This is a genomic window from Halobacterium sp. KA-4, assembly GCF_021028995.1.
Taxonomy (GTDB): domain Archaea; phylum Halobacteriota; class Halobacteria; order Halobacteriales; family Halobacteriaceae; genus Halobacterium.
Window position 1 is genome coordinate 1 of record NZ_JAJJZG010000013.1, and the last position, 56,214, is coordinate 56,214.

Sequence of the window (56,214 nt, forward strand, 5' to 3'; positions counted from 1 at the left end):
GTGACCCTTCAGCAACCGCCGTGAGTGACAGCTACTGCATCTTCTGAGGTCAAGAACCCGTCTCTGACGCTGTGAAACTGCGAATAGTCTTCCCTACCCCGACGCTGTCTTGTGATTCAACGAGGCATCTCAACACCAACTTCAAGCACGTTCACTGCAAGATACGTGAGCAGTGGATCGAGGACAGTATGCAGGAGTAATGCAGCGAGCCCAAGCACCCAAAATCGACGTACCCGGGAATCAGAAAATCCCGTGGCCCACGTTTCAAACATATCTTGAGAGCGGGAATACGACGTAGAGGCTAATGAAACCCCCATATGTGGAAAACCCATCATATCCCTGTCTTAGATTGGGAGTAGTAAATAGATTATCTGTACGTACCGAAACTACGAACCACAGCACGGATAGTTCTCACCAGCGAATTCAACGTGAAACATCCCTTCAGTAGGCGTGCGTACTTCCCAATCATCCCCAACTCTGTCACGGATCGCGGATTTCAACAGAACTGTGCAGTCTATGATTTCGAATATGGCTCCTACTCAGGCAGGACCAATAATAGCACCAGATCATGGTCTCTATCGGGTGATACTGGTGTCGATACGAACGAAGCCAGCCCCCAACCTACTTGAAAGAGTACGTTGGGAAGGAATAGGGGGACCCCACCATGTCCGCTTGACATCCTCCCGCGCCTGAAGACGCGGGAATCCCACGGCACCGCACCGCTGGCTTGGGATCTTAGGGTTTGCAGTCGACCACTTGTGCCTGCGGTTGGAATCCGCACGACAAGTCATAGAGGTAGACTGCTGGCTGTGCCAACCAGCCGGTACTCCTATCCCCACCCAAAACAGGCGGGGACTCGGAGTTACTTTCATTCAGATCGAGACGGATGTTCTCCGCCCCATTCACGTCGGCGTTGAACGCCCCATCACACGACTCGCAAACATATAGGCCGCGCTCAACACGCTGACTCTCATCCTCTCGCCCGCAGACGCAACACGTTTTACTCGTGTTGCGTTCGGATACTTCCACGACCTCAATCCCCTCCACCTTCGCCTTGTATTCAAGAATCCTGGTGAAGCGGTCGAACGCCCACCCGTGCAAGTCGAGGTTGCCGTGCTTGCCCCAGTTTTTCGACTCTCCGTTTTCGTCTTCGCGGACGCCTTCCAAGTCCCCGACGTGGATGCGGCCAATTCTCTTTTCGACGCATCGCTGGACGATGTGTTTCGCCAAGGAGTGGAAGAAGTGGCTGCGGCGTTCCGACCACTTGTGATGGAGTCGCGTTGCTTTGTCGCCGCCTGAATCATCACAGCTGGCGATTTCTTTCGGGAAGTAGTAGCCGTCCTGTTTCAGGCGGTTGCCGGGGTAGAGGTCAGCGTCTTCGGTGCTGTAGGCGACGGCAGCGAAATTCGAGATTCCGAGGTCGATACCTGCGGTCTCGTCACCGGGCGCTGTGGGCGTCTCAACCTCGTCTTTGCACACTAAGTGCAGTTCCCAGCGGCCTTTCGCGTTATCGTAGACGGCCCTGACTTGTTGGAGATTCTCGACGGTAACACCGGGCCGGGTTTCGTACTCGACAAGGATGTACTCCCACGCCTTCGGGTGTTCTTTGTGATTCGCGCCTTTTGAGAGCCTTACGCGATTGTGTTTGGTGTCGTGTTTGATGCCGTTTTGCTTCCACGTCACCGTACTGCGTGGGTGTTCTTCGTGGACGCGGCGGCCCTGTTGGTCGTAGTAGTTGCGTTTGCGGTAACCGGGTGGGTTGTCCCTGTCGTCATCCGAGGAGTACCAGGAGTTGAAGGCTTCAGCGAGTTCCTCCAGAACCCGCTGACTGGACTGACTATGCAGTCCCTTGTATTTTGGATGAGTCTTCAACTCGTCTTTCAGCTCGCTGTGGTCAGGGATCTCCCCGGTATCCTCCCACTGTTGCCGGGAGTGATGGTTAGCGACGTTCCAGAGTTTGCTGGCACTCCAGCCGTGCCGGTCGAGCGACTCCGCGACCTGTGAATGGTTGCGGATTTTCGCTCGATGAGTACGGTGGACCTCCAGCATACTATGAAACGCTTCTATAATCTCTTATACTTGTGTTTCTTGTAAAAGGCACGGTTTGAGAACGGTGGAATATCCGGCCCTGTCGGAGTCGGGAGAATGTGACACTGAGTGACGGCGCGTATCCACGGCCTAAAGACCGTGGTATTGCGCCTGCTCAGCGTATAATCTGGCCAATAGAGTAGTGGTTGCTAATTAAATCCTCAAACTGGATTTGCACCATCGCCGGGAGTGCGTTTCGTCTGTCTTCGGCTGGGAGTGAGAGAGTATATTTCGTCTGTCTTCCCGGATCTTAGTCAGGCTCGGTGAATCGTCTCCCAGAGGCGCCAATTAACGCCACCAGTCGCGTACGTTCACGCGACCACAGACACACCGGATACCGAATGAAAGACTACGTTTCCCTGCGCGCTACCCATTTCCAGGTCTCCGGTTGGGGTGTCGTTCTCACTGATGGGGAGTACGTTTCGTCTGTCTTCCCAACCTCCGGGGAGGCCCGATTGATCTCAACTCGGGAACAGCAATGCGTGCTAATAGTTGGTTGCTTCACTCGCAGGCGACCATAGACACACACCAAGTAACGAGTGAAAGGGGAGAGTATTCACTTGCGTGTGAGTGCCTCCTCGACGTCTCTTGTGGGAGTACCGGATTCTCGGTTCGGGGGAGTGGATTTCGTGTGTCTTTGCCGGGGAGTGAGAGAGTGCGTTTCGTCTGTCTTTGGAGTAGGCTGGGATTGAATGAGAATCGGGCGATTAGTCTTTGATGTGGGGGTGTAGGGAGTGGATTTTGTGTGTCTTTGTCATATTGAATTGGGGAGAGTGGAGTGGGTTGGTGGTTGTTGTCTCTGAGTCAGACGAAACGTACTCTCTCACTACACGCAACTCCAGCCGAAGACAGACGAAACGTACTCTCACCCTCTAGGACTTCACGAGCCACAGCGTTGAGGGGACGCGGTGGCCCACAATACAGCGTAATTATCCGGACGCAGTGGGGTGTGGTGGCCGTTGGGTTCACGCGATCAATAGTAGCCTCAAGGTAGAAACTCATTCACGGGGAACATCGAGACAGACGAAACACCTCCCTCACTTCCAGGTTGAAGTCCCGAAACAACAATTGATCTTTCTGGGCACTGTTCGAAATTCTCTCGGGTGGTAGCAATCTCCGTCAAAATCAGGACGTTATGAGACTCAGCGGCGAGGAGACGTGGTGGGATTTATCTCTGTGAGATTATGCAGACAGTAGGGGGTGTGGGGGCGTTGATTGCACGCGGTCAATGATGGCCGCCGGACAGGGACTCATTCTTCGCGTGGGTCGTTGACGAATCGGTAGAGGCCGTGGTTGACCTTCTCGATCCAGCCGGCGTCGACGAGGCCTCGAAGTGCTCGATTGATGTATTGGCGTCGGGTGTCGAGGTGTTCTTCGAGGCGTTTTGGATTAGCGTATCCCCAGGGGCGGTCTTCGTTGCGGCCGTCTTTGAGAACGTCGAGGATTGCTTCTTGGCGGTCGTTGGGTTCGAAGTTCTCGTTGACCATCTTGGTGGTGGGTATGTGGGTGTTGCATTTACTGGTTCGGGAGTACCTCGAAGATATAGTTACGTTAGAAGTTACAAAGTAACTATTAAGTGGCTGCCGCGATACGTATCGAGTGAGGAGCGTGGGATGCCTCAGAGGAAATGAGGCCGGTGCTAGAACACCGACCCCGTGCTCCGGAAACCCACCGAAGCATGAAGACATCAGACCGTACGTACCAAGAGTCTACCGAACAGTCTGACAACCAACTCGGCCCAGAACTCAAAGAGTGCCCCGTCTGTAGCGCCGTTGGCCTCCCCGAACGCATCAAGGACCACGACTGCCAGTCATTCCTCGAACAACGGAGGCGCCAATAATGGAGGAGGGAGTCTCAGCGTCAGAATTCCAGGATGTCTATATTCGTATCGAGTCGGATCTCCTTGTCATTGGGGATAGTATCCTGACTGACCGGCATCACGCTAGTAACGGGAACTACGAGGATGATGATCCACAGAATCAGATCGGCGGCATCATCCCTGCGTTCCCACTCTCGGGGTGGCTTCGCCACGGGATCGAAGAGGTCGTTCAAGAGTATGGCGGTACCGCCTGCCATCCCGGCGAGGCCAACGCGAATTTCAAGAAAGACGACGTCTACGAGCGCGACCTCAACGCCGGCTATCACGAGAAAGGCGCGTGCACAGAGAATCCAAAAACAGACGATGGCTGCGTCGTCTTTGATCTCTTTGGCGGCTTCGGTGGTATCCCCGGGAAGGTGATGCGGCGGCCGATCAAATTCAATCCTGTTCGCTCCAGTGTTGACTACACGCGTGGGCAAGCAGAAGGCCATTACCGCCGACTTAACCGCAATATCGTCTCTCGAAACGCTGAGGACAATCGTGAACCCTTGCGGAACGTCGAAGTAGATGCTGTCGCCAACCTTGACGGCTGCTGGCAGCTCTCCTTTCGGGAATCCAAGCCCGAATTTATCGGCCTGCTAGCCGAGGCCATCGACTACCTAGACGCGCACAAGACAGATTTCATGCACCAGCTCGGCGGCGCACGGAACTTCGGCGCAGGCATTGTCGACTGCCGCCTCATCAACCCACTCTACAACGACCGCGAGCTAAGCCGTGTCTTCAACCGTGGAAGCAGTCCCACGAACGCGATGGACGAGAAGGACGACCAGTGGACCGAGAATCACCGTCCAGAGTTCGTGGAAGCGCTGAAAGAGCGAATTGAAGAGTAATGGCTGATTCAAGAACTCGCGTTCTCATCGACTGCTACCGGCATGACGCGCACAAAATAAACGGCCAACCCCACGACACTGCCCCAGAAACGTTCGTCGGGGTGCCTGTAAACCAGACGGTTCCGCATGGCGCGGACGGTGATGCGTCGGCGCTGAGCCGACCTACTGGGAAGCCTAAGCAGACGATGGAGAATCACGAGACGCATTATCGGTTATCGCTTATCGAGGGCGAGAGTCGATACAGCCCCGATAAGTTCACGCGGAATGGTGTAGAGAGTGCTGTGCGTGACCTCTTGATCGAGGACGACCATGAGGCCATGCATCAGGCGTGGCTAACCAGCGACATCGTCTCTGTGTTCAACGAAAGCGTCTACTACCCATACACGAGTCTAAAGTATCATACGCTGCTCGTGGCAGCGCTCTTGGACAACTACCGTGATGGCCACGAGTTCGCCGACCTCCAATTAGTAGTGGATCCTGCAGGGGAGATTGTACCCCATCGAACGGTGTATACAGGTGAGCGCTTTGCGCTCCGAATCGACGAAGGCATCGATGGACAACCATCTTCCCGTCTGGGGAGTCAGCCGTGGCGGTCGTGGGCTTCGACGTGGAATCGGTTGACTGCGCACCCGCTTGACGCTGACCACGACAAGTATGATATGGTGCTTGATGCGAATCTCCGCCGGATCGGTGCGTGGTCAACCGCACTCCAATACATCGAGGACTACATGGAGGCGTTTGACCGGTGACGCGCATCCAGCAAGTTCACTGGGAACTGGAGATGGATTACATCGGCCACCCCTACTACATCTCGGGGAATGCAATCATGCACGCACTCGGACGGCAACTCCCGCACGATGTCCACCAAGACTTGAACGCGAGTCATGGTATCTTCGTACCCGGGCAGTTCGGAGCATTCCCCGAGGAACACTCACAGACCGGTACCCAGCCATACCTCGGTAGCACCCTCCCGGATGTGAAACACTATGACGACCTGTTCTTGATGCGGCATCCATCACACTCCTGGCTTCTTGACTCCCGGCCACGGGACGCGCTAAACACGCACGACATCCGCGTCCAGAGCAGCCACCCGGCACTCTCCCACGAAACGATTATGGGGAAGCCTGACAGCGCACGGAAACAACAGCAGACAACGAAATGGTATATTAACGCATACCTCCACGCCGACCGGAACGACATCCTTCCGCTTGATGAGAATGACCTGGATGGCCTCCAGTTTGGAGGGAAACGCAACTACGGCTACGGCATCACTCGGCTGAAAGATACACAGATCATAGACCTTGGGGCACTAGACTACTCACGTCTCCGAGACGGCGAAGCGTTCATCCTCGAAGTCATGACGCCGTTCGTGCTGGAGTCAGAGTATCCGAACGCCCACGACCAAGACGTCCCATGGTGGTGGACGGAAGACCGTCACGACCTCCGTGAACGTGAGGAAAAGATCCTAGAGCAACGCGAGGTGTACACCCTCCAGACCGTGGATCACGGCCAAGTAGTCGCCTACAAAGGCGATCGACCGGTTGAGACCGCGAAGAGCAGCATTCGGCGGATTGGCAGCCATTCGAAGTACGGCTTCGGCGAATTACGAGTGAAGCCCGTCGAACCCCAATCTGACCAATGCCAGAACTTGAGAGAACAGACGAACCTTCCCGAGTGAGGGAATTCATGCAAGGAGAAGAAACCTCCCCGAAAAACCACACTGCAGACCAAATAAAGAAATCGCATTTGCAACAACTACTACGTCGATTGTTCCGATTACCAATCTGAAGCCAAGGCCAGCCGGGAGATGGCGCGCCAATTCGCCGCGAATCTCGACGCTGACCGAGACATTCCCCGTGTGGGGATTGGTGCTGCAGACTACCGCGACATCACCTGGGAGTTACTCGCCACCCACGACGTCGACGCCTGCGTTGTCATCCTCGACGAGGTCGACAAACTCGACGGTGACGCGCTCTTGCGCAGTCTCACTCGCGCCAGAGAGAGTGGGAAAGCAGACGCGCATATCGGCGCGATCTGCATCAGCAACAAGATCGCGTACCGCGACCGACTAAACGAGCGCCTCGATTCCAGTCTGCAGGACAACGAACTTGTTTTCGACCCCTACGATGCTACCCAGATTCAGGCGATTTTGAACCATCGAACTGATGCCTTCGCTGATGGTGTTCTTGAGTCGGCGGTGATTCCGAAGATTGCGGCGCTGGCAGCGAAAGAACATGGAGACGCCCGCAAAGCCGTCGATACACTCTACGAGGCGGGGTGCCTCGCCGAAAAACGCGGTGACAACACGGTTACTATTGGCCATGTTGATGAAGCGGTCCATCAGGCTGCTGTGAATCGATTTGAACGCCTTATTGGTGGCACGACGCCGCATGTTAAATACATCCTTCACGCGTTAGCACTGCTTACTCGGGACAATCCAGGGGAGAAGGCGTTTCGCACGCAACGCATTTACTCAGTCTATACTTCCATCGCTGAGCAGGAGGGGAGTAGTCCGCTTTCTGAGGATCGCGTGTATCGGCTGCTGAAAGAGCAGTCGTTCCTTGGGATTACAGAATCTAAGCACACTGGTGGTGGGATGAGCGAAGGTAGTTTTCTTGAACATCACCTGATGCAAGACCCTGATATTGTCATTGAAGCGGTGACTTCCAGCTAGATCCCTACTGGATTATTGGGGGTCACTCGTTGCGGGGTGTGTGGGTGGATTATCCGGACGCAGGGGGGTGTGGGGGCTTCGGTTCTTGTTGGTGGTGACGTGGGAGGGGGAGGAGGCGTAGTGTTTGGGTTGGCGTTTAACTTGGGGATATTCGCTAGGATGCAATTACTGGTGGTTGGCGGTCGATGCGTCATCTAAACGAAAAGCAGCGCGAGTTCCCCGCCCCACCGTGGGCGGGGGTGAAGCGCGTCACTCCGGCGCGTCTTCCGTCTCTTCGATATACCGTTCAACCACTTCTTCCGACACCGCTCCCGTCGTTCCCACGTAGTACCCACCCTTCCAGAATCCACCACCCCAGACATACGACTCTCGAATTTCGGGATACCGTTCCAGCAAGTGCTTACCCGAATACGACTTGAATTGCCGAGCGATGTCTGCTGGACTGTGCTTCGGGTCTGTCTGCACGAACAGGTGTACGTGGTCGTCCGCGATCTCCAACGCCAGAATCTCGTGTCCGAAGTGGTCGGCAGTCTCACCAAACAACTCTCGCACATCGGCCTCCACTACATCCAGAACCGGGTGGCGATGCTGAGCGAGATTTCCGATCCCGCGAGGTACGCAAATCTTCGATTTGCGTTACTTCGGGCACCAGACGAAGTGATACTTGCAGGAACTAACCGAATGTGCATGACTACGGTACTCTTCCATCCTGAATCCTTTCATTTATGATAGGCTGGAACGATTGTCAACGTATGGGTGAAGAAGCCACGAAGACGATTCAGACGCGCCTTCACGTAGCGTCTGGTGAACGGTCGTGGCTTCACGACGCCCGCCTTGCCGCACGCGAAATTTTCAACGACACCATCCGCCTCACACAACACGGGTACACGCGTACCGAGATCCAGCGGGAGGTTGACCGCGACGACTTCCTTCGCAACAACAAGTGCGCGGTTGTCGGCAAAGCCCTCCAAACATGGGACTCCTACCAGTCACTCAAAGAGTGGTGGGAGAACCAAGATGATCCTGATGGCGGCAAGCCGACGCCGCCGAGTACGGACAAATCGGGTGCGTATCCGCTCGTGATGGCGCATACGGAAGGCTATCGCCTCACCGTGGACGACGGCACAGACCGCGTCCAGTTCCGAATCAGCCCGAAACCCTACAAGAAGGTCACAGGCCACCTGCGCGGTGAGCCGGACGCGATGGACGAACTTCGTGACGCTCTCACGTCGGATGAGGTGGATGTGGGGCAGGCCGAACTCCTGTACCGAGATGGCGTGTACTCCCTACACGTCACGGTTACACGCGAGTTCGACGTGCCCGAACCCAACACCGCCGAGACAGTGGTCGGCGTGGACATCAACGAGCGCAACGTGGCTCTCACTGCCCTCGACCGTGAGACGATGCGGACGAAGGGCACGCTCGTCCTCGATTATGGGCGAGTCAAGCAGGAACGCCAACGCTACCACACGATCACGAAACGCTGTCAGGAACACGGGAAGACGAGCATCCACCACAGACTCGGTGACAAGGAAGATCGATTTACCGAGTGGGTGTTGCATCGGCTTTCCCGTGCTGTCGTGGAGTTCGCAGCACAGTTCTCGGATCCGGTTATCGTGTTCGAGGACATGGAGGGGATCCGCGAGGAAATCAAGTACGGGACGTATATGAACCGCCGGTTGCACAAACTGCCGTTCCACAAGTTCGAGAAATTTGTCTCGTATAAGGCGACGTGGCGGGAACTTCCGACAGATACGGTGGACGCGTACTACAACTCGAAGACGTGTTCGTGCTGTGGTGAGCGTGGGGATCGGCAGGGGCGGCGGTTCCGGTGTCCGAACGACGAGTGTGGCGTGGTGCAGGATCACGCTGACCGGAATGCGTCAGTGAATATCGCGTGGCGCGAGACGGCGAAACTCGACGGTAACGAATCGAATTACCGGACTCACAAAACCCAGCCGCAGGTGCGGTTGGTGCGTCTGTCCGGGTCGGGGCGTGTAAGCCGCCCACCCTCATCCCGCTCGCTTGCCGAGCAGGGAGTGCTAACCCACGGCTGAGGGAATTACAAAAGCCTCGGGCCACCGCGCCCGAGGCTGTTTACTTCGGCGACGATTCGTGAGGCGTGGCCGGGACTCCAATTGAGTTGGTCAGCAATCGTGCTAACACTCACTTCTGAATCGTCACTTTCTATGAGATATGATATTACTCGGAAATGACTCTTACCGATCATGTATTCCCAAATAACGCAAGTGATTTATAAAACTCTTTCGTAATTTGAGGATAAATATAATATAACTAACTACCATAATATCCGATATGATCAATAAACATCTATTCAACCGATAGTTGAGAGCACAATTTCATTAGTGAAATTTCACCAGAGCTAGTACCAGACACCCCACCACCGTTTCAGCAATTCCCGACAACCTCAATGCTGGCTTCTGCCTGCTCGTGGCGGCTGCTAGGGCTCGTATCCTTGTAGTCAATGAGATTATTTCAATCGGCGACGCCGACCGCCATTCAGCCGTCCTCTGTGAACGCAGGGTCTTCCTCGTGGCCGGCGAGGTCGTGCGTTTCGAGGCCATCACCACCCATCGGAGCCTGCAGGTCGGCATCTTCGAACGCGCCGTAGCGCTGTCGGACAACCTCAACGGTGAGGGCACCGTTCTCGTTGACGTTCCAGCGGAGCTTGTCGCCAGCCTCGATGTCGAGCCGCCGACGGAGCGACGCTGGAATCGTAACCATTCCCTGGTCACTGACTTGGGTTTCCACGGGTGGTTCTTCAGCTGCCATACTCGCTAGTACAGACCCTTTCATGGTACATGTTGCGCCATATGTATTCCAGAAGGTGGACAGACACACTAGGATCACGCTGCTCTCGCCATCGCTAACCGATGACAGGCTAATGTTCGAATTCGTCTTTGTCCGGCAACATCTCAAGCGCTTCCTCCGCAGAGACGGCTTCAGAGGACTCCGTGTCGTCCTTGTCTCCAACCTCGGGAGCAGACATACAAAACAATACACAGTGTAGTCTGATGAACGTTCACCGACAGTATCGCGACGCTCGCATACTCAACTCGGATTTTTGTCGTGTTCGACGGCTTCGCCAAGCGTTGTCCACGTGTCCGTCTCGAGCGTGATACCAGCGTTGAGGCTCGCATTAATTCCCGTCTTTGTATTGTGGCCGACGGCGGTGTCAACCATGACATCCTCCGCGTGAGTCGAGGAGGATATCAAGTCGCCTGCTGGAGGTGTGTGGGGCGGCTACTTGGTCCAGAAGCCATGTTGGCGGGCTTCGATGTCTGCGAGCGCCAGCGAGAGGACATCACGCCAGTCGATGGGGTGTGTTGTATCGTCGCCGGGTGTTGGTGCGTCTGGGCCTGGATGGATGTGGTCGCGGGTATTGTAATTGGACGGGTGTCTGTCCCATCGGTGATCGAATGCGGTTGTCTCGTGGGCTTCGTGGTAGTGCAGCGAGAAATCCCCGTTTTCGAACCAGACAATCTCAAGACGAGCACGTCGAACGCGTTCCGGGTAGAATCGGTGGTCGTACCGACAGACCAATCGTTCGGGAGCGAACGCTGGTTGGTCCTCAATCTTGGTGAAGCGATCGTCCGTTGCGAGGCGTTCTCGGATGGCGTCCAGCCGGTCGAAATCAATCGGCCCACCAGAAAGCGAATCGGACGGCTCATTCTCCCGTCCGTCCGTCATGCGACGGATTCGAGATCTGTAGCGTCGCTAGATTGAGTAGTAAGTGCTCGTTCAAGCAGTGAGATGCGACGGCGAGCAGTTTGCCATGCCGTGAGTTGCTCCCAGACGTCCTCGATGGCTTGGTCGGTCGCGGCTGCATACCGTGTGAGCGAGATCGCCGTTGGAGACTCAGCGTCGAATTCGCGTGCGAGTGCGGTTGCTCGTTCGGATTCGGATTCCAGCAAATCGAGTAACTCCTTGGATGTGTATTCGGTGCGTAGTGTCTGGACGCGCCGCCAATTCAGGTATTCTTGGTTCCGTTTGTACGTGGCTGGTGCGGTCGTCACTTGGGTGACGATACCCATCTGTTCGAACCAGTCCAAGTATTCACGTGCGGCATCAACACCATGCCCTGCACGGTCGGCGACTTCACTGGCGGTTGCTGGACTGTCGAGTCCGAGCACGGCATCGAAGAAATCATCGCGTGTTCGGTCACCACGGACGACGTCTTCTGGTGGGGTTAACTCGTCAAAATCCGGCGCTGCTTCGCGTTCGCTGGCATCAGCTTGCAAGTCCGAACGCGGGTCTTCCATACACCAACCCACAACCTAAAACGCTATAAACCTTGCTAGAGCGGATTATTCCGTTTTCGATCAGCACCACGCTGCACTGGTCAGATCGCTTTCCGACGGGCAAACTCTCGTCTATACTAGTCGGACTCTGTCGTAACACAGCACTTGAAACCGCCCGGAGAGGTATCCTGGGGGGGCTCTAGACGCGTATTTTTGTAGTAACACCCGTCGGTGAGGCTACTATCTTGAAACAGCGAGAGAATCCCGCCGTTCACGGCGTTAACGAGACGCGTTACGTCTCGTTCGCACACCAGAACGCAAAGCGTTCTGGGGACGGGCGTGAATCGCGTCACTTGACTGCGCAAACCACGAGCGACAGCACTCTGAATACCCAACACCAACCCGAACATTTAGCATACGAGAAAACGTACTGATTGACATCCTCCTCCGCGTGAACGCGGAGGAATCCCGAGCGGTGGGAGTTTCAGGTTTCCAGTCCCACCGAACCCCAACGCGGTGAGAATCCGTGCGGGGTTCGTGGACCGGGTGGGTGGGAGTGCTGGGAGTGCCAAGCCCCCGGTACTCCTATCCTCGGTCGTATTGGAACTCCCAGGGTTGTTTGTGCCTCAAGGGAGTCTCCCAGACGTCGACGGACTCGGAGTTACTTTGTGGTGCTTGCAAGCAGTCCGGCACTGCACTGGTTCATTATAGGAACCAGCCGTTCACCAGACTGGTTCCGGATACTGTCGTCCGAGAGACAGCGTCTCTCGTGATCACGAAAATCAGGGATTTTCGAACGACCTCGTTATTGCGGGCGGACAGGCCGCCTCCGCAGGACGGGTCGGAATCCGCTCCGTTCCGACCAATTCCTACTCTATAGTACGTCGGCCTGTCACTTAAACGCCACCATGTGAAACTCGGGAGTGGCGTTTCAACGGTGGACTGTTCCCAGAAGTGACGGCGCGTATCCACGGCCTAAAGGCCGTGGTATTACGCCTGTTCAGCCTATAAGGCAGCGGAACACGGTATTCCTGTGGAATACGTACATCCGCACCACACGTCGAAAACATGCCATGCGTGTCAACACGTTGGGTATCGACCGCATCAAGGCACGTTCAAATGTACGAACGAGGCGTGCTGGGTGTCGGAGTACCAAGCGGATCTGAACGCAGCAGCGAACATTGCCAATCGGCTAAATCCGTGGGGAGAGAGCCTACCTTGGAAAACGGCAGGCGATGACTCGCCACAGAGCGGGGGCCAGTGGCAGGCCCACCAAGACACGTCACCGAGCGAGGGACTCCTGTCCGAGAGGCGGGCTTCCGATGACAAGGATTCGTCTAGCTCACCACCGGTGGGAGCGGGGGCGAACCCGGAGACCGGTGACGCGCACACGTCTTGAAACCTCAATCCCAGACAAGTTGGGTATTCCACCTGCGGTGGAAGCCCCGTCCTTCAGGGCGGGCGAGGATGTCACGTCCGCGTAATCTGGCCGCGTGGAGTGGTCTCGGATCGTACGAATATACCAGAAAGTCCGCTAAATATTCTTCATCCATCCAATCTCATTAGGCTGCTTTTCGAATCCTTCAGTCTCCAAAATATGTTCCATAGCTGGATGCGTGGCGTTATTTATACGCGGAGCAAGCGCAATACCACGGTAGTTCACGGCGATATCCATGATTCGCCGCAGCCGGAGTAGTGGAATTATATCTAATCTAGTCCAAAGATATACGATACTGTGGGTGTTACGGGTATCTATGACTGACGAACAGCCCGACGTCTGGAGTGATGATCTGGACAGTGAGGATCGTGTTCGAAGGGTTGCAGACACGCTGACGCAGCCACGGAGTGCGTCCTGGGTTGCCGATCAAGCAGCGGTCAACTACAAGACTGCACGCAAATACCTCGAAAAGCTCGTCAGTGACGCCCGCCTCCAGACGACCGAGCGCGACCAGACGACACTGTATTATCCAAATCCCCGGACGGAGTTCTTCGACGAACTCGATGAGCTGGTCAGCCAGTACACCAAAGACGAACTCACCGCGGAACTATCCGCGATGAGCGACCGGATCGAAGACTGGCAAACGACCTACGATGTCGCGGACCCCGACGAGCTACGAACGACTATTGACGAGTCGTTGAGCGTCGCCGAGCGCCGCGAACGCGAGCACGTCATCGATGACTGGGAGTACACCCAGCAGATGCGAATGTTGGTGCGGCACGCCATCCGCCTCTACGACGACCTCCAGCAGTTCACCGCGACGAACTCCCCGCAGCGAGCACAAGCCGCTGGGGACGAGTAGCGATGGCCGGCGACGAGTGGCCGGTCGCCTTCGATAGTGGGAGTCCACGAACCCGGAAAGGCATTCTCCGCCAGCTGAACGACCGCCTGAAACGGGAACCCGGCATCGAGTACACGCGCTTCGAACCCGGGACGATTGCCCCAACCGAACTCCGTGCCGCCGTGGAGCCGCCCCAACTCCTCGGGATGGAATACCCCGCACCAGTTGCCACACTGTCGATTCGATGGTCGCCACGACCTTCCGGGAACGACCACTTCGCTATCCAGTGGTTCGAGCGACCAGAGCAAGAGCGGACACCCTCTTCCGACGACGGCCGTAATTCGATACTTCCGGAGGGGTATACGGTGAGTTGTGGCTGGCATCAAGACGACCACTGCAACGAACTTGGCGAGGCACACTTCCAGGAAGAATATCCGGCTGGGCGAACCGAACGGTACGGGGTGTCGTTCGGTGACCAGCATCCAGTGTGGGTTCTCAGTACGTGTCTGGCTGCACTGCCGGATCGACTCACTAGCTTTCGAGATCGTCTCAACACCCAGTAGCGGCCGGCTGTCGATGCGACGAATCAACTCTGGACCGGAAATTCACCAGTCTTAGCCAATTTTGACAGTCATGGGTTGCCGTGGACGGTATCAGTCGTTAGTGATCGCGTGGTTTGGGACTGTGGGGTGGTCGTGTTCCCATATGAGTTCGTTGAGGATTGGGATGAGCTGGTTGAGGCGGTGTTCATAGACGTTGAGTGGGTGTGCGTCGAGGAATTCTGCGGAGGTTCGCTGTACGGTTTCGTTCTGGTAATCGATCTGGAAGTGGCAGTTTCCAAGATCCATGTGTGTGTCGTCTTGGTGCCATCCGAGCATGAGGTTGCGGTCCGGTTCTACCCACTGGATTTCGTAGAAGTCATAGTCTCGGTTTGGTGGGAAATCAAATGAGACGTGGAGTTCAACTTCAGTAACCGGGTGGGTGGTTCCAAGAAATGATTGCGTGTCGACGAGTGCTCGAACGCCGGCTTTGTTCCCTGATGACGTGTGATATCGGACTTGCTTGATTGGCGTGTCATCTCCAGCGGCTTGTGTCTGCAGATGCGTGTGGATTCGAGTGAGAAGCGTTCGCTTGTCGAGGTTCGCTCGGTTTGCAAGAAAGATCATGGAGGCGTGCTACTGGGAGAGTGAGAGCGAGGAATTCGACGAATCAGTCTGGCTGGGGTATAGCGACCGGGCATCGTCGTACAGTTCAAGGGCGTGTTTGAGTAGTCGCTTGTTGTCCTCGTAGTGCTCCCATTGGCGAAGAATCGTATTCCGGGTGCGAATTTCCTCCCCAGAGAGGTCGGGGTTGGTGAGTGTGGATTCGAGATCGTTCTGTGAGGCAACGTCGAATCTGGTTTTCCACTCGTCGATTTGCTCTTGGATGCTGGCGATTTCTTCGCGGAGTTCTGGCTGGGTGTGGTTGTTAATCAAATCGGTGACTTCGCTGAAGTAGCGGCGTTGATAGTTCGGCGCGTACTTCGGATTCCCATCATCACCCTCAATCACGTGTATTTGCCCAAATTCGACGAGCATCTCCAGTTCGTCTTTGGCGGTCTGCCACGAGGAGATCTGGGCTTCGTCTTTCACCCACTGCACCGACCGTGGTTGTGTCAGCGTTGTCGCAATTTCCCGAACTCGCTCACGAGCCGACAATCCCTCCGTCCACGATTCAAGCCCATGATCAGTCATACACACTACTACCCCACTCAGTCTATTATATCTTTGGACCGCCCACTCAAATACAAGAGTAATTGGACAGCGGCCGCTGACGCGAAAACGTACTTCATCGCCGAGGAGACGCGTAACCTGAAGATTCCCGTGGAAAATCTACAGGCGGAGTAAGGCGAGTGCCTCGGGGCTTGACCCCGAGGGTGAAACCCGTCGCCATACCTGACTTACCACAAACACGGACACCTACAAAGCACGGCTTCTAACCGGTATCTGTGCAGAAATCGCTGACAAGCACTCTGGTATTCCAACTTGACATCCACGAGGGCAGTCAGCAACTGCTAGATACTGGACAACTCGAAGCCCGCCGCGTTGTCAACGAAATCTTCCGCTTAGACGACGAAGGACATGCTTGGAAAACCATCGAAGACAAAGTAGTCAAACGGTCAACCCACGTCCAAAACACCACGCAACGTCTTTTTGACAAGGCAACAGACGCGCTCGAACGCTACTACGACGAAGACGACTACGGCCATCCACGGCAGAACCACGACGAATCATTCCCACCTCGGATGAATCACGGCGAAGGCTACCAACTCTCCCTAGACGAAAAGTCCGAGAGTATTTCGTTCCGTGTGACAGCCCTCAAGCGAAACTTCGTCCGAGGCACACTCCAAAGTAGCCAACACCAGATTAACCGTCTAAAAACAGCGTTAACCGATGATAACTGGCGTGTCGGCACAGCAGAAGTTGTGCGGAAACGCGACCGGCACGAACTGCACGTCAACGTCACGCACGAAACTCACGAGGTGGCCGATACGCAAACTAGTGGGACGTTCATCGGTGTGGACGTGAACGAGGATTGCGTCGGCCTATCTTAATCCAGCGAGAGAATCCCGCCGTTCACGGCGTTAACGAGACGCGTTGCGTCTCGTTCGCACACCAGAACGCGAAGCGTTCTGGGGACGGGCGTGAATCGCGTCACTTCCTACACAATCCACCGTCACTGGCAGGCCGGATATTCAACGTTAATCCGTACCATTAAGTAGGTTAGACTACATAGGCTATGTATGGCGATTGAGGTCACGCGCACCTACGTTGGTTCCATTCAGAACCACCGGCAGGTCTGCGATGGCCTCGATTCGCTCGGAGACTCCGCTTCCAAAATATGGAACGTCGCACGATGGACAGCCGACCGAATCTGGAACGCAACAGGCGAAATCCCAGATGAGGGTCCGCTCAAATCGTACATGAAGAACCAAGCGTGCTGGAAAGACTTGAACGCACAATCCAGTCAGAAAGTCATCGAAGAACTTTCCGACGCTTTCCAGTCATGGTTCGATCTGCGGCACAAGTTTGACGAGGCGAATCCGCCCGGCTACCGCAAACACGGCGACACCCGGCCACGTTCTACAGTAACGTTCAAAGAAGACGGCTTCAAACACGACCCAGAGAACAACCGCGTCCGACTCAGCAAAGGCTCAAACCTCAAAGACCACTTCTCAGACTTCCTGCTCTGTGAGTACCAGACTCGCCCTGACGTTGACCTCTCAGAAGTCAACTCGGTGCAGAACATTCGAGCGGTCTGGAACGGTGACGAGTGGGAACTCCACTTTGTCTGCAAAGTCGAACTCGAAACCAACGACTCGGCAGGTGACGAAGTTGCTGGCGTCGACCTTGGCATCAAAAACATCGCCACGGTCGCGTTCCCCGATGAGTACGTCCTGTACCCCGGGAACTCGCTCAAGCAGGACAAGCACTACCTCACGCGAGCCGAGTACGATACTGAGGGTGAGAACGGGCCGTCCGAGAAGTCGATGTGGGCACGGCGAAAACTCGCTGACCGCGAGACGCACTTCTACCACACGCTGACAGACGCCATCATCACGGAGTGTGTTGAGCGCGGTGTTGGAACGCTCGCGGTGAGTTGGCCCGAAGACGTGCGAGAATCCGACTGGGGCAAGACCGGCAATAAGAAGTTGCACTCGTGGGCGTTCGACCGCCTCTACCAGTATCTCGACTACAAAGGCGAGATACGTGGCGTCGAGGTACTGAAAGAGAACGAGTGGAACACCTCGAAGACGTGTTCACGGTGTGGTGACGACACGAAGTCGAACCGCAAGCACCGTGGGTTGTACGTTTGTTCGTCGTGTGGGTTAGTCGGGAACGCGGATTGTAATGGGGCGGAGAATATGCGTCAGAAGATAACTCCGAGTCCTCACGGTGAGGATAGGAGTAACGGCTGTGTGGCACAGCCCTCGACACAGTTGTTCGACCGCGACAGCGGGACGTTCAAACCGAGAGAACAAGTCGTGTTGTAGACCGGCAAATATCCCACCTGCGGTACGGGAAGCCCCGCCCTTTAGGGCGGGGAGGATGTCACCGATGACTGCGACAGCTCCGAGTTGCTCTCAAATACAGCCATCCTCAAGGAGCGAACAGCGTCAGCCGTCAACGAGTAGAGTACGGTGGGTCATCTGTGAGTGCGTTTACGATGTCTGTGGTGGTGTAGAGGGTGAGGTTGTCGCGTTGAGTGGCTGCTTCTTTGACTGATGGTTTGAAGCCGTTTCGGGAGAAGAGTGCGTATTCGATGACGCGGTCGCTTCCATTTTGTGGTGACCAGCGAAGTTCAGCAGCGTGGTCCTCGAGGTTCGAGAGTGCGTCGTATCCGAGTGGTGACTGTTGGAATTTGGCCTCGCCGACAAGCAGCGTCTCACCGGCGGTCAGGCCAACAACGTCGATTTCATGTTCACCATACCACCATTGGCCTGTGTTCGTAATTGTGTACTCGGGGTAGAGGGTGCGAAGGGCCGAACAGCAAAGCATTTCGAAGGAGTGACTGACGAAATCAGCGAGTTCCGGTTCGATTAGTGCATCGTAGGCCTCAGCGCCCAGTTCGTCGTACTGCTCGCCAGTTCCATACACGAAGTGGAACCAGAACCGGAAGAACGGGTCACGAATGCGGTATCGGCTGCGTTTGCTGTGTTGTTTTTGTTCTGTGATGGGGACGTGTTGGTCGACGAGTCGGAGTCGGGACAGTCGGTTGAGGTATTTTGAGAGTTGGTTGTAGTCGATTCCTGTTGTCCCGGCGATTTCATTGCGGCTGGTGTTCCCGCCGGCAATTGCCTCAAGAATCGAGAAGTATCGGGTCGGTTCGGTGAGTTCCATGCGGAGGACATAGTCAGGCTCGTTGTGGAGTGTTCCATGCCGGGAGAGGATTGTCTGCTGGATGTTGGCTGCGAGTGTTGCATCAGGGGAGACTTCTTCGAGGTAGTATGGAACGCCCCCGAATACACCCCAGGTGAGGATCTGTTCGTCTGGAGTGTAGGTGTCATCGAAGAACTCTATTGCGGCGTCGAAGGGGAGTTGTCTGACATCGAGTTTTAGTGATGAGCGACCGTAGAGTGGGCTGTTCCCGAGTAATGCCGCGTCTTCCATCATACTGATTGAGGAGCCGACGAGTACGAACGTTGCAGCTGAATTGTCGAGTTCGTGGTCGAACAGTGCCTGTAACACGGAGGGGAGGCTTTCGGTTTGCTCGATGAGATACGGGAATTCGTCAAGGACGATAATCGCATCTTGGTCAGCGAGATAGCCGAGAATTTCATCCCAGTCTTCCCGGATTCGTCGAACGCCAGGATACGTTTCTGCGGCTGTGTCGATGAACTGCTGGAGCTGCAGCGCGCTCGTTTTTTGTTTTGCCTGGTAGACGATGGCGTCGTCGTATTCGTTCAAGGATTCTTTGACGAGCGCGGTTTTCCCGAGGCGTCGACGGCCATAGATCACTGCAAGTTCGGCATCGGCTGAGTCGTAGAGTTCGTGCAGTCGGTCGAGTTCTGCCGTCCGATCCACGAAGTCGGGCATACAACCGATACCGTAGGCCAGAATATAATATCTTCGATAATCGTACTTCAGAGTATGATACTTCAAAGTATTATTCTTGCTGGACGTCTGCTGGAATACACAGCTTGGGCTAGAAAAGACAGACGAAACGTACTGTGTGGGCTATTGAATTCGAGTTGGTCGCTGGCGAATTTGCCGACGATTGAAGACGCAATACCCAATTTTGGGGTTATTCCCAGTGGTCGGTAAGCCGTTGTTCGATGGCGTCGAGGACGGTTGAGTACACATCGAGTGGGTGTTGGGAAGGGAGCGAAAGGTCGGTGATGTCGTTGCTGTCTGGGGGGTGGTGGAAGTGGATTCGTGTATTGTGGGTGTTGGGGTGGCGGTCCCATCGGCACTCCCAGTGGGTGGTGTCTGAGTTGGCTTCGAGATAGTGAAAGGAGAAATCACCGGTGGTGAACCAGCGCACGTCCAGTCGGGCGGTAGTCGTCGATGCTGGGTAGCGGGCTGTGTCGAGGTGTGCGTGGAGGAGTCGTGGTTCGTGGGGCGTTGGGTCGAAGGTAGTGGTCTCAACGAGTGGATCGGATGCGAGGTGTCGTTCGAGGAGGCGAAGGGTTTGACGGTCGGGCGGGCCGGTTGATGCTGGGGAGTCCGATGGCGGACCCATTAGGCGGGGATGAGGTGGCCGTCGTTTTGGGCGAGTTGGCGGGCGAGTTCGTAGAGTCGAATATCGCGGGTGGTGGCCTGCCAGTCGCTTACCGCTTCCATGCGCTCGTGTACTGCATCATGGTCGTCTACCTCGAAGACTGTGACAGACGCTGGGTCAGTCGTTTCGAAGCGCTGCTCGTAGGCGTCTCGTTGGGCTTCAAGGTCGGCGACGCGGTCAATAATCTCATCAACCGTGAGTTCGTGGGCGATACGGCGGGCTTCCTGCCATTCGAGGTAGCCGTCATCGCGTTCGTAGCGCGTTGGCCGGCTCTGTTCGTCCTTGTGGACAACGCCCATCTCAGCGAGCCGGTCAAGGTGTTTTTTGGCGGTGTTCGCCGAGCAGTCTGCTCGATCCGCAATATCACCATACGGCGTCGGTGTGGTGATGCCAAGGATGACGTCGTAGACGCGGTCGAAGGTGTCCGTTTCAGCCATCCACCGTTTCCGGGCGCCATTACTGTCGTTCTGGGGCGCTGGGTCAAAACCGCTCATACCACGTCACACACGCTCCACGAAAATATACGCTTTGGTTACGAATATATTTGTGAGAATAGCGCCGGTCAAGCAGTGGAATCAACTCCGACAGGTCGTCCCTACTCCCACTCGACTCGGTGGATTGCACCTGGAAGCAAGGTGAGTCTCGCGCGAAGACATCTATGGGAGGTGATCAACAGCTGTGACCTCCTCCTGGCGGTAAACGGCGAGGCTTCCCAAACCGCAGCGTTGGGATATTTGCCGGTTTACGGTCATACCTGCTCTTGTGGGGCGACTCTCCCCGTCGATTTATCGAACAGGCGCACCAATGGCTGGGCCAGACAGCCGGTACTCCTATCCCGTGAGGGACTCGGAGTTACCGTCGCTCGCATATTCTCCGCCGCGTTCAGGTCGCTGTTAGCGACCAGCTCGCAGTTCTCACAGACGTACAACCCACGTTCAACACGGTTTGCATCCGCTTTCATCCCGCACTCACAACACGTTATTGACGTGGCTAACTCGTACTCGTCAACCCGTTCGACGTCAATCCCGCGCTCTTCGGCCTTGTACTCGATTTGCTGAATCAGAATGCCAAACGCCCAATCGTGCAGACGTTTGTTTCCGTGTCTCCCCCAGTCTTCATAGCGGTAACAGCGCGGAAACCCACCCCTTCAGGAGTGGGAGCAAGCGCGTCCGCTCAGTGACACAACCCACCGACTACAACAGGGCCCACTCCCAGCATTTTTGAACCATCAAACACACATATGAGGTATGGAGAAGCGGCGTACTGTCCCTGTGAAACTCGACGTGGACAGCCATAGCGCCGCACTCCTCGAAGACACCATAGACGAGTTCCTCTGGGCTGCCAACTACGTGACACGCCACGCTTTCGACGGCGAATACGTCACCACCAGCAAGACCACGCTCCACGACGAAACGTACGACGACGTGCGCGAGGAAACACCGTTACACAGCAATCACGTCCAAGCCGCCCGCAACAAGGCCGCTGACGCCGCCAAAAGCATCCTCGCAAAGTGGAAGCAAGGCAAGAAGGCGTCGATGCCTCACTTCACTAGCCCACATCTCGTCTACGACCACCGCACTGCGACCTTCCACGACGACTACGTGTCGCTGGCAACCGTTAACGGTCGCATCGAAGCCGACTACGTGCTTCCATCCGAGGAGCGAGAGACGCCCCACGCTGAATACTTCTTCTCCGACGAGTATGAGACAACTGGGGCAGAACTACATTACACGAACGACAACTGGATGCTTCACATCCACTGCAAAACGGACGTGGAGTCTGACACGCCGGAACAGGAAACCACCGAGAACGGAACGGTTCTCGGGGTTGACCTCGGCGTGACCAATCTTGCCGTTGCTTCAACTGGGACGTTCTGGACTGGCGACGAGTTCGACCACTGGCGCCGCGAATACGAGACCCGGCGTGGTGACTTCCAGGAACACGGCACACGGTGGGCACACCAGAACATCCAATCTGTCGGTCGGAAAGAGACCGGTCGATTCAAACTCACACTCCACCGCATCAGTAACGAACTCGTCGCAGAAGCCCGTGAAAACGAGTGCTCAGTAATCGCGTTTGAAAACCTGACCGACATTCGTGAGCGTACTGGCGCGTCATGGGGCCACAAGTGGGCGTTCAACCGCCTCTACGACTACGTCGAATACAAAGCCGAAGAGTACGGTATTGACGTCGAGCAGGTTGCCCCGGAGAACACGAGTCGGCGGTGCTCAACGTGTGGGTTCACGCACCCGGACAACCGTGAGAGTGAATCGTTCGAGTGTCTGAAGTGTGGCTACGAGAATCACGCCGACTACAACGCCGCCAAGAACATCGGTTTGCGGTATCTCCGCCGGACCCAAACTGGCGCCGGTGGAGGCGCACCCGTAGGCGTGCGCTTGAACAGCGGGACGCTGAACGCGAACGGAGCGTATGAACCTCCTGCCGACAGTGTCGGCCAGAGCGCGAGTCCACGCTGAAAGCCCACGGCTTTAGCCGTGGGTTAGCTTACTGACACGTATCACGGTGAACAACAGTGGTGAGGCAGTACTACGTCCCGCAGGTACTGTAGTTGATCACGGTGTTTCCGAGGAGCGGAGGGTCGACCTTTCACTTGAAGCGGTGGTGTGTGTCTGTTGGTGTGGTTTGTGGTCGAGCAAGCAGCAGGCTTCGAGCCGAATGGCGGTCGAGAGAGTAATTCGTGGGGGTGAGAAGATATCTCTCAGCAGTCAATGAACCTAGGGTGGATTTGGATTGTCCAGACAATCGTCTAGGCGGGAATTCCCGCCTATACTAGTTGTTAATTTCGGGGATTCTGTCTGGACAGCCGCGCCGTCTGGTGGTTCTGTCTGGACAGGCGTATACAGACAACCGCTGTCTGGACAGGACTGTCTGGACAAATACTGTATTCCGCGTTTCAAGCCCTGAAACCCCAGAATAACCGCGGGACTGTCTGGACAGCTCCTCGGGATACGTATTGCCCGTGGAGGCGAGGTTAGCCGTTGTTGGTTTGGCCGGTGTTGGTGAAGGTGAGGTCCTCAAAGACGTGGATGCGTTCGCCATCAACCCGCGGCCTTGCAATCTCGAAGTCAATTGTTTGGCGTAATTTGCGAGTGAACCATCGCTTCGAGAGTTCCTCGATGTCGTGGTGGTCTGTCCAGGCCCGGTAGGCCTGATAGAGCTCATCTCGTGGCAGCCGTGCATCCTTGCTGTTCGTGAGATGCAGGTCGGCGAATGTTTCGATACCACCCTCACTGGAGTCGACATCTGCTGTTGCAATCGCACCGGTTTGAATCGTCGATGCCGGTGCGTGATTGTGAGGTTCCTTGGGTGTCTGCTTGTTGGGAGTTGAAGCCGATTCACCTAGTCCAGTAAGCGGGTTCGTATCGGCGGGGGACGTTGGGAGTGGGTGGACGTGCCCGTCAGTGTAGCGTTTTGGTTGCCCTCCTTGCGGGAGGATGAGGATGTGGTAGCTGTCGCGGTCGTAGTTTGGCGTAGGGAGGTTGACGGCAGGGATGAATGGGCGTTTGATTGGCGTCCACTCTTCTCGGAGCCGTGCTTCTGATTGGTCGACGTTGGTGTTGCCGGGGGTGTAGACGGTGTATTGGGCTGTTTCTTGGTCGTAGCTGTAGTACGCTGGGAGGCTGTCTTTCGAAATTGGGGCGTTGGCTGGCAGGCTGGCGAACTCGGTGTCGCCGTCCGACAGCTCCCACTCATCGTCTCGGCGAATCCATACCGTCTGCTTGGAATCTGTCTTCGGGCGAAGGCCGGTGACACCACCGTCGATTGTGGCGCCGCCATTGAACGTGAGGGGTTCGTCGGAGTTGTAGAAGCGCTCGGACCCATCAGACATTTGCCGGACTGGGGGTGATAGAATCGATTCAACACGACTGGCATACTGGGTTTCGGATTCTTCTCCGGGCCGAACCACAAACAGCGGTGTTCGATCCGATTCTTGTGCACGCGCCAGGTTCGTGAGCACTTTTGACGGACGCCGATACGTCGTTGTTTCAGCTTCAATGCTATAGACCGTCTCCTCATTCGGATGGATGGCTGTGGCGTCGGGTTGCTCGCTGCCGTCTTGCTCGCGGATGTCGACACTGAATCCACGTGTTGTGAGTGCGGCTTCGGTATCGAACAGCAGGTTGTCGTGGGCGTCACCGCCCGCCGATGCAATGTCTCCTGTCGTGGGTTTTGCTGCGGTTTCGCCGGTGTCGGTGAGCTGTACCACTGGGTTGCCAGCCACGGTGTCGACCACAAATCGCGTGGAGTTCGCGCGTAGCTCCGGGAGGTCCACGTCATCGTAGTCGAGGTCGTGTTGGATGAGGGAGTGGCGGCGTGCGAGTTCCGCATCGACGGCCTTGGTGGTCACCCAGTCGTTGTCCAGTCGTGAGTCTTCGCGGAGTTGGACGGCTCGAACGGCAGCCGCCAACTCTGCAGTCACCTCTGAATGAAGCGCTGTCTGCCCGGTTGTATCCGAGAAGACGAGTTGTTCGTGGATCTCGACGTCCGATAATTGTGGTGTGCCGTGTTCTGCGAGACTGGCGTCGATGATGGTATCGATGGCTTCAGTTGTCCGGAGTGGTGGGTAGGGTGGGAAGGTGTTGATGCGGACGGGATTGGAATAGCTCTGATCTTCGCGGGGGAGTTTCGTCCAGAGCTGGTAGCGCCCCGTCCCTAGCAAGTCTTCGGCGCTGTACTCTTGGAAGCGTTCCATGAGGATGCGCGCGTCACTCTTGGCGTTGACGGAGAATGCGAGGGTGGTATCGCAGTTGTTCCGCACTGCATCCTGCGTCGAGGAATCCAACTGGGAGGGATACTGGCAGGACAGCGTCACGGAGAGCCGATTGGAGCGTGCTCTGGCGAGCATCCCCTCGAGGTCGAGGTTTGGACTTGCAATATCGTCGAATTCGTCGCAGAACAGGAAGTAGGGGTCTGGCTGGCCGTCTTGACTTCTTGCGCGTTGGCGGACGGCCGTCCAGAGTTGCCGCATCACACCCAGCGAGATCATCTGCTTAACTGAGGAATTCTCGATTGGCGTGCGGACGATGACAATCCGGTCGTTGTCAATAATGTCTCGGAAGTCAATCGTACTCTGTTTGTGCGCGATGATCTGGCGGATCACTGGGCTCTCCACCCACGCCTTCAACCGCTTCAATAGTGGCCGAATCGTCTTATCCGGCATTGCGGCGATCTCTTCGCAGAATTCCCTGAGGTAGCGGTCTTCAACGGTCTCAGCGAAGTCCTCGCGGCGGTCGGCTTCGAGGAGGATATAGTACATGTCGATGAGCGAGTACTGGGTGTCCGACTGTAGCATCGCTCGGGCCATCGATTCGGTGATCGATTCCATGTTGATTCCCCAGTACTCGCCATTACTCAGGACGGCTTTCAGCGTCTCAATCCGCGTCTCAATCTCTTCTTCCCGGCTGACAGCGGAGTCACCACTGGGTATGTCGAGGAAGTTCAACCCGACTGTGTCTTCTCTGTCGAGGTTCCCGGGTTCGACCCAAACCACGTCATCCAGGCGGTCCTCGGGGAGTTTTCGCAGGAGGTCGCGGGAGTCTTGGCCTTTCGGGTCGACGTAGACGAAGCCATGTCCCTCATTCGCGAGTTGGGTCATGCTATTGACCAGCATCGTGGATTTCCCGTAGCCGGTGGTGCCGCTCACCCAGAGGTGCCGGAACAATGAATTGAATGGCAGCCCTGCCTCCACAAACCCACGATGCGGGTCTTTCTGGTAGCCCAGCCAGAGTGACTGTGGTCCAGCCCCGGGGGTTACTTCGAACATCATTCGGATGTCCGCTCCGGCAACAACGCCTTCGTCAAGCGTCTCCGCCTGCACCTCGATATCACCGACTGACTCCGTACTTGTCTCGGTGATTGAATACGGGTGCTCGTTATTGCCGGTTGGGGTCTCTGGTTGCTGTTCAGGCTCATTTGCGTGTGATTTGTCCTGCGGATCGCTGGTCGCCTGATTGGTGCGTGATTCGTCACCGCCGCTGGATGCACCGCGGTTGAAAATCCCGTTAAACACTGTCGTAGCCTCCATCAGTTGCAGCTGATTCACCACCGCGCTGGGTGCTGTCAGCAAAGTTGTACTGGGTCTCCGTGCCAGACACACGGTCGCTGTCTTCGGTTGTCTTCTGGTCGAGGTTCGGCGTCGGAACCTTTCCTTCCGGGAGGTGCGCAACCCCAGCCAATTCGTCGACGGTCAACACCGTTTGCTGGGGCGTGTACTGGCGGGTTGCCATTGCCTCAACGAACTCGCGAAGCCGAGCGACCGTGCCGTCGTCATCACGATGCCAGACTGGCGTTGCTTCCAAGCCCTGCTCGGAAATGCCGTTATACTGCGTTTCGAAGATATTTGCAACACCCCGCGTGCGGGCTACGGCGTCCCGCTTCGATGGCGAAATCGCCAACACTCGAATAGTGGTGTGGTAGGCGGGTTTGTCGCGTTCGTGTTCGAGGATCTTCGCTGCACGTTTGTCAGCGGCACTTGGTGGCCGCGTTCGCGGATTCAACCACCCGACTGAGGTGCCTTGTCGGAGGCTGTTGGCGATGTCATCGATGCTGTCGCTGCGGAGGCGAGAGCCATTCGTCCACGAGGGTTTCGCGGGCCGGAACACGACTTGGGTGACGACGCGGGTATCCTCATCGCCGAGCATCTCACGGGTAAGTTCGCCGTATGGGTCGGTGTCGAAGCCCTCGTTCGTGTGGTCGCGAATCGGATAATACGACCCGATATTCGTTGCGACGCGTGCGCCAGCGACGTACTCACCGGGCTTAATCTGGGGGAGGCCATGCCCAGTCTCAACGCGTTCGATGTCAGTATTTGGGTAGTTGGTGGCGAGCCGGCGCCGGAGCGTGTCCGCAGCCGCCTCCGTCGGCGCATGCACGTAGAACTCCAGTTGCTCACCAGTGAACCACGTCTCAAAGGAGTACGAGTCGCTCTGGTTCGACCCCCAGAAGGATGTCTCGACGTCATGCAGACTCCGGTATATTCCGGCGGCATCCTGAACGCCAGCCGAATGCGTGTGGGGCTGCACTCGCAATAGGACGCCCCAGGTGTCTTCGACAGCATACTCGAGAGGGTCGCCGGCGGTGATTTGGGCGGCGGTATAGGTTGGCGGGCCGAAGACGAGGCGATGAGCCTTATTCAGCATCGCGACACCACTGAGGCATCAATAGTTGTCTGTATATTTGATAAGGATCGGTGCTTGCGTATACGCGAGAGCGTCATTACCGGCTTACTAATGGCTACAATCGTTTAAAATAGAAATTAAAGAAAAATGTATATTCCACTTATAGGAATGACGTGGATATTGCCTAAGGAGTTTGTCCGTGATGGCGGTGATTAACCGCCACAAGAAGAACTCATAGTTTCTGAAGCCGTAATTTCTGAAATCGAGAGTTCCATTCTAGCTTGAGGATTTAATTACTGTTAAAGTGTATTCTTCAGTACTTCCCGAAGCTACTCCCCACACTGATGTGGTTCGCCGGCTAATTTGTTGTAGGACAGCCGCACAGTAGGCCTGCGACGCGAACTACAATCCAGACTGGTGGCGTGAATGTGTCCGCTGATCGGGGAGGCACGCAGAAAGCTTATCAGGCCCACGCTTGGTTCTCTGCCTTGTGCAGGAGCGGGCTCTCGCAGTGAACGGTGGCACGATCGGGCTCGTACTCGGGGCTGTCCTCTATGCCGGCGTCTGGCTGCGAGTGTTCGGTTCGGGGTCACCGTTCACGTCCTATCTCTGGATTTCGTTCGGGGGACTTGCACTGGGCGGCTTAGCGGGCTTCACCCTGGGGCGAGAGCGGTTGGTCACCCCGGTCTCGCTTGCCCTTCTCGTCCTGTTGGTCGGAGTGCTATCGACTGGTGGCGTCGACGGAGGCATGTCCAGCCCGGGTGCGTACTCAATGGTGTTCATCTTCGGGTGGCCGCTGCTCTTCGTGCTGGCTGGCCTACTGGCTCTCGTCGAGCACTACGACAGCATCTGGCCACGGTCGCCACTGTAGGTAGCTGGCAGGCGTTTGTCTGTCCTTTCCCAAACCGGCGAACCACATACGACAGGTGTTCCCCAGCTGATTTGCACTGAAACAGCCGCTCAGGAGGGATGCGAGCTGCCCAGAAGACACTTATCCAACATGTTTTGAAATGGTAATCATGCCCCCTGACCGGTCTCGCCGTGCCATCCTCGCAAGTCTCACGAGCGTACTGCTTGCCGGCTGTAGCGGCAGCTCACCGACCGAGACACCCACACAGGACACCCCAAATTCAACCACGCCCGCTCCCTCCTCCCCGCCGTCGTGTTCAGGATCTGGCGAGGTAACTCTCACCGCCGAAAGCGAGGTGTTCACCATCAATGAGAAGTACGACGGGTTCGAGTTCACGCTCCGCAATCAGACGACGGCTTCGCTGACGATCACGCGGACGGAGGCGTGGGAAATCGAGAGACGCACATCTGATGGCTGGGAGCAAGTCGCAACTGAGGGCGGTGTCGCAGACAGTGAGACTCGAACGCTGGACTGTGGCGAGAAACACGCATGGCATCTCGCACTCTTCGAACATCCCACGCCACCCGGCCGCAAAACGACGTATCTCTTTGTGAATCTCGCCGAGGGACGGTACAAATTCTCGGTAACGGGCACTCTCGAAACTGGCGTAGAGATCACTCGCGCAACCCAGTTTGAAGTGCGGAGACAACTCCCACCCCAGACTGAGACTGAAGACTAATGTCTGGGGTACGATGATCGTGCCGCGACGCATTCGAGCCGCGTCCAGCAAGATCACTAGCGTGCCGAACAGCCGTCACACACCGCTGCATCCGGTGAGAACTACCCCTGCGTTTCTAATGACGTGTGATGTAACCAGTCATTAGATGGCGAACCAGGATCGTCCACCCCTCGTCCTGATTGTCCTCCTCATTGTGCTCGCGGGGTGTAGTGGGCAACCAGTCGCGCCTAATACGACCTCCCCGCCGGACGCGGCGACCAGCACGACCACCGACCGCGATACACCCCAGTTGCTGCTCGCGCCTGGCCTTACCGACTCGGGTGTGACTGACGCGTGGGCACTGGCACAAGCCCACCGTGACAGCCTCGCCAACACGACGTACACTCAATATGGCCAGCGCGCCGTACGCGCGAATAACACGCTCCGCCAAGCGGTAACAACGACACTCCGGCAGGGACAGGGAGACCGCTACGTCTACGAGCGCCACGCTCACGGCACGGCCGCCGCACTCCCAAATCTGACCGTGTTCCGGAACGAGTCGACGCTCGCACAACGGACAACGTACGATAATGGCACCGTCATGTATAGCGGCCCTGAGGCGGCTGCGACGCCCGCGACGGAGCGCTACGGGAATGTGTACGCCGTGCTGACTGCAAGTTCTACGACCGTCTCAGACACGGTCGACCGCAACGGCGCGACGCGCTACCGCGTGACGTCGACCGGCCCACCGATGAGTTCGTCGGCGTACGCCGGTGTCTCCAACTACACCATGGTTGCGCTCGTCGGCTCCGATGGGCTCGTCCACGCGTACACTATCTCCTATGCGGCGACCCGGGATGGGCGGGCAGTCACGGTCACTATAGGGATGCGGTTCACCGCTCGTGGGCGGACGGTTGTCCATCCGCCTGAATGGGTTGCAGACGCGCTTGCGAGCGACTAGCCTGCTCTGGGGTGTCTTTGGTCGGCGTTAGTTGAGGGAGTAGACTTGTTTGCGGGCGTCTGTGAATGAGAATCGGGAGGTGATGGCGTTTGCTTCTTCGAGGCGGGTGAGTGCGTATCGGACGGTGCGGTCGGGGAGGAGGGTTTCGTCGGCGAGCTCGCTTTGGGTGAGGGTGTCGTTGTGTTCGAGGACTTTTGCGACGAGTTTCGCGCTGGGCGGCAGATCTTGGATTGCCTCAGCGGTGGTGTCGTCCATGCTTGTTGTACTCATGCTCACCTCGCCAGTTTTGAGCGAACGATATTAATCCCTACGTTTGTCCAGCCTACGCATTATTTTTCGGAGTCGATACAACAAATGGGAGATTTAAGACGGGTGACGCAGTCGACCAGCCGAGAAGCACCTCAACAGATTTATCGGCGGTGAGCGCAGTATTCTATAGTGTTGGTTCTGGCCGCGGAGGCCGGCCAACGCTTGGAAGATTGAGGTCGACGCTGTTGAGGGGGGCGTCACAATCTCTTCCAAGATTTCCTACTCAAGTACCACAGCGAGCCAGTAGAACTTGAACTCGTGGCTGTCGCTCTGGAGCACCGCGTGCGTTCCGCGCCAGCGGAAGCGCTGGAGCGCCCCACAGGCCGGGGCTTCGGTAAGGCGAACGAGATCGTCACTCTTGGCCGCTGGAGTCCTCGGCTTCCTCACCGCGTTCAGACGAGTCCGTGAGGTCATCCAACGTATCTCGAAACTCCGCGTGCTGTGCAGCGATCTCCTCTTGGAGCGATTCGGCTTTTTCTCCTTCGTGTTCTTGGTCTCGACTCATAGCGTACTGCTTGCGGATTGCTTGATTGGGTTGGGGATATTAGCAGCTGCGGTCCCCGAGCAAAGCCCACCTGCTACGAAAACCGCCCACTGTGTGGACGAGACGAACGACATCTCGGCACCGCTGGAATTAGTTGGATTCTCTGTATGTGGAAAATAGGCAACACGCCTATATATTTCTATTAGTAATAGTTTACTCAGTTTCAACGAAAATCAGACTCATGCTCCAGCCGATCACGCTGAACGTCGGGAACCCAGGTTCGCACACGCGCATCGATTGCCTGCAGGAAGCACACCAGAAAGTCGCCGAAGAACAAGAGCTTCTACGCACGGAAGCAAACGCCTTCAGCGACTTCTGTGCCCGCCTCGACGGAATAGACTGCGAAACCAAACCCCGGGAGGCAGTCACTTCAACCTCAGCCAGACACGATACCGTCGCCTTCCACAGCGACCCAGTCCCACCCCAAGGAGACACGCCGATTCGGGATGCGTACGTCGAGACCGTAATGGACACCCCACATTACGAACGAGAGTACGCAGATTCGTACTGGGAGAGCATCACTGCAGAGTTCGGGAACGAATTCGCGATGATGCTCGATCAGGCAGCAGTAATCACTCCAGCATTGAAAGACCACGTGCTGACAGCAGCACAGCAGTCGAAAGCACAACGAAAACAGCTGATCTCGACACTCAACCGGGAAGCCTCCGCACTAGAGGAAGCACACGCGGACCTGTATACGATCGCTGAAGAAACCAACGCGATCCGATCGCGACCATTTCACGACTGTACAACCCCTGAACTCCAGCACCTCCGCGCTGATATTGACCAGCTCTCCGCGCAGTGCGAAGAACTCGCCACACGCCGACAAACCGGTGATCTAGAACTTCACTCAGTCGGCGCTGGCCTCAAAAACACCCTTCGGCGAACCAAGTACTTCTACGAATCCCTCCAAACCACCCATCCCATCCTGGACCCCATCGCCACCATCAGCGACCAACTCACAACCACCAACCAACGCATCACCGACATCCTCGCTACCAGAACCGCTTAAGAACTGTCGCAGCCTTCCGCCCAACCCCCGTGGTAGCTCTCAGTTTCGGCCGCCGAGGAAAATTCCCTCACAGTCCTTATTACAGAGCCGGTGGATGGTCTGAATAATGGGTACGCTGCGAGATCTCCTTACCGCCGCCAAGATTGACCTGACACGGCTGCTGGCCGCGTGGCGTGACATCGCGTTCTCTCGACAGGCCGATGAGTATTCGATTCAAGACCGCTGGCACCTCAACTCTCCCGTCGAGCAACTCGCGTTCTGGGCGTGGAGCCTCCTCGGCGCCATCCTCATCACCGTCCTCTACCCGTTCGCCGCACTCGGCTTCTGGACGCGCTACGTCGGCCGACAAATCGACCGGCTCGTCGCCGGCCTCGGCGTCCTCGTCATCATCGCCGCGATGGCCGTCCTCTGGGGTGGCCTCACAGCACTCGCCTGGGATCGCCTGCCAACAACCGGCTTCCGTGCCGTGCTCGCCGCAAGCGTCGTCGCAACCGCCTCAGTCGGCCTTAGCTGGGTGTTCGCCCGCCGCGGGTCGCGCCGACTCACACTCATCCTCGCGTACCCGTTCGCAGTCGCAGCCATCTTCGTTCCGCCAGTCACGGCCGCACTGTTCTCACCAACGATCGGCGCCGGCATTCTCTCGGAGAGCGAACTGTTCGCCGAATGGCTCCTCAACAACGTCGTCATCATCGGCGATCTCAGCACCACGATCCGCCAGCAATTCGAACTTGCTGGCGTCGCCTTCATCGCCATGTGGTTTGGCTTCGCCATCCCGGTCGGCTGGACGCTCGCGCTACTCGTCTCCCTCGCCAATCTGATCCGCCCGCGCACCCGCACGAACTCACGCCGCTAAACCACGGCGAAACAGCCCACAGCCACTCACGAACGGCATCGACAGACCGCCAAAACCGAGCGATGACCAAGGAAGACGGCAACCGACGCTAGTCCTGATTCTCGGGCGACATCGCCGCTTCGTCGCGGTCCCCACCAGCGTCTGCTTGGTAGTCGACGGCCTGTTGCTGGAGGGCGTCAATCCGGGGGACGTCGGTCACATTCGAGAACAGGACAACCGCTTCGAGGGTGGACGAACTGTTTCGGGGGTCGTCACCAGCGAGAATTTCGACGGTGTCAGTCTCCTGTTCGAGCCACTGGCGCGCGCTTTCGAACCCGCGCCGTGAGAGCTCCTGTGGCGGCCCGGAGAGCACAACCAGCGCTCGTTCCGCACTCGCAATATCACAGGGGACGGTGAGACGCGAGTTGGCGGCCCGCCGGACGAGTGACTTGACTTTCGCGGCATCAGTCGTTTGGGGCTCCGCTTCATCGCGGACGCCAAGCCACGTCAGCAACCGAGCAAAGACGCCGGACGGCTCCGACTCAAGTTCGGTTGCGGCGTGCCCAAGCGACGAGAGGCCGCCAGGGGCAAGCGTGCGAATGATGTCGCTCGAGTCGACCGCGTTCTCCGCGACCGTCGACGAGTCAAGTTCGCCCGCTGCAAACAGCGTCACAACTCGTGTCGCGAGCGCATGCGTTGCCTCGTCGTGGCCATCCTCATCCACTCGGGGCTGCCAGGTTTCACGGTCGAACGTAAGCATGCTGTCTGCGGCGGGCACGATCGAGCGGAGCGCGCGACCCGCATTCACTGCCGGTTGCCCGCCCTCGGCTTCGGCCGGCAGGACGCCCAGCGCGTACACCGGCTCATCGTACGTTGCCTGCAGGTCTTCGATAATGACTGACCCGGCACCGCTACCGGTGCCACTGCCAAGCCCGGCAACAACGAGGATGCCGTCGCATTCGTGGATCGGGAGCGAGTCAAACGCCCGCCGGATCTCGGGCAAGTCATTTCGCGTGACCTCAACAGCGAGGTCCGGGTCCCCGTCGACGCCCTGCTCGTCAACTGCATGATGGGTGTCGCCGATCAGGAACTGTTGCGCCTCGGGGATCATGTCCAGGTCGTCGGGGATCGTCTGGGAGATCTCGCAGACGACCGCGTTGCCGTGGCTGAACGTCCGCTCCGTCTCCGCTTCCACCGCGAGGATGCGATCGACGATCCGACTCCCGGCCTCGCCGACCCCAACGAGTGCGAGTTCCATTAGACGACCGGGTCGAGATCGTCGTTTTCGTCGGTAATCAGCTCGTTAATCTCTTCTTCACGGACGGCTTCCTGTTCGGCGATCTTCTCTTGGGCGTCGACGGCCTGATTCTGGATTGCGTCGATTCGCGGGGTTTCCGTGACGTTCGAGAGCAGGACGGCCGCCGCAAGCTGTGGCGACTGCTTGCGAGGGTCGTCACCCACGAGCACTTCCACCGTGTCGGCCTCCTGTTCGAGCCACTGGCGTGCGCTTTCGATGCCTTTCCGGGAGAACTCGCTCGGCGGCCCCGACACCACGACAAGGACGCGGTCGGCGCTGGAGATTTCGGCGGGCACCGTGAGCCGAGAGTTGACGGCGCGACGAACGAGCCCCTGAATCTTCGTTGCGTTACTCCCGTCGTCCTGTTGGGTGGTCTGGTCGCCGCTCCACCGGTCGAGGAGGCCTTCGCTCGCGTCGTTATCGACTTGGGTTGCGGCGTACCCGATTGTCGACACCCCGCCCGTGTCGAGCGTGCGGATGATGTCGCTGGAGTCCATCGCGTTCTCGGCGACTTCCGAGTCGTCCGTTTCGCCGGCCGCGAGCAGCGTCACCAGTCGGGCGGCCAGCTCGCGGTTCATTTGCTCGTAGCCTTCCTCGATTGTCTGTTCGCGCGCTCGCCAGGCGTCGTTGTCGAAGCCGATGAAGTTGTCGACCTTCGTGACAAAGGACTGCAGCGATCGCGCGGCGTTCAGTGCTGGGCGCCCGCCCTCGAATTCGCCGGGCAGCACGCCGAGGCCGTACACGGGTTCGTCGTACATTTCCTGGAGTGCGTCGATGACGACGGGGCCGCCACCGCTGCCGGTGCCGCCACCGAGACCTGCGACCACGAGCATCGCGTCGACTTCGTGAATTTCGATGTCGTCGAACGCGCGCCGGATCTCCTCGATGTCCGCCGAGGCGACTTCGGCGCCGACTTCCACGTCGCCGCCGACGCCGTGGCCTTTGGCTTTCTGGTTGGTGTCGCCGATCAGGATTCGTCGGTCCTCGGGAATGTAATCGGGCTTCGCGAGGTCCGTCCGTGCTGTGTTAATTGCGTGGACGTGCTGGCAGAGGTTGCGATCGGTGCGCGATTCGAACTCGAGCATGCGGTCCACGATTTTGCTTCCGGCGTTCCCGACGCCGATTGTGGCGAGCTTCATGACGGTCATTCTATCCCGTCATGGCTATTTAAAACCCGCGCGTCCTGAACCCTAGAATATAGGTCACCCATCCTACTATTTTCCACAAGTCACATCCCTGAAACAACCCAGAATCGTGTTTCCCACAACCAACCAGCCACAGAACCGGATTCCGCTCACAGCGTATCAGTGAGGAATAGCAAGCAACACTGCGAGAAAGCCCAACGGAACAGCAACAATCACCACATACCACACAACACCGCCAACAAGTAACAGCCACGTTGTCCCGCCGTACCCAGTCGAATCCCAATCAACCCCCAACTTTGGGAGGACATCCCCGGCAAGCAACGGCAACGCAACCACATACACGAACGCGATCTGCACCACCGTATCAAGAATCACATTCGAAACAACCGCCTGTGGCATCCGCACCAACGCCACGACCGTACCCAGCACAAAGGGCACTGCCAACCCGACCCCCACAACAAGATAACTAATCAGTAACGAGTTGGCCGGTGGAAGGCGGCGAAACAGCGACCGGAGTCGTCCGCTAAGCAGGAACGGACTCCACAGCACCACCGCGACAAGCCCCGGCGCAATCCCCAGTAGCACCGCAGATCGAGCATCCGCCAGCCCGGCCAGTCCACTCGCTGTACTCGCCAACACACCGGAACACAGCCAATCCAGATTCTGAATCAAGGAGACACCGGCGATTAGCGGCTTAAACGTGTTCTTCGTACGGCTGGACGACGACAAACCCACTCGCGTCATCGAAGTTCATCTGGAAGCGCTCACCGGACTCTTGGCCCACAAAGTCGGAGAGATTCTTATTCACCTCAACCGATGGCGAGGTGCCACTCCACGCGACGGTCGCACTCGGATCCGTCGAAACCGGCGGCTCCAGCACAAGCGGATCACCATGCGTTGTCAACGCGACGACTCCCGGCCCTTCGAGAGAGACGTTAGTGAAGCCACCAGCAAAGGAGCCAGCGAGACTATCGATCGTACTGATCTCGTAGGTGAGTTCGGATTCGAACGCGAGAATATCCTCGCCGTTGACGGTGACCGACTCACCCGCCTCCAGCTCTAGAATCTGGACTTTCTTCTCCTGGTCAGCCAGATACACGTGTCCGTCGCCGTCAACGGACATGATCGGCGTTCCTTCCCCTGTCGCCGCCTCTTTTAAGAAGCCTCGAATCCCACCTTCCGCCGACGCTTGGCCGGTGAACGAAAGGTTGCCCGTGTACGCGACCATCGCGCCGGCCTTCGCCATGATCGAGTCAGTGACGGCTACGTCAAGGGTGTAGCTGTTCTCACGCTGGAACGTGTCAGTGCTTTCCGTCGGTTCGTTCGCGGATTTGAACTGCGCAAGATCCATGGTTCACAGAGCCAGCGGCTGGCTCCACGCCAAGCGTCTCGTCGACCGGATATAAAATGAGTCGGGAGAATTCAGCCACCGAAACAACGCAGGACGCAAGACGTGTCGTAATGCTATCGTGTTTGAGCGTTCTCTCGAACTGAAACACCGAACCATGTGTTTTGTGGTGGCTGATCCTACGGCAGTGTGGAGAGTCATGCAAGCTACACGAATGCGAGTGGCGGCAGCAACCGCCCTCGTCGTCCTCACACTGACTGCCGGCTGCATCGGCGGACTATCAACTGATGGCTCCGTCGACGCTGCCGCAGTTGGAGACGCAGTCGAACAGCGGTACGTCGCCCTGAACGGCTACGACGCGACGGTCACCCGCACGGTCGAAGTCGGCGACTCGACCACCACTGCCCGCGCGAACGTCACCGTCCGCGGCGACCACCAAAAAATCACGTACACAGCTGGCCCCAACGCCGGTGAAACAGTCACGAATGCAGCCGACAGCAGTCCGGTCTTCACCGCCGGCCAACGCAGCACCGGCACAATCGCCCCGGCAAGCTATGGAGCACTCGCGGAAACACTCGTCCGAACCAGTAACGTCTCCGTCGATCGGGTAACCAACTATGGCGGCCACCAGACCGCAATCGTTGAACTCACTCCAACGGCCAACACAACGACGACAAACACCACGAACGTCACACGCACGGTCTGGGTGGACCTCAACCGTGAGATCCCCCTAAAGATCGTCACGTCATGGACGACCACCGACGGTCAGCCAGTGTCGGTCACGGTCACGTACGACGACGTCACCCTCCACGAGACGAACGCATCCGATAACACAGAGGTGGCGACGTGACATCCCTCGACGGCTCCGGCCGCCAGCTCACGCTCGTCCTCGTGCTTGTTGGCCTTCTCGTCGGCGTCGCCGTCGCGCCACAAGCTTGGGATAGCGCGAACGAACCGGAAGGGACGGTCGCTGTCGTGGAACTCCACGGCACGATCACAGGCGACTCCGCGAGCGCGGTAATTGACAACCTCCGGGAGGCCCGCCAAAATGACTCCATCAAGGCAGTTGTCCTCGACGTTGATAGCCCGGGCGGGACGGCGTCAGCAAGCGAACAGTTCTACCTTGCGGTGAAACGCACCGCAAGTGAAATGCCCGTCATGACGAGCGTTACCGGTACCGCGGCCTCCGGATCCTACTACGCTGCCGCACCCACTGACAACATCTACGTCACGCCCGCCTCTGTAATCGGCAGCATCGGCGTGCGCGCCACCCTGCCCTCAGCGAACATCCCCGAGGGGCAAATCGTCACCGGCCCGGACAAAGTCGGGGGGTCAACGCCCGACGAGGTGCGCCAGCGCGTGGAGACACTGCGCCGTGCGTTCGTCGGCTCCGTATTCGCTGAGCGCGGCGACCGCATCGAACTCACACGCGAAGAAGTCTCGCACGCGAAAGTGTACGCAGGCGCCACCGGCGTGGAGAACGGCCTCGCCGATGAAATCGGCGGCATCGACACGGCCATCGCGGCCGCCGCCGACGACGCCGGCCTCAGCAACTACAACGTGGTGCGCATGGAAGCGCCGCAGCCATCGGTGCTCGCCCAACTCGGGCTCTCCACAGCCACCTCCGGCGACACAACCACTGCACAGACCTTCGAATACCGTGGCGTCGACACCGTCCAATACCTCATGCTGCACGGAACCATCAAAACCAAGACAACTAGCAACACAACGGAGGTGACTGCGAATGCAACCGCGTAATGTTGCACGCGCTATCGGCATCATCGCCGTCGTCGCTGCAGTCGTCGTCGCCGCGGCATTCGCCGGCGGACTCCTCCTAGGCCCATCCACGCAGTCGGAAGCACCCAACGCACCCGCCTACAACACGAACGAACTCATCGCCGAACCAATCGAGGACGACGGCAGCGTCACCGCACCCACAGACGGCCAAGCGAAAACCGTCGTCATAGACATGAGCCATGGCAACGACGTCAGCGAAAACGACCTCCAACCACTGATCGACGCGCTCGTCGCCGCCGACCACAACGTCCGAATGTATAGCGGCGGGACATCAAGCATCGGCAGCCAGCCCGGTGCGGCGTTCAACGAAACGCTACGCGGCGCGGACGCGCTCGTCGCAGCCAGCCCCGCGACGACGTACTCGTCGAACGAGGTAGCGGGCGTAGAAGCATTCGCCGACGCGGGCGGTCGCGTGCTGCTCGCCGCCGAACCACCAACAACTACGAGCACAACCTCAACCGTCTCGATACCCGGCTTATCATCCGGCGGAACGATCGCCGCTGCCGGCCAGCCGACGAACCTCGCAGCGACATTCGGTGTGTCGTTCGGGAACGGCTACCTCTACGACATGACCGAGAACGCGAACAACTTCCAGTCCGTCCACGCGGGCGGTGACAGCGGCGTCGCCGACGGTGTTGAGAACGCGATACTCACCGACGCCACACCCGTAACGACCGGCGGAGACGCCTCCTCAGTGCTCACCGCCAGCGACGTCTCACTGTCGTCGACGCGTGAAGAAGCATCGTACAGCGTCGCCGCGCGCAACGGCGACGTGCTTGCCGTCGGGGACACCGACTTCCTGACGTCCAGCGCCACTGCAGGCGACAACGACGTTCTGTTGAGTAACGTCGCGGCGTTCCTCGTTAGCGGCGATAAAGAAGCAGGCGCACCGGCCAGCCCATCAAGTTCGACTGGCGAGCAGAACGGAACCATGCCGCCGGTCATGACGGCTTGATTACCCCGGCTGTAACCGGAGTTAGCCGCCGAGGAACTCCTGGCGGACCTCCTCGTCCGCAAGGAGCGCGTCGCCGTCGTCCATGTAACTGTTCTCGCCGTTGACGAGCACGTAGCCGCGGTCGCAGCGGCGCAACGCCTCCTTGGCGTTCTGCTCAACCATCAACACGGAGGTGCCGTCGTCGTTGATGCGGTCGATGCGGTCGAACATCTCGTCGACCAGGTCCGGCGCCAGCCCCGCCGAGGGTTCGTCGAGCATCAGGAGGTCGGGGTCAAGCATGAGCGCGCGCCCCATCGCCAGCATCTGCTGTTGGCCGCCCGACAGCGACCCCGCCTTCTGGCCGGACCGCTCTTCGAGAATCGGGAAACGATCATACACCGCCCGTATCTGGTCCTCGGGGACGTGGTCGAGGATGTACGCGCCCATCTCAAGGTTCTCGCGGACCGACAGCCCCGCGAAGACGTTCTCGTTCTGGGGGACGTAGCCGATGCCCTCGTGGATGATTTCCTCCGGCGGGAGTTCGTGGATGGGCGTCTCCTGGAACGTAATCGCGCCGCCCATGTACGTCGTCAGCCCGAAGATGGACTTCATCACGGTGGACTTGCCGGCCCCGTTCGGCCCAACGATAGTGACGTACTCGCCGTCACGGACGTCGAGGTCCACGCCCGAGAGCACCTGGAGGTCGCCGTAGCCCGCATCGAGGTCGCGGACCGCGAGAATACCCTCCTCGCCATCGGGGAGCGCGGCCTCGCGGGAAGCGTGCTCGCTCATACGTTCCCCCCGAGGTAGGCCTCGATAACTTCCTCATTGTTCTGTATCTGTTCGGGCGGCCCCTCATCGAGGACGCGCCCCTGGTGCATGACGATAACGTGCTCGCAGTTCTCCATAATAAGATCCATGTCGTGTTCGACGAGCAGGAACGTCAGCCCCTGCTCACGGAGGTCGTGGATACGGTCCAGGAGTTTCTCCTCCAGCGTAGGGTTGACGCCCGCGAACGGCTCGTCCAGCAACATCACATCGGGGTCGGTCATCAGCGCGCGCGCCAGTTCAAGCAGTTTGCGCTGGCCACCCGAGAGGTTACCGGCGTACTCGGTTGCGAGGTGGTCGAGTTCGAAGAACTCCAAGGTCTCCCAGGCCTCCTCGCGGAGGTCGCGCTCCTGGGTAACGACCTGCCCGCGCAGTCCCGGGACAACCGAGCGCGTGATGGATTCACCCTTCTGCCCGCCCGGCGCGAGCATCACGTTCTCCAGGACGGTCATCTCGTCGAGCTGGCGGGCAATCTGGAACGTCCGCACGAGCCCACGCTGGGCGATCTCGTGAGGCCGGAGGCCGGTGACTTCCTCGCCGCGGAAGTAGACATCGCCGGCAGTCGGCTCGTGAACCCCCGTGATGCAGTTGAACGTCGTGGACTTCCCGGCACCGTTCGGACCGATGAGCCCCGTAAGCGACCCTTCTTCGACTTCAAAGGAAGCACCATCAACGGCCGTGATACCGCCGAACTCCTTGCGCAGCCCCTCAACTCTGAGCGGAAGCCCGTGGGGGACTTCCTTCGCGCCCTTCTCGATTTCGGAGTCGGCGCCTTCCGGTTCGATATCCTCGGGGATGTCGACGTCCTCGGGCACCTCGGCGTCGGCGATGTCGTCGCCGGCGTTACTCATCGTCGTCACCCCCGTTCTCGGCAGCGGCATTACTGTGGCCGGGGCGCGTATCCGCAGCCAGTGAGACACCGGCGGCGGTCTCCTTACGTGCGCCGAGCAGGCCGTCCGGCCGGCGCTGGACAAGCACCACGAGCAACAGCCCCATACCCATGAACCGGAGCGTGTCAATATTGTTTAACAAGAATCCGGCCAGCGGCATGAGTTCGCCGCTGGCGATAGGGACAAGCGCCTCGATGAGATTCGCGGGATCAGCAGAGACCTCGAAGGCGTTCGTGATAATGTTCCGGACGACCGGCGGTGCCTCAAACAGCAGACTGGCGAACAGCGCGCCGCCGAGCACGCTCCCCATGTTCGACCCGGCGCCGCCAATAATGAGCGCGATGAAGATGTAGAACGTGATGTTCGGCCGGAACGTCACCGGCGTAATCGACGCCCGCGGCCCCATCGCGAACCAGAGGATACCCGCCAGGCCCATCAGCCCGCAGCCCAGCGCGAACGCGCGCACCTTGAAATTCTGAGTATCCTTGCCTAGCGACTGGGCGGCGGTCTCGTCCTCGCGGATAGCCTTCAGCACACGGCCGTACGGGGACTTCCCCGTACGCTCCAGGACGAGGTAGACGACCAGCAGCGCCACCAACACGCCAACCGTGTAGACGGTGGGGATGGCAACGAACCGCTCAACGCCGAACGACGAGAAGAACGAGAACACCACCTCGCCGACCGCAGTCGGCTCCGAAACGGTGTTCGTCGGGTCCTGGAGCAGCAGCGCGTTGACTGGATTCGTCGGGAGATTGTCAAAGCCGCTTGCACCGCCCGTGATGTCAGCGAATGCGGGCGTGTTGTAGAAGATACGGATGATCTCCGAGAGCGCAACCGTGACGATGGCGAGATAGTCGGCTTTCAAGCGAAGCGCGGGCAGCGCCGCGACGAGGCCAACGAGGGTGGCCGCGAGCATGCCGCCGATAATACCGATAGGGAGTGGGAGGCCAAGTCCCGGCGGCGCGCCCGTGGGCGAACTGGACAGCATCGCGACGGTGTACGCGCCGACCGCCATGAAGCCCGCCACACCGATGTTGAACAGGCCCGCGTACCCCCACTGGATGTTCAGCGCGAGCACGACGATACCGTACACCGCCGACAGGAACGTCACGCGGCGCACGAGCGCGAGCAGGCCGGTGTTCCCGTAACCGAGCTGGGTGCCGAATGCGTAGAACAGCGCCCAAATGCCGAGGAACATCACGGTGACTTTCGCGGCGTCGTACGCGAACAGGTTGCGCAGCGGGTCGAGGACATCCCGCGTGGTGGACTCGCTCATGCGGTCTTCACCCCCCCGAAGATGCCCGACGGGCGGAACAGTAGGATGAGAATCATGAGCGCGAACGCGGTCGGCCGGGCGAACGACGAGAGATCGCCCTGCAGCCAGATGAGCGACATCCGGCTCGCGAGCCCAATGACGAGCCCGCCCGCGATGGCGCCGTAGATGGAGCCGATACCACCCATGATGACCGCCGCGAAGATGAGTAACAGAAGCAGCCAGCCAGTCTGGAAGCCCAGCCCGCCCTGCGAGAGCACGAGCAGGTAGCCGGCGGCACCCGTCAGCCCGGCGCCGATGAGCCACGTCGACTTGATGACGCGCTCGGTCGGAATGCCGGTGACCTGCGCGAGCGCGCGGTTGTCGGCCATCGCGCGCATCGCCTTCCCGAGTTTCGTCTGCTGGAGGAGGATGTGGAGGCCAAACATGAGCACGGCCGCGACAACTACGAGCGTAACCTCGTGAAGGTCAATAATGATAGAGCCACGGGCCGGGCCGAGGAACGGCAGCGCGTCCGTCACCGCCTCCGCGACGTTCATCGACGGGAGCTGTTCGGTCGACGTGACGATGCGACGGCTGTTCCCGAAGACGAACGCGACCAGGTACCGGAGCATGAACGCCACGCCGATGGACGCGATGAGCAACGAGATACCGTCAGCGTCGCGCATCGGTCGGTAGACGAAGCGATCAAGCACGAGCGCGACGACGACGGTCATCGCAACGGCGACGACCAGCCCGACGACGATGGCGACCGGGGACAGCCAGATGTTCGCGCCGGCGTCCAGCGGCGGCGTCCGAAGTAAGACGAGCGAGACGAGGTCCACGTCACCCGCGCGGGACTGCCCGAGGCCGGTGACGGCGTTGACGACAGTCTCGGTGAGCGCGAGCAAGCCGCCGATGCCGGCGATGACGTAGGTGACCGCCCACCCCGAGAACGCGCCCACGGTGAGGTAGTCGCCGTGCGCGAAGTTGGCGAAGTTGAGGATGCTGTACGTCAGCGACAGGCCGATGCTCGCGAGGCCGATGACGGCGCCGATGACGACGCCGCTCCACGCCAGCCCCACGACTTCACTGATGGGGACGTCCCCGCCGAACCAGAGCGCGAACCACGGGGTCTCGAAGGGACCCATCGAGACGCCCACGAGTTTCGCGAGCAGGTCCAAGAGGAGGACGGCCGCGACCGCCCAGACGACGGCCGCGCCGGGACTGCGCCGCGCGGCCCGGAGTCCGCGTTCTACTGTTGCGTTCGCTTCCATGTGTAGTTCTCTCGTGGTAGGCTCAGACACGGAACGATAAATAACGCTCGTTCGACATGGCAGTATTTGCCTAACATGGCACCTGTTGGCGAGACGTGCACGAAAAATTAAGTCGAAGCCGCGCTGCGTCAGACCGCGTCGACACCCGACTCGCCGGTCCGAATCTGGTAAGCCTCCGAGACCGGGAGGATGAAGATCTTGCCGTCACCCGGCTCGCCCGTGTGGGCAGCGTCGCTGAGGGCTTCCGCGACCTCCTCAGCATCGATGTCCGCAACGACAATCTCGATTTTTACCTTCTGGTGAAGATCGACGGTATACTCCTCGCCGCGCCACTGCTCGGTCATCGCGGGCTGGCTGCCGCGCCCGCTGACGTCCGTGACCGTCAGACTGGGCGCGCCGACTTCCGCCAGCGCCTTCTTCGCTTCCGAGAGTTTGTCCGGCCGAATAACCGCCATGACGAGTTCAATATCGCTTTCAGTCATCTTCGTTCACCCCACTGCCGTCAGTTGCCATAGCTCCACTGTCCCCGCTGGTGACCGTGACGCCGCCGTCGCCGGCGGTGTCGACGAACTCGGGGTACGCCGTGTACCCGTGCTCGCTGCGGTCGAGACCGATGTCTTCGTCGTCCTCGTCGGGGCGAAGCCCGACAGAGACGTCCGCGAGCTTGAATACGATTGCCGTCGTGGCGACGGTCCAGACGACGATGACGCCGATGCTGACCGCCTGCATCAGGAACTGCGAGGCGGAGAAGCCGTCGACCGCGAACACCGGAATCAGCAGCGTCCCGATTGCGCCTGCGCTCCCGTGGACGGGGAAGACGGCCGCGACGTCGTCGATTTTGAGCTTGTCCGTGACCCACCGGTAGACGATGGGGGCCTGTGCGCCGCCGATGATGCCGAGGACGAGGCCGCCGACCCACGTGACGTGGGGGACAGCGCCGGTAACTGCGACGAGTCCGGCGAGCAGACCGCTGGCGGTGAACAGCGGGTCGGGTTTGCCGTCCGACCAGCCGGTCACGAGTGCGGCAGCGACTGCGCCACCGCCCATGCCGAGGGTGGTGTTCAGCGCGACGCGACCGAGCGCGTCACCGTTGAACGAGAGCGCGCCGTCCGTGACGCTGAGCACTGCGGCCTGCGTGCCGACGTTGAAGCCGTACCAGCCGAACGCAAGGATGAACGTCCCGAGCACGGCTAGCGTGATGGAGTGACCGGGGATTGGCTGGCTGTTGCCTTCGGAGTCGTAGCGACCGCGGCGTGGACCGACCATGTACGCGCCGACGAGACCGGCGACGCCGCCGAGCATGTGGACGACGGTCGCGCCAGCGAAGTCGAGGAAGCCCGCACCGATGGCCTCACCGATGTAGCCCGCACTTGACAGCAGGCCGTTGCCCCCCCATGCGAACCCGGCGATAACTGGGTAGATGAACGCCGTGAGGCCGATGGAGTAGAAGATGTACGCTTTGAATTTGATGCGTTCGGCGACCGCCCCGCTGACGATGGTCGCCGCGGTCATCGCGAACACGGCGCTGAACAGGTACGAACCGATCCACGCACTCGGGTCGTTAATGTACGCGAACGCCGCGGAAACGCTTACTTCCGCGCCAGGCGTGGTGAGGGCGCCCGCAAGCCCGAAGACGCCGAGCCCGAGCACGAAGAATACGAGGACGCCCATCCCCCAGTCCATGAGGTTCTTCATGAGGACGTTGGCGACGTTCTTCGCGCGCACCTGCCCCGCCTCCAGCAGCGCGAAGCCCGGCTGCATGAAGAAGATGAGGAAGCAGACCACGAGCGTCCAGACGGTGTTGACGCCGTTGACGATGGTGCCGGCGTCCGCCTGCGCGAGGAGTGCTCCCTCAAGCATCGTTGCGCCCCTCCACACCTGCCGCAGCCGGAGCTGCGTTCAGTGAACTGTGCAATTCTTGCAGAATACAACCACTAATCGCCGAGATTGGTACACGTTCGGGCATTAAATCCGTCACATCGCTGGACACCACGCTCCTACACTAAAGGTTAACGTATAATCGCCTAATCGAATGGCATCACAATAGTAGTGTAGGTAGTGTATAAGGACAATCCAACAGGATTCTCGAGAAATACAATCTATTTCTGTACATTCTCGAAATATAGGTCTGTTGCTCCCGCGTGCACGAGAACCACACGCGAAACGAACATAATTCCAGCCAGAGCGCTAGTGAGAACGAGGGTGGACGACGAAACTGAACTGCGGAACGCGCGCGGTAACTCGGGGGTACCGAGTTAGAAGAGGGAGATACCGACGCTGTACGCCCAGCCTGTCGTGGCGTACGCGGCGATGGCGAGCGCGCCGCCCGCGAGGGCGACGTTCTTCAGGAAGCCGGTCATCTCATCCTGCTGTTGGTCCTCGGGGACCGCCCAGAAGTCGTGCATCGTGAGCGCGGAGACCAAGAGGAACCCAGCGAGTGCGATGGCACCGACGACCGGCAGGACGCCCGCGGCGACCGAGAGGCCGCCGAGTACGAGCACCGCACCGGACGCGAGCACCGAGAGCTTCGGCGCGGGGAGACCCTTGTGCTGGGCGTAGCCGGTCAGGGCTTCGGTCTGCATGAAGTGGTTGAGGCCCATGAACGCGAGGACACCGCCGTACAGCACGCGCGCGACCAGCAGGAGGACATCGGCGGCCGCCATCAGGCCGACACCTCCGCGTCGGAGCCGGCGTAGTCGTCGAGCGATGCAGCCGAGTTGGCTGACGTCTTGATAGTAACTTTCACAACGTTACTTGGTTCGCCGCGGAACCTACTTGTACGTTTGGCGATACGCGGGCCACCGAGTGACACGTGTGTCGCCAACTAGTTCGACCCCTGCAATAAGGCGAACAGAACGGCGCCTCAGGCCACGTCGCCGACGATGCCATCGAGCCACGACCCGACGACCGTGAACTCGTCGTCGGTGACCTCGTGCCCGACGCCCTCGTAGACGCGCTGGGTGACATCGCCGTCCAACTCGCAGAACACGGCCGCAGTCTCGTGGACGCGCTCGACGGGCACGTTCGGGTCGTCGTCGCCAACGCCGAGGAAGACCGGCGCACCGTCAAGCGAACCACGGTAGTCGCTGGGGTCGACCTCGGCGCCGAGAAGACCGCCGCTCAACGCCGCGACGCCGCCGTACCTGCGGGGGTTGCGCGCGGCGTACTCGCTGGCGAGGAACGCGCCCTGCGAAAACCCGAACAGGACCACGTCCTCGATTGGAACGCCCCACTCGCGCACGTCGGCAAGCACGCGGTCGACGGCCGTGAGCGCCGAGGAGACGTGCGGCTCGTTTCGCTCGATTGGCGCGAACGACGAGTACGGATACCACCGGCTGCGCGCGGCGTCGGGCGCGACGAACGTCACGCCGTGGCGGTACAGCGGCTCCGCGAGGTTCACGACGCCTTGCGCCGTCGCGCCGCGCCCGTGCAGCAGGACGACCACGGCGTCCGCTACTGATGCGGGTGCGCCCGCGGTGACCACGGGTTGGTCGGCGTGCGGGTCGCCGTCAGTCATCCAGATACGGAACCGAGAGCGGCGGGAGCTGGCGCTCGATGAGGTCGCGATCCTCGACGAACTGGTCGGGCAACGCAAGCGATTTCCCGAGGTCGGCGACATCCTCGTCGAACGCGAGCCCGGGCTTCTCCGTGGCGAGTTCGAACAGGATGCCGCCGGGTTCGCGGACGTACAGCGAGTGGAAGAAGTACCTGTCGTGCACGCGCGAGACGTCGTAGTCGCGCTCCCGGAGGAACTCGTGCCACTCGTACAGTTCCTCGACGCTCTCGGCGCGCACGGCGACGTGCTGAATCGAGCCCGTTCCCTCGCGTCCGAACTCGCTCGTCGGGCGGTCGAGCAAGTCGACGACGGTCGCGTACTCGCCGTCGGCCTCGTAGCGAATCCGCGTCTCGTCGCGCGTGCGCTCCTCGCCCACGAGTTCGAAGCCCAGCGTCTCCAGCAGCGCGCCAGTCGTGTAGGGATTCGTCGGGAGCGCAGTGACACTGTGCACGCACCGAATCGCGTACTCCTCGGGGACGGGGCCGCCAGTCCACGGCTCGACGGAGGCCTCGCCCTCGACGAGTTCGACATTCGTACCGTCCGGGTCGGTGAAGCGAAGCACGCGGTCGCCGAACCGGCTGTCGGTCCCGATTACGTCCACACCGTGGTCGGCGAGACGCCCGCGCCAGTAGGGCAGCGAGCCCTCTGGGACGACGAACGCTACCGCCGAAATCTGGGGTTTGCCGACGCGACCCGGCACCTCGTTGGGGTACGGGAAGCACGTCAGCACGGTCCCGGGGTCGCCGGTCTCGTTCCCGTAGAAGAGGTGGTAGCGCAGCATGTCGTTCTGGTTGACCGTGCGCTTGACGAGCCGCAGGCCGAGCGTGCCGACATAGAAGTCGACGTTGCGCTGGGCGGACTCAACGAGGCCGGTGACGTGGTGGATGCCAGGCGTGTCAGTGAGCACGAATTAGGGAGAATTGGGACGTGAGACGTTCAGTAGCCGACGCCGGTGGAGGCGTCGGGCAGGTCCGCCGGTTCGGCGTCGAGGCCGAGCTCTTCGAGAGCCTGCTTCATGTGGCGGTCCTCGGCGAAGTCCGCGCCGTCCTCCTCGCGGAGGCGCTGGGCGGTCGCCAGCACTTCACCGCGGCGGTCGTCCGGAATGTCGTACTTGTCCGCCGAGAGTTCGATAATGAGACCGTTGTTGTCCTGCGTGTACAGCGAGAAGAAAATCCCGCGGTCGAAGACGTTGTAGCCGTGGCCGGCGTCCTCGAGGGCTTCCATGACGTCCTCGAAATCCTCCGCCGCAATGGAGAACGAGAGGTGGTGGACGCTCCCGGTCTGGGTGGGGATGCGGCCGCGGTTCGAGGCGCGGTCGTCACTGACGAAGACGGTGAGGATGCGGCCGTCGCCGGTATCGAAGAACAGGTGCGTCTGCGAGGGGTCGTCGAGGTTCGGCTGCCGGAGCACGAGCGGCATCCCGAGCAGGTCGCGGTAGAACGCGATGGTGTCGTCGGGGTTGCTCCCCCAGATGGTGATGTGGTCGGTGCCCGTGGTCTGGAACGGGCTGTCGGGCGCTTCCGCGGAGACGGGAATGGATTCGTCTGCCATACCCCTCCGTAGGCCGCCCGGTCGGATAAGCGCTCGCGGGTGTCGACGCCACCGGGTGACACGCACGTCATCGGCCCCGCGAACGTCACCGCTTTATTCGGGAGCGGCGTACCCGCGAGCGTGCAGATTGTGGGGTACGAGACGACGCCCGGCGAAGGGCCAGCCGCGCTGCGCGTCGCCAGCGAGGGGCGCGTCGAGCGCGTGCCGCTGCTGGCGGGCGAGACGCTGGCGTACACGCTCGGCGAACGCCACTGCGCGGGCACGACCGAAGACGGCGTCCACGAGGCCTGTGGGAATAAGGACGCGCCATACTGCGACGACCACACGTCGATGTGGCCGTGCGCACGCTGCGTCGGGAACTGCGCGATGCCCCTCGAATCGTGCCACGAGGAGCACGCAATCTATCTCGCGGCATTCGCGCCAGACACGTTCAAGGTGGGTGTCACACGGTCGTGGCGCCTCGACACACGGCTACGCGAGCAGGGCGCGGACCGCGCGGCCCACATCCGGACCGTCGAGGACGGCAAGCGCGCCCGGCAAATCGAATACGGCATCGCCGAGGAAATTCCCGACCGCGTGCGCGTCCCCACCAAAATCAGAGGACTCGCCGAACACGTGGACGACGACGCATGGGAGTCCCTCGTCGCGGCATACGACCCCATCGAGCGCTTCAACTTCGACTACGGGCTGGCCTTCGACGCGCGCCCGGTCGCGGAGACGATGGCCACAGGGACCGTGCTCGGCACGAAGGGCCGCGTACTCGCGCTAGAGCGCGGCGGGACGACGTACGCCGTGGACATGCGCAACCTCGTCGGCTACGACGTCACCGAGGGCGCGAGCGACCGCAATCGTCAGTCGAGTCTCAGCGCGTTCTAGTAGCCGCGAGCGAAACCGCCAGCGATCCACCCCTAGAGCGGTGGGCCTTCGCGCTGGACCGCGGTGACCCGTCTTGGGGTCAAGCCCCGAAGCATTCGACCTATCCGCCTGTAGAAAGCGGCTTTTTTCCGTGCGGGTGGTGAACTAGGTGGTATGGCAGACGACGAACCCGACGCCGAGAACGAGGGAGACGAGGAAGAGAAGTCCTTCCGAGAGCGCGTCGAGGAGATCCGCCAGGAGCGCGCACAGGAACGCGACGAGGGCGAGGAAGGCGAAGGCGGCCCCCGCGAACGCATGCAGGAAGCCATGGGCGGCGGCGGTGGCGGCCCACCCGGCATGGGTGGCGGCGGTGGCGGCGGCAACCCGTTCGCGCAGATGATGGGCGGCATGATGGGCGGCGGCGGTGGTGGCGGCCCGCCCGGCATGGGCGGCGGCCGCGGCGAGGAGTCCGAGGGCGGCACCAGCGAGAAGGTCGAGCGCGAGCTCGAACAGCTCCGCAAGGAACTCGAACGCACGAACAACAAGCTCGACCGCATCGCGAACGCGCTCGAAGACTAGCGCAGTTCGCCGTACAGCTCTTCTAGATCGTCGATTGCGCGTTCGACGCTAATCTCCTCGCGTCGCGAGAGACAGTTCTGTGCGAGGCGCTCGCGTTCGTCAAGCGTGCGCTCGATGGCCTCGCGAAAGCCGTCGATGTCGCCGCGCTCGTAGTGATAGCCGGTCTCGCCGTCGTCGATGGTCTCGGCGAGCGCACCGGCGTTCACGCCCGCGACGGGCGTCCCGCAGGCGTTGGCTTCTAGCGCGACCAAGCCCTCCGTCTCGACGGGACTAGGGAACGCGAAGGCGTCCAGCGCGGAGTAGAACGCCGGCAATTCCTCGCGGTCAAGGAAGCCCAGGAAGCGCACATCGGCATCGCGCTCGCGGGCTTCGGCTTCGAGATCGTCGCGTGCAGGGCCGTCCCCGCCGAAAACGACCGTCGCGTCCAGTCCTTCGGCGGCCGCGAGCAAGTCCGAGAGGTGCTTCTCGTAGCCGTGGCGGCCAGTATAGCCGACCAGCGGCCTGTCTTCGCGGAGATCGTGGCGCGCGAGGAAGTCATCGGTGTCGACCGGCTGGAACGTCTGAATGTCGACGCCATTCGGGAGCGGTTCGACCGGCGCGTCGACGCCAAGGTCCCAGACGTGGTCGCGGGTGCGCTCGCTCGGCGTCAGCACGAGGTCGGCGTGGTCGAGGAACCACCGCTCCCAGCCCTCGCTCGCGCGCCGGACCACGCCCGTCGCCGCGTCCGGGACGACGTAGTTGGCGTACTCGGCCGTGGGCGTGTGGTAGGACGCGACGAACGGGAGGTCGTGCTTGCGCGCGAACCGCAGGCCGGCGAGCCCGAGGCCGAACGGCGTGTGCGCGTGCACGACGTCGACATCGAGGTCCACGACGGCGCTCGGAGTGCGCGGGAGTGCCATCCGGTACCCCTCGTAGAACGGGAACCGCAGACTCGGCACGGCGTGCTCCGCCGGCCCGGCGTCGTAGTCCGCACGCGGGTAGACGACCGGCATCTCGCCACCACGGGACTGCCAGCGGTCGTGCCACGTCGAAACCGTGTAGGTCACACCGTTGACCGTCGGCAGGTACGAATCCGTGAACGCCGCGACAGTCGGCAGGTCCTCGCTCACACTACCCCTCCGCGTCGCCGGCAGCGACCTCTTCCGGTGGTACGCCGTCGACGAGGCCCTGGTAGGCGGCTTCAAGTTCGTCGCCGACGCGAGCGAGGCTGTGCGATTCGGCGGTCTCCCGGGCGTTCTCGCCGAGGCGCTCCCGGAGTTCGGGGTCGTCGGCGAGCCGTTCGAGCGCGTCTCGAAACTCCTCGAACGTCGAGCACATCAGGCAGTCCTCGCCGTCCGTGAAGAACTCCCGGAACACGTCGATGTCCCGGAGGACGACCGGCTTCCCGCAGGCCATCGCCTCCAAGACGGCGATGCCCTGGTTCTCGACTTTCGCAGGGAAGAGATAGACGTCGCCGGCGCCGAACGCCGCGCGCTTGTCCTCCATGTAACCCGTGAACGTCACATTCTCGGGCGGATTGTTCACCCACCTCTTCGTCGCCTTCCCGGCCTGTGGCCCCTCATCGTAGGGGCCGAACCAGGCGAAGTCGTACTCCGTGGCCTTCGCGAGTTCGCAGAACATCGTGAGGCCCTTGCGCTCGAACACCTCGCCGACGGCGTACACAACCATGCCGTCGAGGTCGAAGCGCTCCCGGGTCTCCTCTCGGAACTGATCGTAGCCTTCCAGGCTCTCCACATCCACGCCGTTCGAAATCTGCTTGATTGGCGCATTCACGGGATAGGATTCGAGAACGCCTTTCGTGTAGTCGCTAGGGCAGAGCACGAGGTCGGCCTGCGAGTAAAACCACCGCAGGTACGGCTCCAGCGCGGGGGCAACCGTCGAGGAGCCACGAAATGACTCCGCAAAGTCCTCCTTCGTGACGTGTGCGTGCAGAACCAGCGGAATGCCGTGCCGCTGGGCGTGCTGGGCGACCGCGACGCTGCCCGGCCCAACGAGGTTGCAGTGCGCGAGGTCGTAGTCCCGGAAGTAGCCCTCACCAGCGAACAGCGTGCCCAGCGACTGTACCGGATTGCCGGCACGCCACGGCGTCTCCACCACCTCGACGTCCGTCGTCGCGAGGGCCTCGCGCTGCTGGCGCGTCGCCGTCACGATGCCCCCACGGAGCCGGTCCTCGAACTCGAGGTAGTTCAGCGCCCGCATCGTCCGACGCAAGCCGACCGCAGCCGATAATCCTACCGGAACTGTCTTCGGTCACCCACGCCTGCCCGTAGATATGTCCATCGCGGCGGAGCGAATCGAGCGACTGCACGCTCTCGCGCAACAAGCCGCACGCGAGGGCGACGACGACCGCGCCCGCGAGTACGTCCGCCTCGCACGACGGCTCGCGGAACGCAACCGGCTCACGCTCCCCCGCGAGTTCCGACGGTTCACCTGCGACGCCTGCGACGCCTACCTGATACCCGGCCGGAACGCTCGCGTCCGCACACAAGACGGCCACGTCGTCGTCACCTGCGACTGCGGCTACCAGTCCCGGTACCCATACAAGTAGCAGAGCTAGCCGCGACCGATGCAACAAGTTTCAAAGCCTCGCGGCCTGAACTGTTGGTAGAACATGAGCGAGGATCTAGCGAAGCAAGCCCACGAGGCCGACGTCACGGTCTGGGTGGGGAAGGCGGGCGTGGATGCGGTCGCGGACGAGCTCTCGGACCAACTCGACGACCGGGACGTCGTGAAAGTGAAGTTCCTGCGTTCGGCGCGCGGCGAGGGCTCCACCGAGGAGCTCGCCGACCAGCTCGCTGACCTCGCCGGCGCGGACGTCGTGGAGACGCGCGGGAACACGGCGGTGTACCAGTAATGCCAGTGGAGCCGCTGCCGTTCATCGAGGATTTCGTGCCGCAGTACGCGGGCGCAGTCACCCAGTTCCTCTACTTCGTCGCGGCGTTCGTCGCCATCTACCTCCTCGGGAAGGTGGTCGTGCGACCGCTGTTCGACCGCGTACTCCGCCGCCGCGACCTCGACGCGCACGCCCGCAAACCACTCCAGCGGCTCGTGAATTTCGGCGTCGTCTTCGTCGCTATCTCCGTGGCGTTCGGGTTCGCGGGCTACGGGAACTTCCTGACGAGCCTCGCGACCATCGCAGCTGCAGCGACGCTCGCCATCGGGTTCGCGATGCAGGACGTCATAAAGAACTTCGTCGCGGGCGTATTCATTTACACCGACGAGCCGTTCCGCGTCGACGACTGGATCGAGTGGGACAACAACTCCGGCATCGTCGAGGACATCAGCCTCCGCGTCACCCGCGTGCGCACGTTCGACAACGAACTGCTCACGGTGCCGAACTCGAACCTCACGGACGATGTCATCAAGAACCCGGTGGCGAAGGACAAACTCCGCCAGCAGTTCCTGTTCGGCATCGGCTACGACGACGACATCGACGAGGCCACCGAAATCATCGTCGAGGAAGCCGAGAACCACGAGAACATCCTCAACGACCCCGGCGTGACGGTGCGGCTGACCGAACTCGGCGACTCCTACGTCGGCCTCAAGTCCCGGTTCTGGATTGCCAACCCCTCCCGCTCGGACTTCGTGAAGACCCGCAGCGAGTACGTCCAGTCGGTCAAGGAGCGCTTCGACGAGGCGGGCATCGACATCCCATACCCGATTCGCACACTCAACGGCGAGGTCGAGATTTCGGGGTCGCCAGCCACCGAACACCTCGAATAACGCAGCGCCCTTGGTTCACGCGATTTCTTTCTGCATGCAAGTCGCGGAAGCCGGACACCGCTCAGCAAACAGCGTCGACCCGCGGACCGCTGGTGGGGCATCCGCCCGTGAAGTGGTCTCGAAGCCACGTTCGCGGAAGAACGCTGACGCGGTCGTCGTGAGCAAGTAGACGGTTTCCGCGCTCCCGGCCGCCGCGACCCGCTCCAATTCGTCGTAGAGCGCCGTCCCGAACCCCGCAGAGCGGTGTGCCTCCGCGACGACGACGGACCGCAGAACTGCGTCAGCGTCGTACGGTTCGACACCACCTGCAGCGACGAGAACTCCGTCAGCGTAGCCCGCGACAAATGTGCCCGGGCTCTCGTCGAGGCCGCGGTGCGGGAGGTCGTTCGCGGCGAGCAGCGCAGCGATGCGCTCCATCGCTTCCGCGTCGGCCTCGCGGACGGTCAGCGAGTTCGGCATCTCAGGTCGCACAACACCGCTGACGCCAGGTGACGGTCACGCTGACGGATCCCGGAAGATCGACGGCGAGCCCGCGACAGTTCCTGACGCAGCGAGCCAGCCGGCGGACGCGTCGCGCGCTGACGGCAGCGACGCCCGAGGCGACGAGGACGGACCCGGCTGCGAGGGGCGCGCTCGCAGCCCAGAGCGCCAACGGAATCACGGCGGCCAGCGCGTACGCTACCAGGACTTCTTGCCAGGTGATTCGACGGTGCGGCGGTCGGTTCGGGGAGTCGCGTGGTGAGTGTGGCATCGTCGGGAGTGTTCAGGTGCGTCGTTCGGTGGCACTACGCGAGCGGTTTTTCAATCCGATGGGTCGCGGCGACGGCGGAGTCGGCGGGAACGCTCCTCGACGACGGCCGTTACGCATCGGCGTTCCTCGTCTCATCGAGCACGTCGAGGAGGCGACGGGCCCGTGGCGTCGCGGTGTAGTACCGCCACCGGCCGTCCTTCCGCCGGTTCACGAGCCCGGCGCTGAACAGACGGGAGAGCGCCTGACTGACCGCGCCCTGGCTCACGCCGAGCGCCGGTTCCAATTCGCAGACGCAGACCGCGCTGTCGGCGTCCGCGATGAGCCGGAGCGCCTCGTAGCGCGTGTCGTTGCCGAGCGCCGCAAGCGTGTCGACGTCGGCTGCGGCCGCGTCCACCGAGAGGTCGTGTCCGACCGAGCAACAGCCCGGTTCCGGGCGGTCCAGTTCGTCGGCCGAAGCGGAAGTGGGTTCCCCAGCCATCTTAGCGTATTCTAATATTAGATGCTACTAATATAATAGTTCGGGTGGGCGAGGTGAGAAGCGTGGCCGCCGCGTGAACGGCCTAGGAACTGACGTGAACGGGCGACACACCTCGATACACCCACGAGGCTACCGGCTAAGGACGAAATTTTACGGAGCCGGATAGTATACAGAGCGTATGATTCTCTGCGCGGACCCCGAAACGCCAGCACGCGAGCGCACGACGGGCGCGCTCTCGGACGCCGGCTTCGACGTCGTAGAGGCCGGGTCGCTCGCCGAGGCGTACGAGGCGCTCGACGAGCATCCCGTCGAATGCGTGGTCACCGAGTACACCCTCCCCGACGGCACCGGCCTCGAACTCGTGGACGCGGTGCGCGAACGCCACCCCGACGCAGCGTGCATGCTGTTCACGGCGACACCGCTGGACGACATCGACACCGACGCGTTCGGCTCCCTGGTCGCAGAGTACGTCCACAAAGACGACGACCACGATGAACTCGTCGGCATCGTCGAACACGCGCTGGCGTTTCGAAGCCAGACCGCGTACCCGCTGCCGGCGAACGAGAGCGCGCGCGTCAACGCGCTCGAACAGTACGCCGCTGACCCCACGGAACTCGGCGCGTCGCTGGACCGGCTGACCGAACTCGCGACTGCGTTATTCGGAGTCAACGCCGCCGCGATCGGCATCATCGACGCACACACCGAGGAGTTCCTCTCCTGTCATGGCGTCAGTTTCGACCCGATGGACCGCGAGGACACCGTCTGCACGTACGCGATACTGGACGACCGCGTGACCGTCGTCGAAGACGTAGCGGACGACCCACGCTTCGCGGACAACGAGGGGTTAGCGGCCGCAAACATCCGGTTCTACGCGAGCGCCCCGCTGATCACGCCGGACGGCGAGGCGATTGGCACGTTCTGCATCTACAACGACGAACCCCGGACGTTCGCCAGCCGAGACCGCGAGCTGTTGTCGCTGCTCGGCGACGAGGATGGAACAACTGTCGCTGCGTCGTCGCATCCGCGACGCGGGAGGTGACGGCGATGACTGACGACTACAACTTCGAAGGACTGCCGCTGGCATCGCTGCGCCCCGGAACGACCGTCCTAGTCGCCGGACCGTCACACGCCGGCACCCGCCACCTCGCGTTCCGGATGCTCTCCGGGCCGCCCACCGAGGGCGCGATTCTCGTCAGCACAAACCAGCGCGCGGGCCGCATCGCCGACGACTGGGCGCGCAGCGGCTTCGAACTCGACAAGGAGCGCGCCGCAATCCTGGACTGCGTCGGCGACGACGACCAGAACGTCCCCGCGC

The 56,214-nt window shown here is 60.1% G+C and carries 57 protein-coding genes and 4 pseudogenes (1 of these 61 only partly in view); 27 read left to right on the forward strand and 34 right to left on the reverse strand.

What is annotated here, in order from left to right; genetic code table 11:
- Positions 1-735: 735 nt before the first annotated feature.
- A complete protein-coding gene (locus LPA44_RS12585) occupies positions 736-2,049 on the reverse strand; it encodes an RNA-guided endonuclease InsQ/TnpB family protein (RefSeq protein ID WP_230889898.1) in 1,314 nt (437 codons plus the stop codon).
- Positions 2,050-3,338: 1,289 nt separating this feature from the next.
- Positions 3,339-3,575, reverse strand: coding sequence for a helix-turn-helix domain-containing protein (locus LPA44_RS12590; protein ID WP_230889899.1), 237 nt, complete (start codon positions 3,573-3,575; stop codon positions 3,339-3,341).
- Between the two features lie 352 nt (positions 3,576-3,927).
- On the opposite strand from LPA44_RS12590, the gene LPA44_RS12595 reads away from it, so the two are divergent.
- The 4 genes and pseudogenes from LPA44_RS12595 to LPA44_RS12610 all read left to right on the forward strand — a co-directional run.
- Positions 3,928-4,797, forward strand: a complete 870-nt coding sequence (locus LPA44_RS12595; protein ID WP_230889900.1) for a hypothetical protein — start codon at positions 3,928-3,930, stop codon at positions 4,795-4,797.
- Entirely contained in the window at positions 4,797-5,546 is a 750-nt protein-coding gene (locus tag LPA44_RS12600; RefSeq protein WP_230889901.1) for a hypothetical protein, read from the forward strand. Before LPA44_RS12595 ends, LPA44_RS12600 begins: the two co-directional genes overlap by 1 nt.
- On the forward strand, positions 5,543-6,475 hold the full coding sequence (locus tag LPA44_RS12605; RefSeq protein WP_230889902.1) for a hypothetical protein: 933 nt from the start codon (positions 5,543-5,545) through the stop codon (positions 6,473-6,475). The genes LPA44_RS12600 and LPA44_RS12605 overlap by 4 nt, the downstream gene beginning before the upstream one ends.
- Before the next feature lie 81 nt (positions 6,476-6,556).
- A pseudogene (locus LPA44_RS12610) lies at positions 6,557-7,471 on the forward strand (Cdc6/Cdc18 family protein); the annotation flags it as partial.
- Between the two features lie 249 nt (positions 7,472-7,720).
- Here the strand turns inward: LPA44_RS12610 and tnpA are convergent.
- Positions 7,721-8,179, reverse strand: a pseudogene (tnpA, locus tag LPA44_RS12615) (IS200/IS605 family transposase).
- 44 nt (positions 8,180-8,223) lie between these two features.
- Between tnpA and LPA44_RS12620 the strand changes: the two are divergent.
- Positions 8,224-9,528, forward strand: a complete 1,305-nt coding sequence (locus tag LPA44_RS12620) for an RNA-guided endonuclease InsQ/TnpB family protein (protein WP_230889904.1) — start codon at positions 8,224-8,226, stop codon at positions 9,526-9,528.
- Positions 9,529-9,991: 463 nt separating this feature from the next.
- On the opposite strand, the gene LPA44_RS12625 is transcribed toward LPA44_RS12620, so the two are convergent.
- The 4 genes from LPA44_RS12625 to LPA44_RS12635 all read right to left on the reverse strand — a co-directional run bounded on the left by LPA44_RS12625 (position 9,992) and on the right by LPA44_RS12635 (position 11,754).
- Positions 9,992-10,264: an AbrB/MazE/SpoVT family DNA-binding domain-containing protein gene (locus tag LPA44_RS12625; RefSeq protein ID WP_230889905.1), complete on the reverse strand. Its 273-nt coding sequence runs from the start codon at positions 10,262-10,264 to the stop codon at positions 9,992-9,994.
- Between the two features lie 279 nt (positions 10,265-10,543).
- The gene (locus LPA44_RS18110) at positions 10,544-10,675 is read right to left on the reverse strand and encodes a hypothetical protein (protein WP_269070143.1); all 132 of its coding nucleotides are present in this window, start codon (positions 10,673-10,675) and stop codon (positions 10,544-10,546) included.
- Between the two features lie 60 nt (positions 10,676-10,735).
- Positions 10,736-11,182 (reverse strand): hypothetical protein, encoded by a 447-nt coding sequence (locus LPA44_RS12630; protein WP_230889906.1) that lies wholly within the window; start codon positions 11,180-11,182, stop codon positions 10,736-10,738.
- Positions 11,179-11,754 carry a DUF7342 family protein gene (locus LPA44_RS12635; protein WP_230889907.1) on the reverse strand — a complete coding sequence of 192 codons (576 nt, stop codon included), beginning with the start codon at positions 11,752-11,754 and terminating at the stop codon, positions 11,179-11,181. The genes LPA44_RS12630 and LPA44_RS12635 overlap by 4 nt, the downstream gene beginning before the upstream one ends.
- 988 nt (positions 11,755-12,742) lie before the next feature.
- Between LPA44_RS12635 and LPA44_RS12640 the strand changes: the two are divergent.
- From LPA44_RS12640 to LPA44_RS12655, 4 genes and pseudogenes are all read left to right on the forward strand, one after another.
- A pseudogene (locus LPA44_RS12640) lies at positions 12,743-13,132 on the forward strand (transposase); the annotation flags it as partial.
- A 355-nt stretch (positions 13,133-13,487) separates the two neighbouring features.
- Positions 13,488-14,033: a DUF7342 family protein gene (locus tag LPA44_RS12645; protein ID WP_230889908.1), complete on the forward strand. Its 546-nt coding sequence runs from the start codon at positions 13,488-13,490 to the stop codon at positions 14,031-14,033.
- Between the two features lie 2 nt (positions 14,034-14,035).
- Positions 14,036-14,575, forward strand: coding sequence for a hypothetical protein (locus tag LPA44_RS12650; RefSeq protein WP_230889909.1), 540 nt, complete (start codon positions 14,036-14,038; stop codon positions 14,573-14,575).
- Positions 14,576-14,701: 126 nt separating this feature from the next.
- Complete coding sequence (locus LPA44_RS12655) at positions 14,702-14,962, forward strand: hypothetical protein (RefSeq protein WP_230889910.1); 261 nt, start codon at positions 14,702-14,704, stop codon at positions 14,960-14,962.
- A 225-nt stretch (positions 14,963-15,187) separates the two neighbouring features.
- On the opposite strand, the gene LPA44_RS12660 is transcribed toward LPA44_RS12655, so the two are convergent.
- On the reverse strand, positions 15,188-15,745 hold the full coding sequence (locus tag LPA44_RS12660; RefSeq protein ID WP_230889911.1) for a DUF7342 family protein: 558 nt from the start codon (positions 15,743-15,745) through the stop codon (positions 15,188-15,190).
- A gap of 254 nt (positions 15,746-15,999) precedes the next feature.
- Here LPA44_RS12660 and LPA44_RS12665 point away from each other — a divergent pair, with 254 nt between their 5' ends.
- On the forward strand, positions 16,000-16,605 hold the full coding sequence (locus LPA44_RS12665; protein WP_230889912.1) for a hypothetical protein: 606 nt from the start codon (positions 16,000-16,002) through the stop codon (positions 16,603-16,605).
- Positions 16,606-16,794: 189 nt separating this feature from the next.
- Entirely contained in the window at positions 16,795-18,045 is a 1,251-nt protein-coding gene (locus tag LPA44_RS12670; RefSeq protein ID WP_230889913.1) for an RNA-guided endonuclease InsQ/TnpB family protein, read from the forward strand.
- Positions 18,046-18,175: 130 nt separating this feature from the next.
- Here the strand turns inward: LPA44_RS12670 and LPA44_RS12675 are convergent, their stop codons facing one another.
- The 4 genes and pseudogenes from LPA44_RS12675 to LPA44_RS12690 all read right to left on the reverse strand — a co-directional run.
- Positions 18,176-19,588: an ATP-binding protein gene (locus LPA44_RS12675; protein ID WP_230889914.1), complete on the reverse strand. Its 1,413-nt coding sequence runs from the start codon at positions 19,586-19,588 to the stop codon at positions 18,176-18,178.
- Positions 19,589-19,796: 208 nt separating this feature from the next.
- Positions 19,797-20,234 (reverse strand): hypothetical protein, encoded by a 438-nt coding sequence (locus LPA44_RS12680; protein WP_230889915.1) that lies wholly within the window; start codon positions 20,232-20,234, stop codon positions 19,797-19,799.
- The gene (locus LPA44_RS12685; protein ID WP_230889916.1) at positions 20,234-20,767 is read right to left on the reverse strand and encodes a DUF7342 family protein; all 534 of its coding nucleotides are present in this window, start codon (positions 20,765-20,767) and stop codon (positions 20,234-20,236) included. The genes LPA44_RS12680 and LPA44_RS12685 overlap by 1 nt, the downstream gene beginning before the upstream one ends.
- 254 nt (positions 20,768-21,021) lie before the next feature.
- A pseudogene (locus tag LPA44_RS12690) lies at positions 21,022-21,390 on the reverse strand (zinc ribbon domain-containing protein); the annotation flags it as partial.
- A 130-nt stretch (positions 21,391-21,520) separates the two neighbouring features.
- On the opposite strand from LPA44_RS12690, the gene LPA44_RS12695 reads away from it, so the two are divergent.
- Positions 21,521-22,750 carry an RNA-guided endonuclease InsQ/TnpB family protein gene (locus tag LPA44_RS12695; RefSeq protein WP_230889917.1) on the forward strand — a complete coding sequence of 410 codons (1,230 nt, stop codon included), beginning with the start codon at positions 21,521-21,523 and terminating at the stop codon, positions 22,748-22,750.
- 515 nt (positions 22,751-23,265) lie between these two features.
- Here the strand turns inward: LPA44_RS12695 and LPA44_RS12700 are convergent.
- Entirely contained in the window at positions 23,266-26,319 is a 3,054-nt protein-coding gene (locus LPA44_RS12700) for a type IV secretory system conjugative DNA transfer family protein (RefSeq protein WP_230889918.1), read from the reverse strand.
- Positions 26,297-27,433: a hypothetical protein gene (locus LPA44_RS12705; RefSeq protein ID WP_230889919.1), complete on the reverse strand. Its 1,137-nt coding sequence runs from the start codon at positions 27,431-27,433 to the stop codon at positions 26,297-26,299. The genes LPA44_RS12700 and LPA44_RS12705 overlap by 23 nt, the downstream gene beginning before the upstream one ends.
- 469 nt (positions 27,434-27,902) lie before the next feature.
- On the opposite strand from LPA44_RS12705, the gene LPA44_RS12710 reads away from it, so the two are divergent.
- From LPA44_RS12710 to LPA44_RS12720, 3 genes are all read left to right on the forward strand, one after another.
- Positions 27,903-28,283, forward strand: a complete 381-nt coding sequence (locus tag LPA44_RS12710; RefSeq protein ID WP_230889920.1) for a hypothetical protein — start codon at positions 27,903-27,905, stop codon at positions 28,281-28,283.
- A 148-nt stretch (positions 28,284-28,431) separates the two neighbouring features.
- Positions 28,432-29,001, forward strand: a complete 570-nt coding sequence (locus LPA44_RS12715; RefSeq protein ID WP_230889921.1) for a hypothetical protein — start codon at positions 28,432-28,434, stop codon at positions 28,999-29,001.
- 145 nt (positions 29,002-29,146) lie between these two features.
- Complete coding sequence (locus tag LPA44_RS12720) at positions 29,147-29,941, forward strand: DUF7537 family lipoprotein (protein WP_230889922.1); 795 nt, start codon at positions 29,147-29,149, stop codon at positions 29,939-29,941.
- A gap of 27 nt (positions 29,942-29,968) precedes the next feature.
- Here LPA44_RS12720 and LPA44_RS12725 read toward each other — a convergent pair whose 3' ends face one another.
- Both LPA44_RS12725 and LPA44_RS12730 read right to left on the reverse strand, forming a co-directional pair.
- The gene (locus LPA44_RS12725; protein WP_230889923.1) at positions 29,969-30,211 is read right to left on the reverse strand and encodes a MarR family transcriptional regulator; all 243 of its coding nucleotides are present in this window, start codon (positions 30,209-30,211) and stop codon (positions 29,969-29,971) included.
- A 391-nt stretch (positions 30,212-30,602) separates the two neighbouring features.
- Positions 30,603-30,755: a hypothetical protein gene (locus tag LPA44_RS12730; RefSeq protein WP_230889924.1), complete on the reverse strand. Its 153-nt coding sequence runs from the start codon at positions 30,753-30,755 to the stop codon at positions 30,603-30,605.
- Between the two features lie 220 nt (positions 30,756-30,975).
- Here LPA44_RS12730 and LPA44_RS12735 point away from each other — a divergent pair, with 220 nt between their 5' ends.
- Positions 30,976-31,806 (forward strand): DUF7260 family protein, encoded by an 831-nt coding sequence (locus tag LPA44_RS12735; RefSeq protein ID WP_230889925.1) that lies wholly within the window; start codon positions 30,976-30,978, stop codon positions 31,804-31,806.
- A 106-nt stretch (positions 31,807-31,912) separates the two neighbouring features.
- Positions 31,913-32,659, forward strand: coding sequence for a hypothetical protein (locus tag LPA44_RS12740; RefSeq protein WP_230889926.1), 747 nt, complete (start codon positions 31,913-31,915; stop codon positions 32,657-32,659).
- A gap of 88 nt (positions 32,660-32,747) precedes the next feature.
- On the opposite strand, the gene LPA44_RS12745 is transcribed toward LPA44_RS12740, so the two are convergent.
- The 4 genes from LPA44_RS12745 to LPA44_RS12760 form a co-directional block, all read right to left on the reverse strand.
- A complete protein-coding gene (locus LPA44_RS12745) occupies positions 32,748-33,896 on the reverse strand; it encodes a tubulin/FtsZ family protein (RefSeq protein WP_230889927.1) in 1,149 nt (382 codons plus the stop codon).
- A complete protein-coding gene (locus tag LPA44_RS12750) occupies positions 33,896-35,074 on the reverse strand; it encodes a tubulin/FtsZ family protein (RefSeq protein WP_230889988.1) in 1,179 nt (392 codons plus the stop codon). Before LPA44_RS12750 ends, LPA44_RS12745 begins: the two co-directional genes overlap by 1 nt.
- A 165-nt stretch (positions 35,075-35,239) precedes the next feature.
- Positions 35,240-35,752 (reverse strand): hypothetical protein, encoded by a 513-nt coding sequence (locus tag LPA44_RS12755; protein ID WP_230889928.1) that lies wholly within the window; start codon positions 35,750-35,752, stop codon positions 35,240-35,242.
- A 22-nt stretch (positions 35,753-35,774) separates the two neighbouring features.
- Positions 35,775-36,431, reverse strand: a complete 657-nt coding sequence (locus tag LPA44_RS12760; RefSeq protein ID WP_230889929.1) for an AIM24 family protein — start codon at positions 36,429-36,431, stop codon at positions 35,775-35,777.
- A gap of 196 nt (positions 36,432-36,627) precedes the next feature.
- Between LPA44_RS12760 and LPA44_RS12765 the strand changes: the two genes are divergently transcribed.
- The 3 genes from LPA44_RS12765 to LPA44_RS12775 are packed head-to-tail and all read left to right on the forward strand — an operon-like array spanning position 36,628 to position 39,180.
- Positions 36,628-37,278, forward strand: coding sequence for a DUF6517 family protein (locus LPA44_RS12765; RefSeq protein ID WP_230889930.1), 651 nt, complete (start codon positions 36,628-36,630; stop codon positions 37,276-37,278).
- The gene (locus LPA44_RS12770) at positions 37,275-38,186 is read left to right on the forward strand and encodes a S49 family peptidase (protein WP_230889931.1); all 912 of its coding nucleotides are present in this window, start codon (positions 37,275-37,277) and stop codon (positions 38,184-38,186) included. The genes LPA44_RS12765 and LPA44_RS12770 overlap by 4 nt, the downstream gene beginning before the upstream one ends.
- A complete protein-coding gene (locus LPA44_RS12775; protein WP_230889932.1) occupies positions 38,173-39,180 on the forward strand; it encodes a GldG family protein in 1,008 nt (335 codons plus the stop codon). The genes LPA44_RS12770 and LPA44_RS12775 overlap by 14 nt, the downstream gene beginning before the upstream one ends.
- A gap of 21 nt (positions 39,181-39,201) precedes the next feature.
- Here LPA44_RS12775 and LPA44_RS12780 read toward each other — a convergent pair whose 3' ends face one another.
- The 10 genes from LPA44_RS12780 to LPA44_RS12825 form a co-directional block, all read right to left on the reverse strand.
- Complete coding sequence (locus tag LPA44_RS12780) at positions 39,202-39,951, reverse strand: ABC transporter ATP-binding protein (RefSeq protein WP_230889933.1); 750 nt, start codon at positions 39,949-39,951, stop codon at positions 39,202-39,204.
- A complete protein-coding gene (locus LPA44_RS12785) occupies positions 39,948-40,838 on the reverse strand; it encodes an ABC transporter ATP-binding protein (protein ID WP_230889934.1) in 891 nt (296 codons plus the stop codon). Before LPA44_RS12785 ends, LPA44_RS12780 begins: the two co-directional genes overlap by 4 nt.
- Entirely contained in the window at positions 40,831-42,153 is a 1,323-nt protein-coding gene (locus tag LPA44_RS12790) for a branched-chain amino acid ABC transporter permease (protein ID WP_230889935.1), read from the reverse strand. Before LPA44_RS12790 ends, LPA44_RS12785 begins: the two co-directional genes overlap by 8 nt.
- Complete coding sequence (locus LPA44_RS12795) at positions 42,150-43,406, reverse strand: branched-chain amino acid ABC transporter permease (RefSeq protein ID WP_230889936.1); 1,257 nt, start codon at positions 43,404-43,406, stop codon at positions 42,150-42,152. Before LPA44_RS12795 ends, LPA44_RS12790 begins: the two co-directional genes overlap by 4 nt.
- 128 nt (positions 43,407-43,534) lie before the next feature.
- Positions 43,535-43,888 carry a P-II family nitrogen regulator gene (locus LPA44_RS12800; protein ID WP_269070154.1) on the reverse strand — a complete coding sequence of 118 codons (354 nt, stop codon included), beginning with the start codon at positions 43,886-43,888 and terminating at the stop codon, positions 43,535-43,537.
- Positions 43,881-45,266: an ammonium transporter gene (locus LPA44_RS12805; protein WP_230889937.1), complete on the reverse strand. Its 1,386-nt coding sequence runs from the start codon at positions 45,264-45,266 to the stop codon at positions 43,881-43,883. Before LPA44_RS12805 ends, LPA44_RS12800 begins: the two co-directional genes overlap by 8 nt.
- A 395-nt stretch (positions 45,267-45,661) precedes the next feature.
- Complete coding sequence (locus LPA44_RS12810; protein WP_230889938.1) at positions 45,662-46,069, reverse strand: DoxX family protein; 408 nt, start codon at positions 46,067-46,069, stop codon at positions 45,662-45,664.
- Positions 46,070-46,269: 200 nt separating this feature from the next.
- Positions 46,270-46,923 carry an alpha/beta hydrolase gene (locus LPA44_RS12815; protein WP_230889939.1) on the reverse strand — a complete coding sequence of 218 codons (654 nt, stop codon included), beginning with the start codon at positions 46,921-46,923 and terminating at the stop codon, positions 46,270-46,272.
- Positions 46,916-47,869: a VOC family protein gene (locus LPA44_RS18275; protein ID WP_230889940.1), complete on the reverse strand. Its 954-nt coding sequence runs from the start codon at positions 47,867-47,869 to the stop codon at positions 46,916-46,918. Before LPA44_RS18275 ends, LPA44_RS12815 begins: the two co-directional genes overlap by 8 nt.
- A gap of 29 nt (positions 47,870-47,898) precedes the next feature.
- A complete protein-coding gene (locus LPA44_RS12825; protein WP_230889941.1) occupies positions 47,899-48,513 on the reverse strand; it encodes a VOC family protein in 615 nt (204 codons plus the stop codon).
- 120 nt (positions 48,514-48,633) lie between these two features.
- On the opposite strand from LPA44_RS12825, the gene LPA44_RS12830 reads away from it, so the two are divergent.
- A complete protein-coding gene (locus LPA44_RS12830) occupies positions 48,634-49,389 on the forward strand; it encodes a DUF2797 domain-containing protein (RefSeq protein ID WP_230889990.1) in 756 nt (251 codons plus the stop codon).
- Positions 49,390-49,542: 153 nt separating this feature from the next.
- Complete coding sequence (locus LPA44_RS12835) at positions 49,543-49,947, forward strand: hypothetical protein (RefSeq protein WP_230889942.1); 405 nt, start codon at positions 49,543-49,545, stop codon at positions 49,945-49,947.
- Here LPA44_RS12835 and LPA44_RS12840 read toward each other — a convergent pair.
- Both LPA44_RS12840 and LPA44_RS12845 read right to left on the reverse strand, forming a co-directional pair.
- Complete coding sequence (locus tag LPA44_RS12840; protein WP_230889943.1) at positions 49,944-51,056, reverse strand: glycosyltransferase; 1,113 nt, start codon at positions 51,054-51,056, stop codon at positions 49,944-49,946. The genes LPA44_RS12835 and LPA44_RS12840 overlap by 4 nt on opposite strands.
- A 1-nt stretch (position 51,057) precedes the next feature.
- Positions 51,058-52,146 carry a glycosyltransferase family 4 protein gene (locus LPA44_RS12845; RefSeq protein ID WP_230889944.1) on the reverse strand — a complete coding sequence of 363 codons (1,089 nt, stop codon included), beginning with the start codon at positions 52,144-52,146 and terminating at the stop codon, positions 51,058-51,060.
- Between the two features lie 73 nt (positions 52,147-52,219).
- Between LPA44_RS12845 and LPA44_RS12850 the strand changes: the two genes are divergently transcribed.
- From LPA44_RS12850 to LPA44_RS12860, 3 genes are all read left to right on the forward strand, one after another.
- On the forward strand, positions 52,220-52,495 hold the full coding sequence (locus LPA44_RS12850; protein ID WP_230889945.1) for a ribonuclease P protein component 4: 276 nt from the start codon (positions 52,220-52,222) through the stop codon (positions 52,493-52,495).
- 63 nt (positions 52,496-52,558) lie between these two features.
- Complete coding sequence (locus LPA44_RS12855; RefSeq protein WP_230889946.1) at positions 52,559-52,801, forward strand: YhbY family RNA-binding protein; 243 nt, start codon at positions 52,559-52,561, stop codon at positions 52,799-52,801.
- A complete protein-coding gene (locus LPA44_RS12860; protein WP_230889947.1) occupies positions 52,801-53,670 on the forward strand; it encodes a mechanosensitive ion channel family protein in 870 nt (289 codons plus the stop codon). Before LPA44_RS12855 ends, LPA44_RS12860 begins: the two co-directional genes overlap by 1 nt.
- Positions 53,671-53,685: 15 nt before the next feature.
- On the opposite strand, the gene arsN2 is transcribed toward LPA44_RS12860, so the two are convergent.
- Positions 53,686-54,129: an arsenic resistance N-acetyltransferase ArsN2 gene (gene arsN2 / locus LPA44_RS12865; protein WP_230889948.1), complete on the reverse strand. Its 444-nt coding sequence runs from the start codon at positions 54,127-54,129 to the stop codon at positions 53,686-53,688.
- A 401-nt stretch (positions 54,130-54,530) separates the two neighbouring features.
- Positions 54,531-54,899: an ArsR/SmtB family transcription factor gene (locus tag LPA44_RS12870; protein WP_230889949.1), complete on the reverse strand. Its 369-nt coding sequence runs from the start codon at positions 54,897-54,899 to the stop codon at positions 54,531-54,533.
- Positions 54,900-55,077: 178 nt separating this feature from the next.
- Between LPA44_RS12870 and LPA44_RS12875 the strand changes: the two genes are divergently transcribed.
- A complete protein-coding gene (locus LPA44_RS12875) occupies positions 55,078-55,938 on the forward strand; it encodes a GAF domain-containing protein (RefSeq protein WP_230889950.1) in 861 nt (286 codons plus the stop codon).
- Between the two features lie 5 nt (positions 55,939-55,943).
- Positions 55,944-56,214: the 5' portion of a DUF7504 family protein gene (locus LPA44_RS12880; RefSeq protein WP_230889951.1), read on the forward strand. Its footprint extends 380 nt past the window's final position; the window shows 271 of its 651 coding nt (coding positions 1-271); its start codon is at positions 55,944-55,946; its stop codon lies beyond the right edge, outside the window.

Bases quoted from the DNA above. Each gene is read 5' to 3' on its own strand.
- arsN2 (WP_230889948.1), bottom strand. From the start codon at position 54,129: ATGCCGAACTCGCTGACCGTCCGCGAGGCCGACGCGGAAGCGATGGAG.
- LPA44_RS12860 (WP_230889947.1), top strand. From the start codon at position 52,801: ATGCCAGTGGAGCCGCTGCCGTTCATCGAGGATTTCGTGCCGCAGTAC.
- LPA44_RS12670 (WP_230889913.1), top strand. From the start codon at position 16,795: ATGGCGATTGAGGTCACGCGCACCTACGTTGGTTCCATTCAGAACCAC.
- LPA44_RS12705 (WP_230889919.1), bottom strand. From the start codon at position 27,433: ATGCTGAATAAGGCTCATCGCCTCGTCTTCGGCCCGCCAACCTATACC.
- LPA44_RS12835 (WP_230889942.1), top strand. From the start codon at position 49,543: ATGGCAGACGACGAACCCGACGCCGAGAACGAGGGAGACGAGGAAGAG.
- LPA44_RS12725 (WP_230889923.1), bottom strand. From the start codon at position 30,211: ATGAGTACAACAAGCATGGACGACACCACCGCTGAGGCAATCCAAGAT.
- LPA44_RS12760 (WP_230889929.1), bottom strand. From the start codon at position 36,431: ATGGATCTTGCGCAGTTCAAATCCGCGAACGAACCGACGGAAAGCACT.
- LPA44_RS12795 (WP_230889936.1), bottom strand. From the start codon at position 43,406: ATGGAAGCGAACGCAACAGTAGAACGCGGACTCCGGGCCGCGCGGCGC.
- LPA44_RS12635 (WP_230889907.1), bottom strand. From the start codon at position 11,754: ATGGAAGACCCGCGTTCGGACTTGCAAGCTGATGCCAGCGAACGCGAA.
- LPA44_RS12700 (WP_230889918.1), bottom strand. From the start codon at position 26,319: ATGGAGGCTACGACAGTGTTTAACGGGATTTTCAACCGCGGTGCATCC.
- LPA44_RS12775 (WP_230889932.1), top strand. From the start codon at position 38,173: ATGCAACCGCGTAATGTTGCACGCGCTATCGGCATCATCGCCGTCGTC.
- LPA44_RS12855 (WP_230889946.1), top strand. From the start codon at position 52,559: ATGAGCGAGGATCTAGCGAAGCAAGCCCACGAGGCCGACGTCACGGTC.
- LPA44_RS12595 (WP_230889900.1), top strand. From the start codon at position 3,928: ATGGAGGAGGGAGTCTCAGCGTCAGAATTCCAGGATGTCTATATTCGT.
- LPA44_RS12630 (WP_230889906.1), bottom strand. From the start codon at position 11,182: ATGACGGACGGACGGGAGAATGAGCCGTCCGATTCGCTTTCTGGTGGG.
- LPA44_RS12660 (WP_230889911.1), bottom strand. From the start codon at position 15,745: ATGACTGATCATGGGCTTGAATCGTGGACGGAGGGATTGTCGGCTCGT.
- LPA44_RS12780 (WP_230889933.1), bottom strand. From the start codon at position 39,951: ATGAGCGAGCACGCTTCCCGCGAGGCCGCGCTCCCCGATGGCGAGGAG.
- LPA44_RS12675 (WP_230889914.1), bottom strand. From the start codon at position 19,588: ATGCCCGACTTCGTGGATCGGACGGCAGAACTCGACCGACTGCACGAA.
- LPA44_RS12870 (WP_230889949.1), bottom strand. From the start codon at position 54,899: ATGGCTGGGGAACCCACTTCCGCTTCGGCCGACGAACTGGACCGCCCG.
- LPA44_RS12800 (WP_269070154.1), bottom strand. From the start codon at position 43,888: ATGACTGAAAGCGATATTGAACTCGTCATGGCGGTTATTCGGCCGGAC.
- LPA44_RS12625 (WP_230889905.1), bottom strand. From the start codon at position 10,264: ATGGCAGCTGAAGAACCACCCGTGGAAACCCAAGTCAGTGACCAGGGA.
- LPA44_RS12730 (WP_230889924.1), bottom strand. From the start codon at position 30,755: ATGAGTCGAGACCAAGAACACGAAGGAGAAAAAGCCGAATCGCTCCAA.
- LPA44_RS12590 (WP_230889899.1), bottom strand. From the start codon at position 3,575: ATGGTCAACGAGAACTTCGAACCCAACGACCGCCAAGAAGCAATCCTC.
- LPA44_RS12715 (WP_230889921.1), top strand. From the start codon at position 28,432: ATGCCCCCTGACCGGTCTCGCCGTGCCATCCTCGCAAGTCTCACGAGC.
- LPA44_RS12765 (WP_230889930.1), top strand. From the start codon at position 36,628: ATGCAAGCTACACGAATGCGAGTGGCGGCAGCAACCGCCCTCGTCGTC.
- LPA44_RS12805 (WP_230889937.1), bottom strand. From the start codon at position 45,266: ATGCTTGAGGGAGCACTCCTCGCGCAGGCGGACGCCGGCACCATCGTC.
- LPA44_RS12740 (WP_230889926.1), top strand. From the start codon at position 31,913: ATGGGTACGCTGCGAGATCTCCTTACCGCCGCCAAGATTGACCTGACA.
- LPA44_RS12650 (WP_230889909.1), top strand. From the start codon at position 14,036: ATGGCCGGCGACGAGTGGCCGGTCGCCTTCGATAGTGGGAGTCCACGA.
- LPA44_RS12600 (WP_230889901.1), top strand. From the start codon at position 4,797: ATGGCTGATTCAAGAACTCGCGTTCTCATCGACTGCTACCGGCATGAC.
- LPA44_RS12735 (WP_230889925.1), top strand. From the start codon at position 30,976: ATGCTCCAGCCGATCACGCTGAACGTCGGGAACCCAGGTTCGCACACG.
- LPA44_RS12790 (WP_230889935.1), bottom strand. From the start codon at position 42,153: ATGAGCGAGTCCACCACGCGGGATGTCCTCGACCCGCTGCGCAACCTG.
- LPA44_RS12585 (WP_230889898.1), bottom strand. From the start codon at position 2,049: ATGCTGGAGGTCCACCGTACTCATCGAGCGAAAATCCGCAACCATTCA.
- LPA44_RS12680 (WP_230889915.1), bottom strand. From the start codon at position 20,234: ATGGGTCCGCCATCGGACTCCCCAGCATCAACCGGCCCGCCCGACCGT.
- LPA44_RS12825 (WP_230889941.1), bottom strand. From the start codon at position 48,513: ATGGCAGACGAATCCATTCCCGTCTCCGCGGAAGCGCCCGACAGCCCG.
- LPA44_RS12745 (WP_230889927.1), bottom strand. From the start codon at position 33,896: ATGGAACTCGCACTCGTTGGGGTCGGCGAGGCCGGGAGTCGGATCGTC.
- LPA44_RS12620 (WP_230889904.1), top strand. From the start codon at position 8,224: ATGGGTGAAGAAGCCACGAAGACGATTCAGACGCGCCTTCACGTAGCG.
- LPA44_RS12810 (WP_230889938.1), bottom strand. From the start codon at position 46,069: ATGGCGGCCGCCGATGTCCTCCTGCTGGTCGCGCGCGTGCTGTACGGC.
- LPA44_RS12850 (WP_230889945.1), top strand. From the start codon at position 52,220: ATGTCCATCGCGGCGGAGCGAATCGAGCGACTGCACGCTCTCGCGCAA.
- LPA44_RS12645 (WP_230889908.1), top strand. From the start codon at position 13,488: ATGACTGACGAACAGCCCGACGTCTGGAGTGATGATCTGGACAGTGAG.
- LPA44_RS12875 (WP_230889950.1), top strand. From the start codon at position 55,078: ATGATTCTCTGCGCGGACCCCGAAACGCCAGCACGCGAGCGCACGACG.
- LPA44_RS12685 (WP_230889916.1), bottom strand. From the start codon at position 20,767: ATGAGCGGTTTTGACCCAGCGCCCCAGAACGACAGTAATGGCGCCCGG.
- LPA44_RS12785 (WP_230889934.1), bottom strand. From the start codon at position 40,838: ATGAGTAACGCCGGCGACGACATCGCCGACGCCGAGGTGCCCGAGGAC.
- LPA44_RS12750 (WP_230889988.1), bottom strand. From the start codon at position 35,074: ATGAAGCTCGCCACAATCGGCGTCGGGAACGCCGGAAGCAAAATCGTG.
- LPA44_RS12695 (WP_230889917.1), top strand. From the start codon at position 21,521: ATGGAGAAGCGGCGTACTGTCCCTGTGAAACTCGACGTGGACAGCCAT.
- LPA44_RS18110 (WP_269070143.1), bottom strand. From the start codon at position 10,675: ATGGTTGACACCGCCGTCGGCCACAATACAAAGACGGGAATTAATGCG.
- LPA44_RS12845 (WP_230889944.1), bottom strand. From the start codon at position 52,146: ATGCGGGCGCTGAACTACCTCGAGTTCGAGGACCGGCTCCGTGGGGGC.
- LPA44_RS12815 (WP_230889939.1), bottom strand. From the start codon at position 46,923: ATGACTGACGGCGACCCGCACGCCGACCAACCCGTGGTCACCGCGGGC.
- LPA44_RS12720 (WP_230889922.1), top strand. From the start codon at position 29,147: ATGGCGAACCAGGATCGTCCACCCCTCGTCCTGATTGTCCTCCTCATT.